This window comes from Thalassotalea fusca, assembly GCF_053485835.1.
In genome coordinates this window covers 57,672-115,342 of record NZ_JBQRUN010000006.1, presented here as the reverse complement: position 1 = coordinate 115,342, position 57,671 = coordinate 57,672, and the positions used below count along the sequence as shown (strand labels likewise).

General features: G+C 41.1%; 51 protein-coding genes and 3 tRNA genes (2 of these 54 cut by a window edge). 41 read left to right on the top strand and 13 right to left on the bottom strand.

The window, feature by feature from the left end; genetic code table 11:
* Together dinB and ACSLUK_RS09540 are read left to right on the top strand one after the other, a co-directional pair.
* A protein-coding gene (gene dinB, locus ACSLUK_RS09545) for a DNA polymerase IV (protein ID WP_448548334.1) crosses the window boundary here: on the top strand, positions 1–781 show its 3' portion. The gene continues 299 nt to the left of window position 1, outside the view; only the last 781 of its 1,080 coding nucleotides appear in the window; its start codon lies beyond the left edge, outside the window; its stop codon occupies positions 779–781.
* A gap of 74 nt (positions 782–855) precedes the next feature.
* Positions 856–1,707: an MBL fold metallo-hydrolase gene (locus ACSLUK_RS09540; protein WP_448548333.1), complete on the top strand. Its 852-nt coding sequence runs from the start codon at positions 856–858 to the stop codon at positions 1,705–1,707.
* A gap of 80 nt (positions 1,708–1,787) precedes the next feature.
* On the opposite strand, the gene ACSLUK_RS09535 is transcribed toward ACSLUK_RS09540, so the two are convergent.
* Entirely contained in the window at positions 1,788–3,758 is a 1,971-nt protein-coding gene (locus ACSLUK_RS09535; RefSeq protein WP_448548332.1) for a hypothetical protein, read from the bottom strand.
* Between the two features lie 215 nt (positions 3,759–3,973).
* On the opposite strand from ACSLUK_RS09535, the gene ACSLUK_RS09530 reads away from it, so the two are divergent.
* From ACSLUK_RS09530 to ACSLUK_RS09490, 9 genes are all read left to right on the top strand, one after another.
* The gene (locus ACSLUK_RS09530) at positions 3,974–4,411 is read left to right on the top strand and encodes a regulatory protein RecX (RefSeq protein WP_448548331.1); all 438 of its coding nucleotides are present in this window, start codon (positions 3,974–3,976) and stop codon (positions 4,409–4,411) included.
* A 24-nt stretch (positions 4,412–4,435) separates the two neighbouring features.
* On the top strand, positions 4,436–7,060 hold the full coding sequence (alaS, locus tag ACSLUK_RS09525; protein WP_448548330.1) for an alanine--tRNA ligase: 2,625 nt from the start codon (positions 4,436–4,438) through the stop codon (positions 7,058–7,060).
* A gap of 457 nt (positions 7,061–7,517) precedes the next feature.
* Entirely contained in the window at positions 7,518–7,715 is a 198-nt protein-coding gene (csrA, locus tag ACSLUK_RS09520; protein WP_448548329.1) for a carbon storage regulator CsrA, read from the top strand.
* 186 nt (positions 7,716–7,901) lie between these two features.
* Positions 7,902–7,993: transfer RNA gene (locus ACSLUK_RS09515), tRNA-Ser, on the top strand.
* A gap of 24 nt (positions 7,994–8,017) precedes the next feature.
* Positions 8,018–8,094, top strand: a tRNA-Arg gene (locus ACSLUK_RS09510).
* Between the two features lie 106 nt (positions 8,095–8,200).
* A tRNA-Arg gene (locus tag ACSLUK_RS09505) sits at positions 8,201–8,277 on the top strand.
* A gap of 106 nt (positions 8,278–8,383) precedes the next feature.
* A complete protein-coding gene (locus ACSLUK_RS09500; protein ID WP_448548328.1) occupies positions 8,384–8,902 on the top strand; it encodes a hypothetical protein in 519 nt (172 codons plus the stop codon).
* A 100-nt stretch (positions 8,903–9,002) separates the two neighbouring features.
* The gene (locus ACSLUK_RS09495; protein ID WP_448548327.1) at positions 9,003–9,269 is read left to right on the top strand and encodes a hypothetical protein; all 267 of its coding nucleotides are present in this window, start codon (positions 9,003–9,005) and stop codon (positions 9,267–9,269) included.
* A 65-nt stretch (positions 9,270–9,334) separates the two neighbouring features.
* The gene (locus tag ACSLUK_RS09490) at positions 9,335–9,610 is read left to right on the top strand and encodes a hypothetical protein (RefSeq protein WP_448548326.1); all 276 of its coding nucleotides are present in this window, start codon (positions 9,335–9,337) and stop codon (positions 9,608–9,610) included.
* A gap of 201 nt (positions 9,611–9,811) precedes the next feature.
* On the opposite strand, the gene ACSLUK_RS09485 is transcribed toward ACSLUK_RS09490, so the two are convergent.
* The 3 genes from ACSLUK_RS09485 to ACSLUK_RS09475 are packed head-to-tail and all read right to left on the bottom strand — an operon-like array spanning position 9,812 to position 14,203.
* Positions 9,812–12,235, bottom strand: coding sequence for an ABC transporter permease (locus ACSLUK_RS09485; RefSeq protein WP_448548325.1), 2,424 nt, complete (start codon positions 12,233–12,235; stop codon positions 9,812–9,814).
* Positions 12,232–12,933: an ABC transporter ATP-binding protein gene (locus tag ACSLUK_RS09480; RefSeq protein ID WP_448548324.1), complete on the bottom strand. Its 702-nt coding sequence runs from the start codon at positions 12,931–12,933 to the stop codon at positions 12,232–12,234. Before ACSLUK_RS09480 ends, ACSLUK_RS09485 begins: the two co-directional genes overlap by 4 nt.
* Positions 12,934–12,949: 16 nt before the next feature.
* Complete coding sequence (locus tag ACSLUK_RS09475) at positions 12,950–14,203, bottom strand: efflux RND transporter periplasmic adaptor subunit (protein ID WP_448548323.1); 1,254 nt, start codon at positions 14,201–14,203, stop codon at positions 12,950–12,952.
* 725 nt (positions 14,204–14,928) lie between these two features.
* Here ACSLUK_RS09475 and ACSLUK_RS09470 point away from each other — a divergent pair.
* The 3 genes from ACSLUK_RS09470 to ACSLUK_RS09460 are packed head-to-tail and all read left to right on the top strand — an operon-like array spanning position 14,929 to position 18,132.
* The gene (locus ACSLUK_RS09470) at positions 14,929–15,198 is read left to right on the top strand and encodes an OadG family transporter subunit (protein ID WP_448548322.1); all 270 of its coding nucleotides are present in this window, start codon (positions 14,929–14,931) and stop codon (positions 15,196–15,198) included.
* Positions 15,199–15,207: 9 nt separating this feature from the next.
* Positions 15,208–16,989: a sodium-extruding oxaloacetate decarboxylase subunit alpha gene (oadA, locus tag ACSLUK_RS09465; protein WP_448548321.1), complete on the top strand. Its 1,782-nt coding sequence runs from the start codon at positions 15,208–15,210 to the stop codon at positions 16,987–16,989.
* 9 nt (positions 16,990–16,998) lie between these two features.
* The gene (locus ACSLUK_RS09460; RefSeq protein WP_448548320.1) at positions 16,999–18,132 is read left to right on the top strand and encodes a sodium ion-translocating decarboxylase subunit beta; all 1,134 of its coding nucleotides are present in this window, start codon (positions 16,999–17,001) and stop codon (positions 18,130–18,132) included.
* A gap of 183 nt (positions 18,133–18,315) precedes the next feature.
* Here ACSLUK_RS09460 and pdxH read toward each other — a convergent pair whose 3' ends face one another.
* Together pdxH and ACSLUK_RS09450 are read right to left on the bottom strand one after the other, a co-directional pair.
* The gene (gene pdxH, locus ACSLUK_RS09455) at positions 18,316–18,969 is read right to left on the bottom strand and encodes a pyridoxamine 5'-phosphate oxidase (protein ID WP_448548319.1); all 654 of its coding nucleotides are present in this window, start codon (positions 18,967–18,969) and stop codon (positions 18,316–18,318) included.
* 88 nt (positions 18,970–19,057) lie between these two features.
* Positions 19,058–19,237 (bottom strand): PA3496 family putative envelope integrity protein, encoded by a 180-nt coding sequence (locus ACSLUK_RS09450; RefSeq protein ID WP_448548318.1) that lies wholly within the window; start codon positions 19,235–19,237, stop codon positions 19,058–19,060.
* 351 nt (positions 19,238–19,588) lie between these two features.
* Between ACSLUK_RS09450 and ACSLUK_RS09445 the strand changes: the two genes are divergently transcribed.
* Positions 19,589–21,697: a GNAT family N-acetyltransferase gene (locus ACSLUK_RS09445; protein WP_448548317.1), complete on the top strand. Its 2,109-nt coding sequence runs from the start codon at positions 19,589–19,591 to the stop codon at positions 21,695–21,697.
* Here the strand turns inward: ACSLUK_RS09445 and ACSLUK_RS09440 are convergent.
* A complete protein-coding gene (locus ACSLUK_RS09440; RefSeq protein ID WP_448548316.1) occupies positions 21,687–21,896 on the bottom strand; it encodes a hypothetical protein in 210 nt (69 codons plus the stop codon). The genes ACSLUK_RS09445 and ACSLUK_RS09440 overlap by 11 nt on opposite strands.
* Before the next feature lie 4 nt (positions 21,897–21,900).
* Positions 21,901–22,083, bottom strand: a complete 183-nt coding sequence (locus ACSLUK_RS09435) for a hypothetical protein (protein WP_448548315.1) — start codon at positions 22,081–22,083, stop codon at positions 21,901–21,903.
* A 163-nt stretch (positions 22,084–22,246) separates the two neighbouring features.
* Between ACSLUK_RS09435 and ACSLUK_RS09430 the strand changes: the two genes are divergently transcribed.
* Both ACSLUK_RS09430 and ACSLUK_RS09425 read left to right on the top strand, forming a co-directional pair.
* Entirely contained in the window at positions 22,247–23,131 is an 885-nt protein-coding gene (locus tag ACSLUK_RS09430) for an ABC transporter ATP-binding protein (RefSeq protein ID WP_448548314.1), read from the top strand.
* Between the two features lies 1 nt (position 23,132).
* Complete coding sequence (locus tag ACSLUK_RS09425; protein WP_448548313.1) at positions 23,133–24,137, top strand: ABC transporter permease; 1,005 nt, start codon at positions 23,133–23,135, stop codon at positions 24,135–24,137.
* Positions 24,138–24,211: 74 nt separating this feature from the next.
* Here the strand turns inward: ACSLUK_RS09425 and ACSLUK_RS09420 are convergent, their stop codons facing one another.
* Together ACSLUK_RS09420 and ACSLUK_RS09415 are read right to left on the bottom strand one after the other, a co-directional pair.
* Entirely contained in the window at positions 24,212–26,164 is a 1,953-nt protein-coding gene (locus ACSLUK_RS09420) for an alpha/beta hydrolase family protein (RefSeq protein ID WP_448548312.1), read from the bottom strand.
* Positions 26,165–26,305: 141 nt separating this feature from the next.
* Complete coding sequence (locus ACSLUK_RS09415) at positions 26,306–28,492, bottom strand: winged helix-turn-helix domain-containing protein (RefSeq protein WP_448548311.1); 2,187 nt, start codon at positions 28,490–28,492, stop codon at positions 26,306–26,308.
* A gap of 418 nt (positions 28,493–28,910) precedes the next feature.
* Between ACSLUK_RS09415 and ACSLUK_RS09410 the strand changes: the two genes are divergently transcribed.
* The 3 genes from ACSLUK_RS09410 (at position 28,911) to ACSLUK_RS09400 (ending at position 33,711) form a co-directional block, all read left to right on the top strand.
* Positions 28,911–31,958 carry a TonB-dependent receptor domain-containing protein gene (locus tag ACSLUK_RS09410; RefSeq protein ID WP_448548310.1) on the top strand — a complete coding sequence of 1,016 codons (3,048 nt, stop codon included), beginning with the start codon at positions 28,911–28,913 and terminating at the stop codon, positions 31,956–31,958.
* 134 nt (positions 31,959–32,092) lie between these two features.
* Complete coding sequence (locus ACSLUK_RS09405; RefSeq protein WP_448548309.1) at positions 32,093–33,178, top strand: metallophosphoesterase; 1,086 nt, start codon at positions 32,093–32,095, stop codon at positions 33,176–33,178.
* Between the two features lie 134 nt (positions 33,179–33,312).
* Positions 33,313–33,711, top strand: coding sequence for a YbaN family protein (locus tag ACSLUK_RS09400; RefSeq protein ID WP_448548308.1), 399 nt, complete (start codon positions 33,313–33,315; stop codon positions 33,709–33,711).
* Between the two features lie 29 nt (positions 33,712–33,740).
* Here ACSLUK_RS09400 and ACSLUK_RS09395 read toward each other — a convergent pair whose 3' ends face one another.
* Complete coding sequence (locus ACSLUK_RS09395) at positions 33,741–34,316, bottom strand: DUF4202 domain-containing protein (protein ID WP_448548307.1); 576 nt, start codon at positions 34,314–34,316, stop codon at positions 33,741–33,743.
* 354 nt (positions 34,317–34,670) lie between these two features.
* Between ACSLUK_RS09395 and pyrG the strand changes: the two genes are divergently transcribed.
* From pyrG to rpoS, 14 genes are all read left to right on the top strand, one after another.
* The gene (gene pyrG / locus ACSLUK_RS09390; protein ID WP_448548306.1) at positions 34,671–36,317 is read left to right on the top strand and encodes a CTP synthase; all 1,647 of its coding nucleotides are present in this window, start codon (positions 34,671–34,673) and stop codon (positions 36,315–36,317) included.
* Between the two features lie 159 nt (positions 36,318–36,476).
* Positions 36,477–37,769 carry a phosphopyruvate hydratase gene (eno, locus tag ACSLUK_RS09385; protein WP_448548305.1) on the top strand — a complete coding sequence of 431 codons (1,293 nt, stop codon included), beginning with the start codon at positions 36,477–36,479 and terminating at the stop codon, positions 37,767–37,769.
* A gap of 250 nt (positions 37,770–38,019) precedes the next feature.
* Complete coding sequence (locus ACSLUK_RS09380) at positions 38,020–38,571, top strand: RNA polymerase sigma factor (protein ID WP_448548304.1); 552 nt, start codon at positions 38,020–38,022, stop codon at positions 38,569–38,571.
* Positions 38,572–38,585: 14 nt separating this feature from the next.
* Entirely contained in the window at positions 38,586–38,951 is a 366-nt protein-coding gene (locus tag ACSLUK_RS09375) for a hypothetical protein (RefSeq protein ID WP_448548303.1), read from the top strand.
* A 150-nt stretch (positions 38,952–39,101) separates the two neighbouring features.
* Positions 39,102–39,725 carry a hypothetical protein gene (locus tag ACSLUK_RS09370; RefSeq protein ID WP_448548302.1) on the top strand — a complete coding sequence of 208 codons (624 nt, stop codon included), beginning with the start codon at positions 39,102–39,104 and terminating at the stop codon, positions 39,723–39,725.
* A 99-nt stretch (positions 39,726–39,824) separates the two neighbouring features.
* Positions 39,825–40,112, top strand: coding sequence for a cell division protein FtsB (gene ftsB / locus ACSLUK_RS09365; RefSeq protein WP_448548301.1), 288 nt, complete (start codon positions 39,825–39,827; stop codon positions 40,110–40,112).
* Positions 40,112–40,843 (top strand): 2-C-methyl-D-erythritol 4-phosphate cytidylyltransferase, encoded by a 732-nt coding sequence (ispD, locus tag ACSLUK_RS09360; RefSeq protein WP_448548300.1) that lies wholly within the window; start codon positions 40,112–40,114, stop codon positions 40,841–40,843. The genes ftsB and ispD overlap by 1 nt, the downstream gene beginning before the upstream one ends.
* A complete protein-coding gene (ispF, locus tag ACSLUK_RS09355; protein WP_448548299.1) occupies positions 40,843–41,322 on the top strand; it encodes a 2-C-methyl-D-erythritol 2,4-cyclodiphosphate synthase in 480 nt (159 codons plus the stop codon). The genes ispD and ispF overlap by 1 nt, the downstream gene beginning before the upstream one ends.
* Positions 41,322–42,392: a tRNA pseudouridine(13) synthase TruD gene (gene truD / locus ACSLUK_RS09350; protein WP_448548298.1), complete on the top strand. Its 1,071-nt coding sequence runs from the start codon at positions 41,322–41,324 to the stop codon at positions 42,390–42,392. Before ispF ends, truD begins: the two co-directional genes overlap by 1 nt.
* Positions 42,389–43,150 (top strand): 5'/3'-nucleotidase SurE, encoded by a 762-nt coding sequence (surE, locus tag ACSLUK_RS09345; RefSeq protein WP_448548297.1) that lies wholly within the window; start codon positions 42,389–42,391, stop codon positions 43,148–43,150. The genes truD and surE overlap by 4 nt, the downstream gene beginning before the upstream one ends.
* The gene (locus ACSLUK_RS09340; protein ID WP_448548295.1) at positions 43,151–43,813 is read left to right on the top strand and encodes a protein-L-isoaspartate(D-aspartate) O-methyltransferase; all 663 of its coding nucleotides are present in this window, start codon (positions 43,151–43,153) and stop codon (positions 43,811–43,813) included. It abuts the gene before it with no gap.
* The gene (locus ACSLUK_RS09335) at positions 43,810–44,388 is read left to right on the top strand and encodes a YqaA family protein (protein WP_448548294.1); all 579 of its coding nucleotides are present in this window, start codon (positions 43,810–43,812) and stop codon (positions 44,386–44,388) included. The genes ACSLUK_RS09340 and ACSLUK_RS09335 overlap by 4 nt, the downstream gene beginning before the upstream one ends.
* Positions 44,389–44,406: 18 nt before the next feature.
* A complete protein-coding gene (locus ACSLUK_RS09330; RefSeq protein WP_448548293.1) occupies positions 44,407–45,252 on the top strand; it encodes a peptidoglycan DD-metalloendopeptidase family protein in 846 nt (281 codons plus the stop codon).
* A gap of 86 nt (positions 45,253–45,338) precedes the next feature.
* Positions 45,339–46,265: an RNA polymerase sigma factor RpoS gene (gene rpoS / locus ACSLUK_RS09325; protein ID WP_448548292.1), complete on the top strand. Its 927-nt coding sequence runs from the start codon at positions 45,339–45,341 to the stop codon at positions 46,263–46,265.
* Between the two features lie 155 nt (positions 46,266–46,420).
* Here rpoS and mutS read toward each other — a convergent pair whose 3' ends face one another.
* Entirely contained in the window at positions 46,421–48,991 is a 2,571-nt protein-coding gene (mutS, locus tag ACSLUK_RS09320; protein ID WP_448548291.1) for a DNA mismatch repair protein MutS, read from the bottom strand.
* A 406-nt stretch (positions 48,992–49,397) separates the two neighbouring features.
* On the opposite strand from mutS, the gene recA reads away from it, so the two are divergent.
* Positions 49,398–50,417 carry a recombinase RecA gene (recA, locus tag ACSLUK_RS09315; RefSeq protein ID WP_448548290.1) on the top strand — a complete coding sequence of 340 codons (1,020 nt, stop codon included), beginning with the start codon at positions 49,398–49,400 and terminating at the stop codon, positions 50,415–50,417.
* Between the two features lie 632 nt (positions 50,418–51,049).
* Here recA and ACSLUK_RS09310 read toward each other — a convergent pair.
* The gene (locus ACSLUK_RS09310) at positions 51,050–51,205 is read right to left on the bottom strand and encodes a hypothetical protein (RefSeq protein ID WP_448548289.1); all 156 of its coding nucleotides are present in this window, start codon (positions 51,203–51,205) and stop codon (positions 51,050–51,052) included.
* A 39-nt stretch (positions 51,206–51,244) separates the two neighbouring features.
* Between ACSLUK_RS09310 and ACSLUK_RS09305 the strand changes: the two genes are divergently transcribed.
* The 6 genes in view from ACSLUK_RS09305 to ACSLUK_RS09280 are tightly spaced (at most 15 nt apart) and all read left to right on the top strand, a layout consistent with a single transcriptional unit that may run on beyond the window.
* Positions 51,245–52,198 (top strand): TOMM precursor leader peptide-binding protein, encoded by a 954-nt coding sequence (locus ACSLUK_RS09305; RefSeq protein ID WP_448548288.1) that lies wholly within the window; start codon positions 51,245–51,247, stop codon positions 52,196–52,198.
* An 11-nt stretch (positions 52,199–52,209) separates the two neighbouring features.
* Positions 52,210–53,526 carry a SagD/YcaO family ATP-dependent cyclodehydratase gene (locus tag ACSLUK_RS09300; protein WP_448548287.1) on the top strand — a complete coding sequence of 439 codons (1,317 nt, stop codon included), beginning with the start codon at positions 52,210–52,212 and terminating at the stop codon, positions 53,524–53,526.
* Positions 53,527–53,539: 13 nt separating this feature from the next.
* A complete protein-coding gene (locus ACSLUK_RS09295; protein ID WP_448548286.1) occupies positions 53,540–54,367 on the top strand; it encodes a SagB/ThcOx family dehydrogenase in 828 nt (275 codons plus the stop codon).
* 4 nt (positions 54,368–54,371) lie between these two features.
* Positions 54,372–55,706, top strand: coding sequence for a hypothetical protein (locus ACSLUK_RS09290; protein ID WP_448548285.1), 1,335 nt, complete (start codon positions 54,372–54,374; stop codon positions 55,704–55,706).
* A 13-nt stretch (positions 55,707–55,719) separates the two neighbouring features.
* On the top strand, positions 55,720–56,607 hold the full coding sequence (locus ACSLUK_RS09285; protein WP_448548284.1) for an ATP-binding cassette domain-containing protein: 888 nt from the start codon (positions 55,720–55,722) through the stop codon (positions 56,605–56,607).
* Between the two features lie 15 nt (positions 56,608–56,622).
* A protein-coding gene (locus tag ACSLUK_RS09280) for an ABC transporter permease (RefSeq protein WP_448548283.1) crosses the window boundary here: on the top strand, positions 56,623–57,671 show its 5' portion. The gene runs 52 nt beyond the window's last position; the window shows 1,049 of its 1,101 coding nt (coding positions 1–1,049); the start codon lies at positions 56,623–56,625; its stop codon lies off the right edge, out of view.

Here is a 57,671-nt window from a genome sequence, read left to right as displayed (position 1 = left end):
GTCTATTATTGAACCCTTATCATTAGACGAAGCGTATTTAGACGTTACAGATTCCACACTATTCGGTGGAAGTGCCACACGCATTGCTGAAGCGATTCGCTGTGACATTTTTAACGAATTGCAGCTTACTGCATCTGCTGGCGTGGCAACGAATAAATTCATTGCCAAAATCGCCAGTGATGAAAACAAACCCAACGGTATTTGTGTTATACCACCCGATAAGGTTGATGAATTTGTAGCTGACTTACCACTTATAAAAATACCTGGTGTTGGTCCTAAAACGGCACAAAGATTAATGCAGGCAGGATTGGTTACATGTCGAGATGTACGTGCTAGTACGCCTGCGGCATTACAATTGTTAGTTGGTAAACAAGCAGAGAGCTTATATCAGAGAAGCTTCGGCAAAGATTGTCGTGAAGTTGTCACCCACCGTGAACGAAAAACTGTGGGGGTAGAAAAAACACTCGCGCAGGATATAGCCGAGCAATCAGAATGTCGCGACGTAATACAAGATCTGTTACCCAAACTCAAGGCGCGTTATGACAAACACCAAGCACGGGGTATTAGCAAGCTCACGGTAAAACTCAAATTTGATGACTTTGCGCTAACTACCGTAGAGCAACAAGCCGTTTCCATTGAGCCGAATCTTTTTGAATCCTTATTACAACGCGCGTTAGAAAGATCGAATGGTAGAAAGATTCGATTAGTTGGCATTTCTGTTGGTCTTAACAATTTGACAGCAAGTAATAAAGAAAGTGACCAGTTATCTTTGCCTATTTAGTGTTTCAGGGTTACATTGGGTGAAATATGTACACTCGACGGTTGCGTGCCAAACCAACAATAATAGGACAAAGCATGAGAATACTCTTAACGACAATATTGCTATTTTTATCACTTAATTCCGCAGCACAACGGGCTGATGATATAAAGATCAATGTTACTCAGGTGTCAGGTAAGGTTTATATGCTGACCGGCGCAGGTGGCAACATTGGCGTACTGGCTACAAAAGATGGTCTGTTATTAGTCGACGATCAATTTGCGCCACTGGCAGAAAAAATTGAAACTGCGTTAAAAGCTATTGAAGATAAGCCCATTCAATACATCGTGAATACTCATTACCATGGTGATCACACAGGCGGTAATGCTTATTTTGCGCACCATGCACCAATTTTTGCTCACGAAAATGTTAGAAAAAGGCTCGCTAAGAAAAGTGATATTGCACAAGGTGCGTTGCCTGTGGTGACTTATGAGAATGGCGTCAATATTCATCTCGCCGACGAAAAGGTTGAGTTAATTCACTTGTCTAATGGCCATACTGACGGTGACTCTGTTGTGTTATTCAATAATGCGAATGTGCTTCATGCTGGCGATTTGTTTTTTGAAGGGCGCTTTCCTTATATTGATCTTGATGCTGGTGGAACAGTTAACGGCTACTTAGAAAACATTGAATACCTATTAGAAGAGCTTCCTGATGACATTAAAATTATACCGGGACACGGCAAACTCAGTGATAAAACTGGACTAAGAGCAATTGCTGAAATGATACGTTTCAGTATTAAATTTGTTGAACAATCGAAACTGGCTGGGATGTCAGATGAACAAATATTGGTGCAAGGGCTTGGGCCAGATTATCAACACCTATCATGGAACTTCATTACTGAAGAGAAGTGGCTAAAAACATTGCTTAAAGATATGGATGCCCATTAGTCTCGTAATTTTTCATTGAACAAAAAAAAAGGTGCCGATGTAAATCAGCACCTTTCATATTTTAGAGCAAATCAAGCTATCTATAGTGCAATAAGCTGAAGAACCTGTGCGCCGGCTGAATACAATACCATTAACTTACTGTCTTCCGTTAACAGCGCCTGAGATGGTTGAGGACCGCCAGTTGCCGTTGAGCTTACTTGAGATTGGCTATTATCGTAAACATCAATAACAAAGCCTTCAGTAGGATTAAAACGAATATAGTACGTGTTGTTGTCGTTCGACTTTAATACGTCTATGGTGGTAGATTCATCGGCTTGAGGTAATAGCCCGTTATCGCTAAACGTTTCACCGTCAAAGCTAATCCACTCACTCGTTGGGCTGTTTGCATAGATATTTGTCTCATTGGCATCTACAACAAGGCTACGAACAAGTTCACCATCGCCGAGCAATTCAGGACGATATTGATGAGTATTGCTCATAGATACTCTTTCTGACGTAAAGTCATTCACAATGAACGAAAAGCGATTAATGGTGGCGCTGTTAGTATTTAGCGCATAGAGTGTACTGACACTATTGGCTACATCAATGCTACTGCTGAAAAATGCATTGTTAGCGTCCCAGAACTGTTGGACAAGGCTTTCGTCAGCCAACTCTAGTAATTGGGTAACAACAAAATAGCGGCCAGCAATCGAGATATAGCGCACCGGTTCAAAGTCAATTGTCACTGCGTCAAGTGTTTCTACAGTGAAGTCGTCTAGCGTGATTTTATAACGGTGAGTGACTTGTGTTTCATTACCTTGTTCGTCAGTAACCGTTTCAACCGCTTTAGCAAGTAAGTGCGAACCCGTAGGGTGAACTATAAACTGTTCTACTAGCGTACCTTCTGGCGATACTACATGGCTAGCAAGTAATTCATGTGTATATTTGTGGTAAACGTCAATGCTATTAGCTTTGCCTACAAAGATGTGTGGCTGAGTAGCCGTTGAGGCTATCGCGTTATCGTTAACAGTGATTGCCGATACTGTTGTGCTGACTAGCTCATTGGCCGTGTTATATACTGAAACAGCAATAGTGTCGGTAATTACTTTGTCATTCTCTGTTGCTGCAACTTCAATGGTTGCTTGATGCCAATCACCCTCAGGCAAACTTTCTGGAATTACATTAACGGTTAACTGATTTGTGTCGTTATTTGCAGAAAGGGTTAACCAGTCAACGGTTGTCGTTGCTTGCCAGTTAAGCTGCGAAGCGTGGTTCGAATTAACATCTAAGGTCGCAACAAGCGTACTGCTATTGGCACTGTTAACAAACGAAATAGCATCCTGATTAGCGTAAAGATAGATATTATCGAGGCCTAGCTCAACAGGGATTGCTTTGGTATCTCCAGACGTTACTTCAGTCAGCGTTATGGTCGCATTTGAAAGGCCTGCATCTGTCAAGGCGGATAAATCAGGTGTTATAGATATTTCACCGTTGCCAGTGCCTTCGACATTGTCTAACACTAGCCAGTCAACATCAGATGTCGCTGTCCATTGGTTATCTACACTGGTAACACTAAGTGTTTGAGCTGCGATTGCCGTGTCACCTAAAGTGCCGTTAAATACTATTTCAGATTGGTTAGTGGTTAGTTGCCAGATCAGAATTGACAAGTCGATATCGTGGTGTGCGAGATTTACTTGATCAACATCGCCTGTAGACAGCCTAAGTTTAGTGTCTATTAAGGTTGGTGCTAAATTTTCGGTACCATTTAACGAGACATAGACTGTTGCTGAATTGCTGGTGACATTTTCAGTACGAAATTTAACAAACGCATGCGGAGCGGCGTTTGGCGCAAACCCTACCAACAAACCATTGCCGTCGAAAGTAACTTGAACTGCAACTTCTTCATCTGATGCTTGTAAAACTTCATGGCTAAAGTCGATGGCTGTTGTATCAGCCGAAATTGAATACACTGGTTCTTTTGTATTTTCGCTATTGCCGCCACAAGCTTGCACTAATGAGGCAATAATCAATGCAGTGAATAATTTATAAAGGCTTTTTATCTGTTCCTTCATACAGGTCCCTGTTTCGTTATTTTTGGGTAACAAATAAGTGTTACTTACCTATTATTATTTAGGCTATTTTGCGCGATTATTCGCATAAAGTAAAAAGATATCCCAAGTATCGCCGGAAAACCTATTGGAATCTAACTTGTGCGCGCAATTTTTGGTTTATTATAATTTTGGCTAGGGTAAACTATGCCGCTGGATTACGTAGATTAGAATGCGATTTGAACAAAGCAATTTTACACACAGCCATTGATTTACTGTCACGTCGTGAACATTCTATTAAAGAGTTGACGCTTAAACTCCTGCAAAGGGAATATGAACGCGACGAAATAGACAGTGTGATTGTATTTTTGCTCGAAAATAATTATCTCTGTGAACGTCGATATACCGAAAGTGTTATTCGCAAACGTGTGAATAAGGGATATGGCAAGCATTATATATATCAAGAGCTCAAGCAAAATGGCATTGAGCGATATTTAGCCGATGAAGTTGCTGAAAATCTTGAAATAGACTGGTATCATCTAGCCCAGCGCACATATAGTAAACGCTTTGGTGCAACAGAGATTGCAGATCAAAAAGAAAAAGCCAAGCGAATACGTTTTCTGCAATACCGTGGATTTTCGAGCGATGAAATCATGTCCGCGATAGAAATTAATTAAATTTTCAAATATTTGGATACTCCCATGATTAAAACTAGTGCCGAGATAAGACAGGCATTTTTAGAATTTTTTGCTTCAAAGCAACATCAAATAGTTTCGAGTAGTTCATTAGTACCAGGTAACGATGCCACGTTGTTATTTACTAATGCCGGCATGGTGCAGTTTAAAGAGGCATTTTTGGGTGCCGAAAAACGTAGCTATACACGAGCAACGTCATCGCAACGTTGTGTTCGTGCAGGTGGTAAGCATAATGATTTAGAAAACGTTGGCTACACTGCGCGTCATCATACGTTTTTTGAAATGCTAGGTAACTTTAGCTTTGGTGATTATTTCAAGAAAGAAGCAATCCATTATGGTTGGGAATTCCTGACGCAAGTATTGCAATTGCCGAAAGATAAGTTATTAGTCACGGTGTATGAAACTGATGATGAAGCATTTGCCTTATGGGCAGATGAAATTGGCGTCCCTAAAGATCGTATCATTCGCATCGGCGATAAAGATGGCGGTAAAAAGTACGAATCAGATAATTTCTGGTCGATGGGTGATACGGGGCCATGTGGACCATGTACTGAGATTTTCTACGATCATGGTGAGCACATTTGGGGAGGGCCTCCTGGATCACCAGAAGAAGACGGCGATCGTTTCATTGAAATCTGGAATCTAGTATTCATGCAGTTTAATCGTCAGGCAGATGGCACTATGGAGCCATTACCTAAACCTTCGGTTGATACTGGTATGGGGCTTGAGCGTATTGCAGCTATTATGCAAGGTGTGCATAGCAACTATGAAATTGATATTTTCCAAGGCTTGATCAAATCAACAGCGCAACTATTAGATCGTGAAGATTTAGACAACAAGTCTTTACGCGTTATTGCAGATCATATTCGTTCATGTAGTTTCTTAATTACTGATGGTGTAATGCCGTCTAATGAAGGTCGTGGTTATGTGCTGCGCCGAATCATTCGTCGTGCCGTTCGTCATGGGCATAAGCTAGAAGCTAAACATCACTTTTTCCATAAGTTAGTTGCATCGTTAGCAGAGCAAATGGGCGATGCTTATCCTGAGTTGAGACAACAGCAAGACATTATTGAAAAAGTGCTTCGCATTGAAGAAGAGCAGTTCGGTCGTACCTTAGACAGAGGTATGGCAATGCTTGAAGACATTTTGTCAAATTTGCAAGGTGAAACGATTAACGGAAACGATGTATTTAAGCTTTACGATACATACGGCTTTCCTGCAGATTTAACCGCTGATATTGCTCGCGAACGTTCAATCAAAATTGATCAGCAAGGTTTTGATGCAGCCATGAGACAACAGCGTGAACGCGCTCAACAGGCTAGTCAATTTGGTACAGACTACAATGAGCAATTAAAGTCTGACAAAGAAACACAGTTTAAGGGCTATACCAACCATGAGTATTCGGCGACTATCGTTGAGTTGTTCAACAATGAAGGTGCTGTATCTACATTAGCTGCGGGTAACAAAGGTGTAGTTGTATTGGACAACACGCCATTTTATGCTGAATCTGGTGGTCAGGTAGGTGATACTGGTGTTCTTAAAGTAGAAGGTGGAGTATTTGAAGTAACCGATACGGTTAAAGTGGGTAATGCGTTTGCACACAAAGGTATTGCACATGTAGATATTCAACTTAATTCGCGTGTAATCGCTGAAATTGATACTGAACGCCGTGCTGCAATCGTTAAAAATCACACCGCAACGCATTTACTTCATGCAGCATTACGTAAGGTGCTGGGTGAGCACGTTACTCAAAAAGGCTCATTAGTTGAGGCTGAAAAGCTACGTTTTGACTTCTCTCATTTTGAGGCCGTGACGCCACAAGAGCTAAAAACCGTTGAGCAAATGGTTAATGCGGAAATTCGTCGTAATACCGCACGTGAAACTGAGTTGATGCAAATTGAACAAGCGAAAGCTAAAGGCGCGATGGCATTATTCGGTGAAAAATATGACGATGAAGTACGCGTTGTTACCTTAGGTGAATTTTCTACTGAACTTTGTGGCGGTGTACACGTTGACAGAACAGGCGATATTGGCTTATTCAAGATCACCTCGGAATCAGGCATTGCAGCAGGCGTTCGTCGTATTGAAGCCTGCACAGCTGAATATGCGCTTGAGTTTGTAGACAGTCAAGCAATGTTGCTATCGCAAGTGGCTGCAGTGGTTAAATCTGATGTGGCTGGTGTTAATGAAAAAGTTGAACAGATGTTGGGACGCAATAAGCAATTAGAGAAAGAGATTGCAGCGCTTAAACAACAGCTAGCAGCAAGTGCAGGTTCAGACCTAATTAGTCAGGCAATTGAAATAAACGGCGTTAAAGCGTTAATTGCTCAACTTGACGGTGTTGAGTCTAAAGCGCTACGCGGCATGGTTGATGACCTTAAAGTGAAACTAGGATCTGGCATTATCATGTTGGCAGTAGCCAATGATGGTAAAGTTGGACTAATCGCTGGTGTTACCAAAGATCTAACTGGTCAGGTTAAAGCAGGTGAACTGGTTAATTTAGTTGCTCAACAGGTGGGAGGCAAAGGCGGTGGTCGTCCAGATATGGCGCAAGCTGGTGGTAGTCAACCTGAAAATATCCCGACCGCATTGGCAAGTGTTGAATCTTGGTTGACTGAAAAACTAGGTTAACGTTTTATTCTCGTTATCTGAACTCAGTTGAACATTTGTATAAAAAAGGAGCATTTCGCTCCTTTTTTTGTTTAGGTTCTCAAAAATGGTAATTACATGAGAAAAAACATGCCAATTGCTACCCCTTTAATCACTCTGTATGTTAATTAACCGTTAACGGGGGTTAAATAAGCGATTAAAGGTTACATAATTTTTCAAAAATTATGTTTTTTTGACTGATTCTCGGCCACAAGCTTGCTAAAATGTAAATAGTTGGTATCGCAAGAACAGTCGATTCATCAAATTTTTGAATAGATGTCATTTTCGTTTTTTTGGAACAAACGCATAGATGATAGCTTATCAAAGCAATTTTTTGATAATCCATTTAATTTTGTGCGAAATATCAATATTTAGACTAAATTTAAACTAGCTTATAAATATTTAGTGGATCCCGTTTTAACAAGAAAAGGAAAAGATAATGTTAATATTAACGCGTCGAGTAGGTGAAACGTTAATGATCGGTGATGATGTTACCGTGACTGTTTTAGGTGTAAAGGGCAACCAAGTGCGTATTGGTGTAAATGCTCCGAAAGAAGTTTCTGTACACCGTGAAGAAATTTACATGCGTATACAATCGGAAAAAGGCGAAGGCGAGCCTTCCGGGAACAAATTCTAAGTAAGAAAGTCGGCAAATGCCGACTTTTTTATTGGCCGAATTTTCTAGTTAATTGCACATTTTTTCTAAAATCTAATAGAGAAATGCATTCTTTTTGAACGTCTTGATGAAAATCTCAACAAACAGTAAAAAAACTCAAAAAATCGTTTGACTTATTTCTGAGATCCATTAATATTCGCACCCACTGGTGAGGTGGCCGAGAGGCTGAAGGCGCTCCCCTGCTAAGGGAGTATAGGCGTTATACCCTATCGAGGGTTCGAATCCCTCCCTCACCGCCATTTAGTTATTAAACTAAATATTGCGGACGCGTAGCTCAGCTGGATAGAGTACCTGGCTACGAACCAGGCGGTCGCAGGTTCGACTCCTGCCGCGTCCGCCACTTTTATTCCAAGTGGTTAATCTAGGAATACTGAATACTTACAGTAAATTGGTAATAGGCGATATATTCGCTATCCTTACTAAGGATATAAAAGAAATAGTACCGCGGACGCGTAGCTCAGCTGGATAGAGTACCTGGCTACGAACCAGGCGGTCGCAGGTTCGACTCCTGCCGCGTCCGCCACATCTAAAAAACCAGTCTTATGACTGGTTTTTTTTCGTCTAAAATTTCTGATTCCATTACTAAAGATATGTCTCGTAGTATTTATGCGTGACATGAAAATCTTTCATTGCTTTACTGGCTAAGCTTGTTGCACCATACCAATACCATTAAGTATGTGTTTGCCACGGTATCAAAGAGCAATGCTTACAAGCAGACAGTTTCGCCTCAAAGAGCCAATACGCCATTGATGGACTCACCTTGTACTGATAAGCTCCTAAAAACCTACAGCATAAAGCAGGGAAGAAGTAAAAGCATGGAAACGGAGCACAATTGGCATAGGTATCTAACTGCACAAGAGTTGGAGTTGGCACTTTCATATGAAAGAGAAATAAAAAGGCTAATTACTGATTTACCCAAAGGGGCTTCAGAAAAAGAACAAGAAGCATCTGTTCAAATGCAATTGTCCATTTTTAATGACAATCTAATGCCGCTAAAAATGTTAGCAAAAAGTAGGGAAACTGGCATACCTGTAGAAAAGTTCGTTGCTGCGAAGCGATCACTTTTTTCATCATCAACAACGCTGAAAATGTTAATTGCCCTGCTATCTGTTGGAATGATTGTTCTCAGCTATCTTTATCTAGTATAAAGATAACTGATCGTTTGTTGAGTACTCGTTTGCTCGCTCTTCATGTTGTTTAATAAAATTACAAATTAGTGACATTTAGCGTTTTATAGGAGAATTAATTATGACGTGGGCATACAAATCATTTGTTTACAAACCCAAGCCTAGAGCTTTTTTGAGTGTGAACAATTTATTGAGAAATGACGCAAAATTTGAAAAGACGCTAAATAGCTTTGCTGAGCTTGGATGGGAGTATGTTGAAGCTATAAGTTTAAATATTGGCTTTTTATCTTCTAAAGAGTATTTGATTGTCCTAAAAGGTAAAAAAGGTGCTGCATACGATACATCGGAAGAAAAGGTTTTAAAAGAAGAGCAAGCTCGCGTCGTTTAAACAAGCTGGCATTCTAATAAACATGTTTATATAGTGAGTTGTGTTTCACAAAGGAAATATTAGTTGTGGAAGAAATTGCTGCAGAAGCAGGTCGCCCAATCATTCGATTATTTTTTTATATTTTTAGAGGCGTTCTTTGGCTTGCTTGGGATTTATCTTTTCATATCATTGGTTGGAGCGTAGGTTGGTTTTTTTTACGTATACTAACTGCGGGGACTTTTCCTAAATATCGAATTTCTGAACAGGAAGTAGCGCCTTTTGGGCTGGCACTTTTAGTTGAGCTATTTGGTCTTGTCATATTAGGCTTGATAACATTGTTCTTGTACGGGCTGGCGTTTTGACTAAATGTTTATTAAATATCTGGGGTCATAAGGTAAGCTATGACTTTGTAACCAGTGCTTTATTGAAGTTTTGCAACCTTCACCTCTCGTGCAACCAAGCTTAAAACTCAATAATATATCTTTAGAGGCGTTATTTCGAATAGTGTGAGGACCGGTAGATGTAGCTGCCGTAAGGCAGCTAGTTACTTCGATAGGCTAATTTTACCCTCTTAATGAGTAAGTCACAGGTTTGTTGATAATACTGTGCAGTGGTGCAATACAAGATAGCCAGCTTACGATAACAACCATGCATGCCGCCACGGAATAAGACACCAAATTTTCCAGAGTTACCTGTAAATTGTAGTGCTCACCTAAGAATAGGAAAATCCCCCCTGTTAAAGCCAAGCTAACAGCTATCCCTGTAGTAATGGCCCTTATGTTCTCATTTGAAATTAAGCGTATTATATCCTTACGCCTTGCCCCAATTGCCAAACGTGTACCTAGCTCAAAAGTTCTAATTTGCATGCTAAAACTGAATATGCCGTATAGTCCAATAGCTGCAAGCAAGAAACTCAGCAATGACAATACCGCAGTTGAAATTGCAGCAACCTTGTCGGCAAATACAATGTCACTTTTTATAGCTGCTAAGCTGCTGTAACTATAAACTGAAAGCAATCGGTCGCTTGATTGGATTACGTCGACAATTTGCTTTCTTGTCAATGATTGGCCCGGATAGGTTTCTATCAAAAAGCGTGTATAGGCAGCATGTGTTGGTGAATGAACACGAAATGGTATTTCATCTTGTCCTATTACACTTCGATTCTTAACTACCCCTATTACTTGGAAATAGTCACTGCTTCCTGAGGTAAGTTTTGCTCCAATTACTGGGCCATCTTGTGCTAGCCTGTTAGCAAATGCTTCATTGATAATCATCAGCTTTTGTCTATTTTTAATCTCTTCTTCTGTAAAATAACGTCCTTGCACGAGGGGTTGGTTAATCATAGAAAAATAATTAGAATCAATTACCTTACCTTGCGGGGAATAGCTTTCGTTCGTATTTATATCGGTTATAACCCACTGTGACATAACGCGAAAAGGTGAGTCGTTAAGGCTAACGCTTTTAACTTGTGGTAGGTTTTCAATATTTTTGCGAACTAATTGAATGCTTGGCTTAAGCTCGTCACGTGACAACGGGGTGTGAGAGGCAACACTTAATTCGAGTGCAGATATATTGTCTACTTCAAACCCAAGTGGTTTGGTCATTGTCGACATTGCTTGGTACCAAATTATGAGGTTGAAAAATACAAGCGTAGTTGCGATCGCGACCTGACTACTGACAAATGTTGCTCTAGTTTTTGCCGAAATCTGTATGCCTGTTCCTTTCCCACTTTCTTTTAAAGCATGCGCGAGCTTACGATAGTCAATTAAGTTGACACACAAATATGCAAATAATGTTGATAGGAGCAATAGTAGTGCTATGGCAACGGTAATGGTGAATGAATTTAGTGCTATTTCATGCGTTCGAGGCAACCATGCACTCAAGTGATTCTGGCTCAATGTGAAACCGAGCTGCGCTAGGAGTAGTGCGATCATACATGCACCAGTCATTACTATGAATGATTCAGCCCAAATGAGTTGAAACAGCGATTTCTTATTAACACCTATACTGGCAAGAATCGTTAGCTTTCTACTTTGTTTTGACATTCTTGATAAATACAAATTGATAATATTGCCTACGGCAATAAACACTAAACCTGTAATACTGGCCAACAAGAGTAAAATTGTACGCTTACCGTCGCCAAGGATAATGTCCTTAAGTTGTTGAGACTCAACCTTAACGTCCCAACCATTGAAAAATGCCACCCCCGATACTTGCTCTTGCCATAAAGGGGATATTATATTGCTTAACTTAAGGGCAGCTTGCTTAGCCGTTAAATCATTTTTTTCTTTCACCAAGAGATAGTTATTCCAATTAAATCCGCGCCAATTATTTCGGCCATCGGTTGAAACTTGGTTGTAATCCCAAGGTAAGTAAATATGTGTGTGTCTACCAGACTGAATAATCTCAGGTTCAACAAATGTATTAGAAAGTACACCGATAATTCGAAAACTAGTCCCATTCAAGGAAAGCGTTTGCTCAAGGATATTGGGATCACCATTAAAGTCTTGTTGCCAAGATTGAAAACTGATAACTGCAACTTGGTTGTACTCGTTAACGCTTTCTGAGGACACAAAGCCTCGTCCTTTCGCCATGGTGGGCTTTAGTAGCTCAAAATACTCTGGGCTCACATAGGTAGTGGGAACTGAAGGCTGTTCTGCATGACTGGTTAAAACGCCGGATGCGTATGATATTAAAGCAGAGCGCTCAAAAGATTGTTGATGTTGATAGATGTGCATTAGTGTAGGATAAGGATAAGCTCGGTTGTTTATCGTACCGTCTTTTTCAATAAATCCGTGTTGTAATACATGTAATTTATCATCATCGGCGTAAGGTAAAGGCTGCAATAGGGCAATGTAGCCAATGGTGAGTACGCAAAGCAATGCGCCAATTGTAAAACTTAAGGTTGTTACCACAGTTATAACGAATGAAAGATGATTTTTTAGTGATGCTATTGCATATTGGAAAATGTGTTTTACTCGACTCATACGGCTTCCCTCATGAGCGATTCTTCAACTAGTTTACCGTCTAATAATTGGTACTGCTTTTTTGCCATGCCCGCATAGCGAGAGTCATGGGTTACCATACATATGGTGACACCATCTATATTTAACTGTTCTAATAAGTGCATAACTTGGTCGCCGCTCTTCGAGTCTAGGTTTCCGGTAGGTTCATCAACGAGCAATATTGCTGGATTGGCGACGAGTGCACGAGCAATTGCAACGCGCTGCTGTTGCCCACCAGAGAGTTGATTTGGCTTATGATCTTTACGGTGTGCAATGTCTACAGCTGCAAGACATTCATTAACACGTGCAATAATTGTCGATTCAGGTATAGCGTTTTCTTGATATCGAAGCGGTAAGGCAACATTTTCGAAAACAGTTAGTTCGTCAATTAAGTTAAAGGATTGAAATATAAAACCTATTTTTTCATTTCGTATGGCGGCAGCCTGATCTAAAGATAAGGCTGAAATATCTTGACCTTCAATGAAATATTGACCAGTTGTTGCAAAGTCTAATAATCCTAAAATTGACAATAAGGTCGACTTTCCACATCCAGAAGGCCCTGATATTGAAATATACTCACCTGAATCAATATTCAAACTAACGTTTTGTAAAGCATGTGTTTCCACGCTTTCCGTTTCGTAAATCTTGGAAATTCCGATTAATTTTATTTTTGTCGCCATCAAGTTATTCTCTTTTCTAGTGTAATAATAAGGTATCTTCGTTAAATGCAGTGTCAGGCAAGCCAGAAATGATGTATTTTGTCCCTTCTTCTGTTTTCGATGCTATTTGTATTGAGTTGCCCGCAATCTTCCCTAGTTTTATATGCTCTCTGGTTGCTGTATTTCCTTGAGTTTTTAGCTTAAATAGCGATATTGAGTCTCCCTCTTTTGCGCTAACAGGCCGATCAATGAAATAGGCATCGGCGAGCTTTTCTATGACGATTTTTCCGTCGATATTCAGTTGAGGTCTTGCACTTGGAGGAAGTGATGAATCTAAATCAACTTCCACCGTAACAGTGTTATCTTCCACGATAGGATCAATACGAACCACTGTCCCTGACACTTTGTCTCGTTGAATTCTGATTTCGGCAACTTGACCAACCTCTACCCTCTGCGCTTGTGATTGCGATACGCGGATGAGTGCCTTGAGAGAATCGACACTGCCAATGAGGGCAATTTCTTGGCCTGATAAGAGCGATTGGCCAAGAGCTATTGGTAACCGTTGTAATACACCATTCATACCAGCGCGTATTATGAGTTGGTCGACATTACGTTTGACGACATCGAGTCGTGCTTTTGCCAGCTCAACACGTTTTTGCTCTGCCTTGCTAGATAGTCGATGAACATTTCGTAATTGGTCTATTCTTTTCTTAATCAGCTCCAGACGCTTGAGCAATTGCTGCTCTTGTAATTTGCTGCTCGTAAATTCGAATGTTGAAATGATGCCGTTCTTTACTAATTTTTGTTGTGCTATACGTCTCAATTTTGCCGTTTCATAAAGCGCATGCAGTTCTTCCATTTGGCTTCGCTCCAGCAATAGCTCTCGAGCTTGTGAAGCGCTCAATTGACCCAAATCAGCTTCAGCCATTTCTAATGCTTGTTGGGCTGTAAATAACTCTTGCTCTAACTCTAGGTTTTCTAATCGAACAAGCGCTGAATCAGTTGTAACTCGCGCACCAGGCCTTAAAAATATCTCCTTGACGGTTGCAGAAGTTCTTGACGTGATCGTTAAGTAGTCCTCAGGTTCGAGTACTCCAAAGCCGTCAACAGTTATGTTTAGCTCACCACGCTGAACTTCACTGACCAAAACTTTTGCTACGCTTACTTTGTACGAACTATTTTTGAATAGGTAACCTAGAGTCGTTATTACGACGAAGGTGAAAATAGCAATGCTTAACCAATGCTTCGTTAAGTAGTTCTTTTTGATTTTTTTATTCTTTTTTACATCCATAGCCATATTTACCTAGTATTCAAAAACATCAATTACATATGTAATCATTACAGATTACGCGTGTAATTCTTTTGGCGCAAGTAAATGTTTAAAATTCTAATGAGACTACGGCAAAGTTGAAGTAATGGGGGGCTATTGCAGTATGCAATTCGACGGTAGAATAATGTTCGTCTGAAGCCAACTTAGAGCACTGTATGATATGGTGACTCTAATTGGTGGCGAGATTTACTTGGTATTCTTATGTTGCAAGTCTTCAATGCATATAGGAACGCATTATCTTTATAGCTAAGTAAAAAGCTTTTGTTTACTCAAAAAATAACCGCTTAAATTTCACTGTTTTTCATCAACAATTCTGATATTCACACTATACTTTTCAACACGATTTACTTTCAATAAATTCGCTATTCTTGTCGATACTGTCAATTTATTAATGTTTTCGTACTACGGGTTATTCATGTGTTATGCAAAATGGTAGAAATGCATTTTGTATTCAAAAGTCAATTTGTTGTGATTGTACAACGCTTTTAGCTGTTTTTAATTGTATACAATAGTATTTTGATATATCAAATGTGAATATTTATTCTGTTTATGTGAATTTTGGTGGTGATTTTCCGATTTTAAGACTTGATTAAAATTTTTTTTTGTGTGTTGTTCAAATTTTGATTGATTTTTAATAGTTGGAGTGATTATTCTAATTTAAAGATAATAATTTGATTGGATGAAAAATGAACAGTCTGTCACAGCTTTTTGTTGAAGCGGGAACGCTAATGATCGCGGGGATGATTTTTGTCTTCGCTTTCTTAGGATTACTCGTGCTATTTATTAATTTAGTACTCGCCAAATTGGCCGTCGCCTTTCCAGACCCTGTTGTTCCAACCAAAACAAGTCAAAGAAATAATAAAGCTAATCGTGCCGATACCGTGTCGCCAAATGTTGTTGCAGCGATAGGTGCAGCCGTGAATCAGTATCGTCAAAAGCACGTCAAAAAGAAATAGGAGCACAAAATGTCAAAGCCTTTGGGTATTACAGAGGTTGTCCTGCGCGACGGCCATCAATCGCTATTAGCCACTCGATTACGTCTTGAAGACATGTTGCCTATTGCGCCAACACTCGATGAAATTGGCTTCTGGTCAATAGAATCGTGGGGTGGGGCAACGTTTGATTCTTGTATTCGTTATTTAGGTGAAGATCCTTGGGAACGTATTCGAGCATTAAAAAAAGCGATGCCAAAGACAAAGCAGCAAATGCTATTTCGTGGTCAGAACATTCTAGGTTATCGTCATTACGCCGATGATGTTGTAGAGAAGTTTGTAGAACGTGCTCATGTTAACGGCGTTGACGTTTTTCGTATTTTTGACGCGATGAACGATGTTCGTAACTTACAAACTGCCATCAAAGCCGCAGTTAAAGTTGGCGCACATGCTCAAGGCACACTTAGCTACACTGAAAGCCCTGTTCATACCCTTGAAGGCTGGTTGACGATGGCAAAACAGCTAGAAGATTTGGGTGCACACTCGTTATGTATCAAAGATATGGCTGGCTTGCTAAAACCGTATGAAGGTGCTGAATTGATTACTAGGCTCAAAGAAACTGTATCTTTGCCTATTTCACTTCATTGTCATGCAACTACAGGCTTGAGCGTGGCGACGCACATGAAGGCTATTGATGCCGATGTCGATGTGATTGACACCTCAATATCATCTATGAGCCAAACCTATGGTCATTCTCCAACGGAAACAATTGTGTCTATAGTTGAAGGACATGAGCGTGACACCGGCTTAGATATGGAGAAATTAGCGGAAGTTGCTGCTTATTTCCGTGGTGTGAGAGAAAAATACGCAAAATTTGAAGGTTCGCTTAAAGGCATTGATGCACGCATTTTGTTGGCACAAGTTCCAGGTGGCATGTTAACCAACATGGAAAACCAGCTAAGAGAGCAGGGCGCTGCAGATCGTTTAGATGAAGTATTAACTGAGATCCCTAAAGTGCGTAAAGATCTTGGCTTCATACCTTTAGTCACGCCAACATCGCAAATTGTAGGTACGCAAGCCGTGCTCAATGTGTTAACAGGTGAACGTTACAAATCAATTACCAAAGAAACCGCTGGTGTACTAAAAGGCGAATACGGTGCGACGGCAGCGCCAGTTAATCTTGAATTGCAGGAGCGCGTGTTAGATGGCGCCGAAGCTATTACTTGTCGCCCAGCAGATTTGCTAGAGTCGGAAATGGACACACTCACTGCTGAGTTAGATAAATTGGCAGCAGAGAAAAATATTACTTTGGCTGATGAAGTCATTGACGACGTATTAACTTATGCACTGTTCCCGCAAATTGGTTTAAAGTTTCTTGAAAATCGCAACAATCCAAGCGCATTCGAACCAGCGCCTACTGTTGAAGCAAAAACTGAAGCGATCGCTTCTTCCAAGAAGGCTCCTACTGAAACCGAGAATTACTCAGTAAGTGTAGACGGCAAAGTGTATGAGGTTGTTGTTGCGCCTAGCGGTGCTATTCAATCGGTAAATACCACTTCAGCAAGTGATGCAGCAATAAAGCAAACAGCTAGCGTATCGGCGGAAGAAACGCTGAATGCACCATTAGCGGGTAATATATTCAAAGTACTCGTGGCAGAGGGTGAACATGTTGAAGCTGGCGATGTCGTAATTGTGATGGAAGCAATGAAAATGGAAACCGAAGTACGTGCCGTCTCAGCAGGCGAAATCGTACAAATCAATGTGAGAGAAGGTGACTCAGTTACCGTTGGCGAAGTGCTATTAAGTTTAGTCTAAGGTGTCGTTATGGAGTCGTTAATCACATTGTGGGAATCCACAGGGCTTGCCAATTTTGAAGTTGGTCAAGTCATCATGATGCTTGTTGGCTGTGGCTTGCTTTATTTGGCCATCGCTCGCAATTTTGAACCATTATTGTTACTACCTATGGGGTTTGGTGCAATATTAACCAATATTCCTGTGGCAGGTTTCTCAGAGGTCGGTGGGTTACTACACTACGTGTACTATGCTGGTATCGATACAGGGATTTTCCCGCTGCTCATTTTTATGGGCGTAGGGGCAATGACAGACTTCGGTGCGCTCATCGCTAATCCTAAAACCTTGTTTTTAGGTGCTGCGGCGCAGTTTGGTATTTTTGCAACGTTGTTTGGTGCTATTGCACTTAATGCTATTCCAGGCTTTGAGTTTACATTACAAGATGCATCTGCCATCGCTATTATTGGTGGCGCTGACGGCCCAACGGCTATTTTCTTAGCGTCCAAATTGGCGCCTGACTTACTTGGTGCGATTGCGGTAGCTGCTTATTCTTATATGGCGCTAGTGCCGATTATCCAGCCGCCGATTATGAAAGCATTCACTACTGAAGAAGAACGCAAGATTGAAATGGCACAACTACGACATGTGACTAAGATTGAGAAAATCATATTCCCACTTGGCGTATTGTTGGCGACAATCTTCTTCTTGCCAGCAGCAACGCCACTGGTTGGTATGTTTTGCCTTGGTAACTTAATGCGTGAATGCGGTGTGGTTGACCGCTTAAGTTCAACAGCACAAAATGAATTGATCAATATTGTGACTATTTTCTTAGGTCTTGGTGTAGGCTCTAAACTCAGTGCTGATAAATTCTTAAATGTTGAAACATTAGGGATCTTAGGATTAGGCGCTGTTGCGTTCTCTATTGGTACTGCTTCAGGGGTATTGATGGCGAAATTGATGAACAGAGTATTTAAGGAAAAAGTAAATCCGCTCATAGGAGCTGCTGGTGTATCTGCGGTGCCTATGGCTGCCCGTGTGGCTAACAAAGTTGGGCTTGAAGCTAACCCGCATAACTTCTTGTTAATGCATGCGATGGGTCCAAATGTCGCTGGTGTGCTTGGTTCCGCTGTGGCTGCTGGTATATTGCTAGCGCTAGTAGGTCCATAAGCACGTAATTTTGTAGCATTTTACAAAGGCCGCTCACGTAATGGAGCGGCCTTTTTATTTGTGATTGTCCCGTCCTGAATAGGAGGAATGACGTATCGAAGTGTTGGAACATTGCACCTGAGTTTTGTGCGTTCATACTTCGACTTCTGCGCGCTCATCGAACGGCGCGTTCGGGTGATTCTGTTAAGGATGAAGTTTAAACTGTTGCCATTGGTCGCCTTGTTTCTCAAAACATAGACGATCATGGAGTCGGCTCGCACGTCCTTGCCAAAATTCGATATAGTGAGGTTTTACGTTCCAGCCGCCCCAGTTTTCGGGCAATGGTACGTCTTGCTGGTTAAATTGTTGCTGAAATTGGCTAAACCTTTCTTTCAGTTCATTATCGTGTACTAATTTTTGACTCTGTTTGGAAGCCCATGCACCAATTTGGCTGCCGCGATCTCGGCTAGAAAAATAGGCTGCTGATTGTTCTCTAGAGCTTCTTTCAACAGTACCTTCAATTCTTACCTGACGTTGCAATACATTCCAATGAAACAGTAGAGCGACTTTACTGCTTTCAACTATTTCATGGCTCTTGCGGCTGTCATAGTTGGTATAAAAAACAAAACCATTCGCATCAAATGATTTAAGTAAAACCATGCGTGAGCTGGGCTGACCATCGGCAGAACACGTGCTCACTGACATTGCTTCGGGTAATAGAATGCCTGATTTATTGGCGTCATTAAACCATTGCTCAAAAAGCGCGAGCGGATCAGTAATGCCTGTTAAGTCAGGAGCGGGCAGCGCAACGCCTTGGCCAAATGTCAATAAACAACGTAACTTTTCAAGAAAAGTCATGAATTTAACTCATAAGAAATTTTGGAGGTATTGTACCAGCATTCACCGCTAATCTGGCAAGTAGAAAGATTACAGTTTAGCGCAATTGTTAAATATCCCAGTCATCAGAATCATCAAGCAAAGCTTTTAAGCGCTTTTGCTCCATAATGTCGTCAATTCTGCGTCTGGCCGCGGCTTTTCGTTCGTCAGCGTCGTCAAGCTCAACGTCATTATCTAGTTCTGGGTCTGGTGTAGTGTCAGTTATATCTTCAGTCGAATCGTAAGTCATATTCATTGATCCTAAAAAGAGCTTATACAAACAGCTGTTCTTTGAAAATAGGCAATCTTTACTAATTTTTCAACCTATTTTAAACAGCCAATTATGTCATTTTTATTAGAGCGCGTTTTGATCGTGGTGTCCGGTTTGTTGCATCGTTCTTCGTTGTCAAAATCGAACTAAAATGAGCAGCAAAGGTCGACACGCTCTATATGGGCGCGAATCTATCACACTCATTGGCCGCTGAAAATAAGCAAATTAACGAAGTGTGTTCGACTGATGAAATTTTGTCACAGTTTCGATTTATCTTTGTCCCTGTTACACTATTTGTCACTCTTATTCGTAAACTTTAAGCTAGATTTCATGCGTACTGGCGCTCAATTATTGTTGGCATTTCATCAAAGGTTAAAACAATCCCGACACCGACGACTTGTGTTGCTCGATGGCAGCAGTATTTGGCAGCGTCAGTGGTTGAATGAGTTTATTAGCGAGCTTTCAAATGACGCTAACAAAAATTGGCTGTGCTACGGTGATATGTTTACGGATTATCAGCAAACTATATCCAGTAATTATCGTCACCATTTAGGCACTGAAAACGATTTCATTATTTTTGCTGATCCGTCTTTTCATCCCGATGCTTTTGCCGCTTTATCTGGTACGCTGGTGGCTGGTGGCCTGTTTATTTGGTGTTGTGATAGCACAGCGAGCAACGATGTATTTCAAACGCGAATCATTACGCAGGCGCTTAATAATCAAGACACTATCAGAATTACCGAGCAACTATCTTCACAAGAATTGGCGAAGTTATTACCTGAAATAGAAATCGCTTGTGGGCATAATGAGCCAAAAGAAAGTTTTCGTTATCACTGTGTTAATCATACACAAGAAGATGTTGTAGAGGCGATTATACGCGTTGCCATTGGTCATCGTAATCGACCGTTAGTGCTTACCGCAGACCGTGGTCGGGGAAAGTCTTCTACATTAGCCAATGCTTGCTGTGAATTGATACAGCACGCTAATAAGCCGCTTGATATCGTAGTCACTGCGCCACATGGTGCTGCATTAGATGTGTTTTTCAAACAACTGTGTACGGTTTTGGCGGTTAAAGTAACGTTCCCATATTGTGTCAATATTAACCACAGTACCGTCAAGTTTATTCCGGTCGATGTGTTGCTCTCTAATGCTGAGAATACACCGTCACTTTTATTGGTTGATGAAGCCGCAGGGATCCCTGTTTATTTGTTAGAGCAGTTGCTGAATAAATTTCATCGTGTGGTGTTCTCGAGCACGGTACATGGATATGAAGGGGCTGGAAGAGGGTTTGCGATAAGCTTTACCAAATACCTACAAGCAGCAACGCCACAATACAATACGATTGAGTTGTCGCAACCCGTTCGTTGGGCTGAAAACGATCCGCTTGAAAACTTCGTATTTCATGGGTTTTGTTTAAATGCGGTGTTGCCTGAATTATCGGAAAATGATGCTGTGCAGCCTTGCGAGTTTCATGCTGTTTCCTCAGAAGAGTTGCATAGTAATGATGCGTTGCTTAATGAAGTGCTTGCTTTGTTAGTTACTGCTCACTATCAGACTTCACCCAGTGATCTAAAGTTGTTGTTGAATAATGCAAATGTGCACTTATTTGTTGCTTACCAGCATCAGCAACTCATTGGGACGGTACTTGCCGTGGCTGAAGGGCAAGCGGAACAACAAGAGATAGAGGCCGTCGCGAATAGTAAACGCCAACTCAAAAATCAGTTTTTACCACAGGCTTTATTTAAGCAATGCGGACTAGAATCAGCTTTTGAACATAGTTATTTGCGAGTAATGCGAATCGCTGTACATCCACTGAGGCAAAGGCTAGGCATAGGTGCATCACTATTGAATTTTGTCGAGCAGCAAGCTCTCAATGCAAACTTTGATGTGTTAGGCACAAGCTTTGGCGCGACAGCTGGATTAGTCGCATTTTGGCAAAAATCGCAATTATTACCTGTTCGATTGGGTCTACAAAAAGACAAAGCGAGCGGAGAGCATGCTTTGTTAATGTTAAAAGGACTAACAACACAAGGGCAACAGTTTACAGAGCAGGCAGTGACTAACTTTTACCATTCGCTTCCTTTTATGTTAGGCAGCCATTTCTCTCAACTAGCACCTGATTTAGTAACAACGCTTTATCAATCACTCGCCTCAGAATATTTACCAGACGCGTCGTCACGTGATTGGCAGATGTGTGCTTCCTTTGCTAGCGGTCAAAGACAGCTAATAGATTGTAAATTCGCGCTTAACAACTGGCTACCTCATGCATTAAAGGAATGCAAAGCGATTGATTTAACGATGCTAGTTGAGGTTATCTGGCAACATAAACCTGTCGAAGTATTTCAAGCGGAAGGTAAGGTAACGGGTAAAAAACAATTTACTCAGCAATTACAGGCATTGGTTGATAGTTGCTTGGCCCAGGTAACGCCTATTGACTGAGCCATTGCCAGTATTTTTTCAGTGACAGATAATGGCCGCCTACAGCACAACGTGCGTACTCACTTTCGAAAGACGTAACGCGCCGAATGTAGTAGTGAATGACCTTGGCCAAACCATCGCTTGGGTGTTTACGATAAGTACAAATAAGTATCGCTAGCCAGTCTTCTAATTGTTGTAATTCACGTGATTTTTCTCTCATCGTACTAATTTCCGTTTATGCTAGATGCTAGCAATGCTTGCCACAAGACCTGTTTAGCTGTCGCATTCAAACAGCGACATTCATCACCGTGTAATAGTCCTTTAGTTATAAGTTGTGCCAGCAATTGCTGTGGAATAGCAACTTGCGCGTCATTATTTTCGCTAATTTCGAAAGATGAATTTATCATGAGCTTCCTCCTAACAGGGCAATCGTTAATTAAACATAATTGAATAACACACTTAATGCAAATGATAATTATTATCAATTGTTGTAATGAATAATCAAAGTGTAATTTTGTGATGTAACACGCTAACATAGCATTGAATTTGTAGGGGATTTAGGAACAGTAAGTGACGGAATCAATTATTCAAGTGTCAAACTTGAGAAAGGTGTATAAAGACGTTGTGGCCGTTGACGACGTAAGTTTTTCAATTAACAAAGGTTGTTGCTTTGGTTTGCTAGGCCCTAATGGTGCAGGGAAAACGACGACCATTGAAATTATGGAAGGCATTATTTCCGCGACAAGCGGCGACGTTTATTACTATGGTAAGCCAGCAGCGCCTGACATAGCTCAGCAAATAGGGATCCAGTTTCAACACACTGCATTACAAGATTTTCTGACAGTTAAAGAAACGTTAGACCTATTCACCTCTTTCTATCATAAAACTATGCCTGTAGAACAACTGATAGAAATGTGTGATCTGAGAGAGTTTTTGGATCGCGATAATCGTTTACTATCGGGCGGACAACGTCAAAGGCTGTTATTGGCATTAGCACTTATCAATGATCCTGACATCATTTTTCTTGATGAACCTACAACAGGGTTAGACCCACAAGCGAGACGAAACTTTTGGCAACTTATTCAACGCATAAAGTCGCATGATAAAACCGTTATTCTAACGACGCATTACATGGATGAAGCACAGCAACTGTGTGATGACATCGTTATCATGGACAGCGGTCGGGTTATCGAGCGAGGTACGCCTCACCAATTACTCAACAAACATTTTTCGCAAGTATTTATCTATTTGCCAGCCCATCAAGTCCCAGAAAGGCTAAGTCAACAGCATCAATGGCAAATAGTAGGAGATCGCATAGAAATCACTACCGACAAAATTGAGCAAATGATGTCATTACTCATCGCCGAGAATGTGTCGTTAGACGGTGTACACGTCAAATCAGCCAACCTCGACGATTTATTTTTGAAACTTACCGGCCATTCATTGAGAGAATAATATGAACTTTCATCGTTTTATCGCAGTTATCAAAGCGCGAAATATTGAATTTTTTCGTGATAAATCATCACTAGGCTGGAATATTCTTTTCCCTGTATTGCTGCTTGCAGGTTTATCGATGATATTTTCCGGCGACGGACGTGCACTGTATAAAGTTGGTGTGATAAATATGGGGCAAACTCAGGATGCGTTCATTGAAACAAAGCATATCGATTTTATTGATTATCAAAATAGCGAATTGGCTCAGTTGAAATTATCACAACACAGTTTAGATTTGGTGGTTGATTTTGTGAACAAACAATACTGGATTAACAGCACTTCTCCCAATAGTTATATAACTGAGAAGTTGTTGTTAGCTGAACATGCTGATTTTGCTAAATTAGAGGCCAGCGGTAAAGCGATACGATATGTAGACTGGGTACTGCCGGGCGTTTTAGGCATGAATATGATGTTTAGTTGCTTGTTTGGCGTCGGTTACGTAATTGTTCGCTATCGAAAAAATGCAGTGCTTAAACGGCTAAAGGCGACACCGCTTACTGCGCTGGAATTTGTTAGTGCACAGCTAATATCGCGGTTATTCATTGTGATGTTTATGTCGATAGTGATTTATACCGGTTGTAACATGTTTTTTGATTTCTACATGTTAGGAAGCTACCTAGATTTACTCATTGTTGGTACTTTGGGGGCTTTTAGTCTGATCACCTTAGGTTTGCTGATAGCAAGCCGTAGCAAAAGCGAGGAGCTAACAGGTGGACTGCTCAATCTTACTTCGTGGCCTATGATGATGTTATCGGGCGTATGGTTTAGCTTGGAAGGCGCGCCGAAAGAGTTACAGTATGTTGCTGATGCACTACCATTAACACACTTAGTATCAGGAGCGAGAAAAGTCATAACTGAAGGCGCGACCTTATTCGACATTAGCTACCACGTTACAATGCTCTTAGTTATGAGTGGTATTTTTCTGAGCTTAGGCGCTTACCTTTTCAGCTGGAATGCGGAGCGGTAATAACATTTCCATGTAGAACAGTGGCGAATTTCAGATGGTTTCACCACTTCTCAAACTTAACTGTTTCAACGAATTTACCTGAGGTGTATGTCTAAAAATTCGAGGGTTTTTTGATAAAGCTCTTGTTTGTTTTCTGGATTTACAAAACCATGTCCTTCTGAAGCCTTGTACAGCCATTGGTAGTCGATATCGCGTTTGTCTAGTTCTGCTTTTAAGTGCCATGCACTCTCTGGTGGCACACGCGTATCTTTACCGCCGGTAACAATCATTAGCGGTGTTTTTAGCTTGTCTATATACGTTAATGGTGAATGTTCACGCCAAATTTTCTCACTAGCGCCATACTTTTCCTTGGCACCAACTGACACCGAATCTTTATCCATATAGTCGGCATTTTGCATTTGAAAAACTAAGTCGTAGGGACCATAGCGAGGAATGGCACAGTGATACAACTCTGGCTCAATAAGTGGTGACATTAATGCGGAGTAACCACCAAAACTACCACCAATAATGCATACCTTGTTATCGTCAACGTTATCTAAAGATTGTGCCCATTTAGTTCCGTCAATGATGTCGTGCTGGATAAGAGAGTTGCGTTTCAAGTAGGCAGATTTTTCGTAGGTTTTGCCGTAACCGCCGGAACCTCTAAAATTAATTTGTAATACTGCATAACCTCTGCTGGCGAGCAATTGTACATCAGTATTGAAGTGCCATCTGTCCTGTACTCCGTACGGACCACCGTGCACGTCAACTACTAAAGGGTGAGGTTGCTCACTGGCTTTGGGCAAAGTTAAATAACCATAAATGGGGTGGCCATCTCGTGCAGTAAATTCGATAAACTTTCGCGGCATCATTTGTGATTCAGGCAACCATGAACGTCGGCTAAGTAAGTATTCAAGTGATTGTTTTTCGCGATCGAATAAATAGAATTCGCCGGGGTTTCTATCGCTAGAGATGGCAATGACCAAAACCTTGCTATCGTAGTCATGCCCAATGACTTTTAGGTCATAGTCTGGAAAAGTTGCCACAAGTTGCTGGTGTAATTTCGTAAACGGTGAATTTTCATTAAAGTAATGAAAATTGACGCGTTCTTGCATTGTTTTTACACCAATGATTAACCGGCTTCCAGGTTCGCGAATATAGGCATGAATATCTAAAGTAGGGTGGTTAAAAACGAGTGCTAATTTTTGGGTCGCAAGATCATATTTGTATAAGCCATCTGTTAAATTCTTGCCTGTGGGCTTGCGAACATAGAGCGTTAGATTATCTTCGCTTATTGAAACAAAACTGTATTTTTTCAGCGGATGGTCATTTGCAAGGCTCACCCATTGTTGGTCAACAAATTGGTATTTTAGTTTTTTGCCTTGTCGATTCTTAGCACTGGCAAAACGGATATTTCCCTGACGATCCAGTAAAACTCTCATATTGCCGTGGGGCAAGGTACTAATTAGCGTCCGTTTTTTATTGTAAATGTTGACGCGATAAATTTTAGTAGGATCGTCATAATCATTGCTCCATTTATCGGCCTCAAGCAATATATGGTTTGCATCATCCGGTAACATATGAATAATGCGGCCATGAGCCTTTAAGCCTTTTTTCTTCCGGTTATTACTTTTGTTGTCGGAATGGCCAAATATTTGAATTTTGTTCGTGCCATTTACGTTTGCAGCAAAAATTTCACCTTGATACACGTGCTTGTCGCGCCTACTTCGTTTGTAAGTTTTAGTGTAAATCAGGCGTTCATTATTGGCCCAGTAGAACTTGCCGATATGCTTGTTTGTGCCAAAGCCCAATACCAATATCGGCTTCATTTGATGCCTTTCAACTACCACTAAATTAGTTGTCTCTGGCTTAGGTACGGTTATGGCAATATGTTTGCCATCAGGTGACAGTTGCATATCTTTAAATTGGCTTAGCTGAGTAAAGGCGGAAATGGGTAATTCTTTAGGCGAATTTTCCTGTGCCTGCGCGCTTTCTGCTCCATGAAAAAGCACCAATATTAACAAAAAGACAAAATTGTAACGATTCACTCGTGCATCCTTTTCAAAAAATGATGGCACCAGTTTAACAATGTATTATTGCCACGCGAATCGTGGCATAACCAAAACGATATGGAATTGACAAAATAGAGATTAAATAGATGCTTGTGCCAACAGTATGCTCACTTGGTATTAGCGCAGTAATGCAGATGTTAGTTTCTTAATGTCTGCTTGCGGAAATGCAGCATGGGTGAACAACAACAAGTCATCTTCAGGTACATAAGACAGCGTACCTCTGGCGTTAATTGATCGCGTGGGAAGTTTCACGATCGGCGTGAAAGTTTGTGTGTCATAGTCGAAAAAAGTGATATGTAAATGGTGGTTAAAAGTACGCACATAATAAACGCCTTTGGCTGTGTTAACCCAGCTGTAAGTGGTTTTGAATTTCTTACCATTTATTTTGTTTAAAGGCAGGTTATTTTCACCTAGTTCCTTTTGCCATAACCCAGATTTTTCTTGGGTGAATAATAGCGTTGTTGGCGAAGTCATAACGCCAAATCTTGCACCGCTATTGGTGATGCGTTTACTTTCACCTGTAGCAATGTTAATGATATGAAGATCTGTGTATTCATCAGCATAAACGGCGGTTATTATGCCGGTATCGTCATATGTCCAAGTAGGTCGATTGTGATTTTTATGCGGGCTATTGAGCACCGAAAGTTTTTCAGTGCTCAAGTCGTAAATATATATTTTATCTTGTGTTTCTTCTTCGTTAGGTGCTAAAAAAGCGATTTTCTTACCGTCATGCGACCAAAACGGATACCTTACTGATTTCTTAAGAAAGGTTATTTGCTGTCTATTTTGTCCCTGTTTGTCTGCTATCCATAATTCATAAAAGCCTGATTCATTAGAAACATAGGCGATCATTTCAGTAGCCGTAGAGTAATTGGGATAGTGGTGGCTATCGGCTGACTCTATAATAGGAAAAGGGGTTGAAGCTACATCATCGTTCAACGCCAAACTGGTTAATGTGTATTTTTCGCTTCTTTGCTGAAAAAACAACTCATGGGAGCTTCTGCTGAACTCTGGATAACTAAAACCATCAATATTTATGGCAGTTGAAATTTTAGTTTCTATGTCGAGAATATACCCTTTACGAATATCTGCGCGTTGTGCCGCGTAGATAATCCGTTTGCCATCAGCATGCCAGGTTAACCCAACGATGTCTTCTTCACCAAATGATAATTGTGTCGCTTCTTGCGTTGACAGATCTACCAAAAATAGATTCTCGTTAAATGTATTTACGCGACGTGTCACTGCAATGCGCCTGCCGTCAGGTGAGAAAGCAAAGTCGCGATCACGGTAACCACAGTTGTTACTACACGAAAAACGATAAGGTTGGCTATCAGGGTTGGTTAAATCAAGAAAATAAATGCCACTACTGTCTGCGGGTTCTTGGTAACCATGAAACGCTAATGTTTTATTGTCTGCTGAAATATCGATGTAATAGTAGCCGCCGCGCTTAGGGCAATTGGCTAAGTGTTTCTCTTGTTGTGTTTCAACTTTCAACTGAATTACTTCGCAGGTTTTTTGTTGGCGGTCTTTCTTGGCGAAGTATAAGTAAGCACCATCATTACTCCATACCGAAAAGCCAATATTCACATCGCCAAAGGTGAGCTGCTTAGGCGGAATTTGAGGGTTGTGACGATCTTTTAAATATAAGTTGTCATTGCCTGCTTTATTGACCCACTTGAACACGATGTTATTGCCGTCAGGGGATGGCGAAGCGAATAACTCAGCGCCAGGTTGCTTAGTGATTGATTCGATACGGTCGTGCTGTGGTTCAGGTGTTTTGTCATACAAAAACACACTGACTACCAATACACATAGTAATAACAACGAATACATTGCATGTAATTTTTGCTGTTTCTCTGCGTTGGCTTGATGTTGCTGTAACGCTGGTGTCGTTGATCTAATTGTCTGCTCATCAAGTGCTATACCTGTATTGGTATCTGCATTGTCTGATGGATAATTCTCTGCAAGTTCGTCTTCTTGCCATTGCGGTTCAACTAACAGTCGGTAGCCAACTTTTCGAATAGTTTCTATGACGGTTGACTCTGTCTCAGCACCTTTTAGTCGTTGGCGCAAATGCCAAATCGCATTGGTGAGTGCTTTTTCACCGACATAAATATTACCAGCCCAAACCTTTTCAATTATCTCTTCTCTGGGGATGATTCGAGGATATTGGCTGGCTAAGTAACACAACACCTCGATAAATTTTGGCTGCAACGTTTCTTTTTCAGCACCTTCATGCTGAATCGCATATTCAATAGGAATAACCTGGCAATTGCCAATACGAAACGTACGTTCAAACTTCATAGCGCTTTTTTAGTTGTTGTGCTGCGTGAATTTATCGCGGGATGAAAGCGAATCCATCCTAACGTTTTTATATGTTTTTTGTGCATTCAAATGTTAACGGCTTAGTCAGCTTTTTACAATGAGAAGACAAGCAAATATTCAAAATAATTCATTTCAATTTGTGTCATTTAGTCATGCATGGTGATGTTTGTAACTGGTTGTTTTTATGGTGTTTGTTGATAATAGAGATTAAATAGATAAATAAACGAGTTGTTACAGATTGTACAAATGTCGCGCTTTCAATACAAAAGTCATGTTCAGAAAAAATGAACACCACTCAACACGTAAATAAAGCATGTTGCTCGCTGTTAATCACGCTGTTGAAGGAAGCAAAAAAACTATAAAACGATTTATAAGAAACATGACAATGGGAGAAGTGATGAATAAGAAACTTATCACGATGGCAATTCAAAGTGCGCTAATTTCTAGTGCTATCATGTCGCCAGCTTTGTTGGCAGCTAATGCACAGCAAGTTGAAGAAGTTAGTCGACAAGCTCAAACATCTAGTAGCGATCCTGCTGAGAAAAAAGCAGAAACGACGGAGAAAATCACAGTAACGGGTTCGCGCTTGCGTCGTGACAGTTTCAGTGTAGCAACACCATTAGCGGTAATGGATCGAGAATCAATTGAAGACACTGGTCTTGGTTCGCTCTCTGAAATTTTAGTCGGTGAGTTACCGCAAATTTCTGAGGGCAGTAGTAATAGCAATACGCAATCGAGCGTGCAAAATACAGGGCTTTCAACAATTGATTTGCGTGATTTAGGCACGAATCGAACACTGACGTTAATTGACGGGCGTCGCGTTGTTTCTAATAGCTATTCGGGCAACTATGTCAGCCTGACAACGATTCCTTCAGGCATGGTCGAGAAAGTTGAAATAATTACGGGTGGAGCCTCGGCTGCTTACGGTTCTGATGCGGTAGCAGGTGTAGTTAATATCATCACGCAACAAGACAAAGAAGGCTTGTCGTTCAAAGTGCGTGGTGGTACCTCTGACGAAGGTGGCGGTGAAGAGTACACCATAGACTTTGACTACGGGACTGAGTTTAACAATGGTCGCGGCTATATGTTTTTTAGTTCGAGTTTTGATAAGCAATTTGGTCTTGATTATTGGGACCGCAAGCGCGCTCAACAAGAAGATGCTTATCGCTACGACAATGAGCAAATGTGTAATCAGATGCTAACAGAAGATGGTTACCAATGTATGCGAGACATTACCTCAGCCGATTGGCGTAACCGTAGCGATGGTATTTTTGGAGGGGTATTCGGAGAATCTTCGCGCAACGATACACAGTTTTGGTACGACGGCACAACATTGCGTAATGACTGGAAAGATAATGAAGAAAAATACGGTATTCATTCAAACCAGTTTGTGATGTTAAAAATACCAGACGAAGCCGTTTCAGCTGCTGTTAAAGTAGATTATGAACTGAACGATGACATTCAAAGTTATTTTCAAGTGCAATATGCCAGCAACAAGTCGGTTAACCACAAGTCGCCTGAAGATGAGTATGAAAGTGCCTACGCGTTAACTTTAGATCCAGAAACGGGAGAACCAGGTCGTGTTCGTCCTGGTTATATTCCGATTGATAATCCTTTTGTACCAGAAGAAATCCGAAATTCAGGACTCTACAAAGATCGTATTTATTGGGATAGGCGCTTTGCTGAGGTAGGTAACATTATTACGGATAATACGCGTACTACCGTACGTTCATGGGCAGGCCTACAAGGGACAATGTTTGATGGAAACTGGGATTGGGATATCTCTGTTGGTTACGGCAAATTCAAACAAGAACAAGTGCGCTTTAACGAATTAAACACGTTTAATGTAGCCTATGCTTTAGATGCGGAATATGCAGACGATGGTGTAACGATTCAATGTGCTGATGAACAGGCGCGTGCAGACGGTTGTGTACCATTAAACCTTTTTGGTGAAGGCTCTATAACACCAGAAGCTGCTGACTACATTCGAGCAAATCCAACTATTACCACAGATATCGATCAATTAACTGTGATGGGCTACATTGCGGGTGACTTATTTGAAATGCCAGCTGGTCCTGTAGCTTCAGCCTTTGGATTTGAATATCGCAAAGACACACAGAAAGTTCGTACTAGTAAAGAACAGCAATATGGCGGCATTACTTTTAACGTTGTACCGAGTTTTAGTGGTGAGGTTGATGTATATGAAGCATTTGCTGAAGCAGCATTTCCACTGCTAAAAGACGTTAAAGGGGCAAAGAGTTTAACGGCTGAAGTTTCAGCACGGATAGCAGACTATAGCTGGTCTGGTACAGGCTTAGTTCAAAGTTATCGTACTGGTTTGATTTGGGAACCTGTTGAAGGTTATGTAGTACGCGGTAACTGGGCACGGGCACAACGTGCACCGACGATTACTGAGCTAATGTCGCCACCGCGAGGCGATTATGACAGCTTCGATGACATTTGTGATGGTACGTCGGCTACGTCTACGGCTATTGGTCATGACAACTGTCGATTAGAACCAGCAATTGCCGCACAAATAGCCGCAGACCCTGACTTTGTGTTTGAAGATGACAATAATAGTTACTCGCCAAATACGGGCAACGAAGAATTGTTCGAGGAAACCGCCGATACCTATACCTTTGGTATTTCAATGGCACCAGCGATGCTGGATGGTTTTAGAATGGCAATTGATTATTGGGATATTCAAATTGATGATGCTATCGCGCAAATCGACAATGCTGACATCATTAATCAATGTTACAACTCGTCGATGGCTTGGGGGGATAACAATAATTTCTGTAACGATATAACGCGAGATAGCGAAGGTAACATAATTGAAATTCTTCAGCGTTCGTTCAACGTAGACGAAATTCGCACCAAAGGTTACGACATAGCAGCAGAGTATCGATATGACCTAGGCGAAATGGGATCATTAAAGTTCAAAGCTGATATGACGCATGTCATTGAGTACTCAAAAACATTTGAAGGCAATGATGGTGTAGAAACTAACTACTACGAAGGTGATTTGGCTAATGGTATCTTTGAAGATCGAGCGTCAGCTTCACTTACTTGGTATAAAGATGACTGGCGGATTCGCTGGAGCACCAAATTCAAAGGCAGTGTGGTTGATGACAAAGATCGCGGTGAAGACTGGCAGGAATATATGACAGAAAATGCTGAAAACTGTGCTTCAGGCAGTGACGATTGCGTTGAAAATCCAGAAAAACTTGCTTTCCACGATTTGAGTTCGTACATCAAACATAACTTGTCGGTGAGCTATAACATGACTTTAGCGAATGATAGCGAAGTACGCTTGTTTGGTGGTGTGAATAACATTTTCGACAATAACGGTGACTTCATTCTAGGTGGGCGAGGTAACTATAGCAGCCAGTATGGCGGTGGAATGGGGCGCTTCTATTACCTAGGCGCTGAAATACAATTTTAATTCTCCCGTAGGAAATGCTCAGGCACAAGGATGTGCCAACTAATTCGTGTGTTACGTCATGTCCTGATGTAATAGCTTACGATAAACTTTGCGAGAACGTCGAATCTGACTAAAAACTGACTATGAAATTACCAATGATATTTTTTTTGTTTAGTGGCTTGATACTAACGGCAACGAATACGGTTTACGCGACGAATCTTGATGCCTCGTCAAATGTTGTGGATGCGCCAATCACCGATGGCCCTTATGTCAGCATATCTAATAGCCAGTTGAATTATCATTATATTTGCCAAGATAAAGTGCTAGAGGACAAGCGGACCATATCTACATTACCGCATCGTTTTGCTGCTTGTGGGTTGCTGGCTGATATTCCCAGTTTAGCGCTTCGAACAGACTTGCTGGAATATCATGGCGATTTCAAGGTTGCGGCATTGAGCGATTTACATGGTCAATATGATCTGATGATCACCTTACTGGTGAATAACGGCATTATCTCAGCTCAAGGAAATTGGACATTTGGCAAAGGACATTTTGTCATTACGGGGGATGTGTTTGATCGCGGCGATAAAGTGACTGAGATCCTCTGGTTCTTATACCGTTTGGAACAGCAAGCAGTAAAAGCCGGCGGAAAAGTACACCTACTTCTCGGTAATCATGAGGTGATGGTATTAAATGGCGATTTGCGCTATTTACACCCTAAATATGTCAAAGCGGCGAAACTTTTAGAGACAGAATTTGCAGAACTATTTTCAAAGACAACTGTGCTAGGGCAATGGCTGAGAAGTAAATCGGTGTTAGTGAAAATCAACAATGCTTTGTATGCACATGGAGGTTTTCATCCAGAACTTGCGCAAAAGAACCATTCGTTGCAAGAAATAAATAGTGTGTTCAAAAAACACCTTATTAAAGCTGAGTTGCCTAAGCCTAGAGAAGGGCTTGCTCGCTTCCTTCACAAATCTAACGGGCCTATTTGGTATCGTGGTTATTTTAAAGATGACGGTGCAACATCAGAAGAAATCGATTTGCTACTGAACCATTTTGACATTGAACACTTAATTGTTGGTCATACTTCACAGAATAACATCGAGACACGCTATCAGGGTAAAGTTATTGCTATCGACAGTAGTATCAAAAAAGGCGAGTACGGTGAGTTGTTATTTATTGAGGGCAAAAAGTTGACGCGAGGCACGTTAAGTGGCGAACATCTGCTTTTAAACTAAATTAGAGTCTTTTGTATCTATTATGTTGCTCACGTCACTGTTCGAATGACAAGAATAATGCACAAATTCCTATGCCTAAATATGTTGAACTGCGCTAGTATATAGCTACGTGCAAGTGAAGTAGGTGCAATGCGTTGTTGTTAAAAGTTCTAGGTATATTCTTTGTTGGTATAGCGGCGCTAGGTGTCGCTTTGCCTTTATTACCAACTACACCGTTCTTATTGTTGGCGGCTGGTTGTTTTGCCAAGTCGTCGCCGCGCCTCCATCAACGCTTGCTCGATAACAAAGTGTTTGGCCCAATGATTTATCATTGGCAAGCGACACGTTCTATTCCAAAACGCGCTAAAATTATTTCATTGTTAACGATTGTGCTGGCCGTGTCGTGGTCGTGTTATATGATGGAAAGTATTTATTTAAAAATGGCCGTGATCGCGCTGGTTGCTTGCCCATTTATTTTTATTTGGCGACTGCCTCTGGCAGAAAATTGCAAAGTGAATGAGGTTGAGAGCAATCAGGCTAAATCAAATCTTTAGCCTGATTGAATAATTGATTTATGTTATTGTTAACTAAGTGCCTTTTCTACCAATGTTGCTAGGTGCGGTGGTAGTTGGTAAGTTAATGCGATTTCATGCCCCTTAGGTGACATTTTACGCCAGGTTTTTTGTAGGATGCTGATAATTTTTTCTTCGCTGTGCTTAGCTGCAAAGTCTTCAAAATAATGTTGTAAAAAGACTAAACAAGCAACATCTTCCAGCGTTTGTGTCTCAGGATTTTTCTTAAGCCTTTCTTTACGCAATATTGACGCGACATTGTCAGACTCTTCCACGCTATAGCCATGCGCTTGCATGATTTGGGCGGCAGTAGTTGCATGAAACTCCCCCAAAGCCTTGCGCCATGCCAAATAGCCTGCTTTACCCAAAGGGTAGTCGGCGCGTGGAATATACCAGCGCTTAATGTGTTGTGCACGAACTGCTATTTGTAAGTATTCTGAAGCGTCTGGCCAGTGTGATTTGAGGCATTCACTCATCTGATGGCCATATATCAACTCTTTAGGGGCTGATTCACCATCATGTTCTACGCTATTAGGATCTTGGCGGTTGATACTATCGATTTCGGCAAGTACAGATTCTAGTTTCATGAAATTTAATATCCATTCAATGTTTTCTAAATTGCTATCTATACTATCAAGATAGCAAATCTTGCTGAGTTAATAATCCATTATTTGTTGTTGTATGCAGTTGTTTGCAATAGAGGCTAAATGAGAACAAGTATAGTTGCAACAGCAGAGGCTTAATGAGAACAAGCATAGTTGCAACAGCAAAACGGTAAATGATGGCAGCAAAATTTTTTGTTGAATTTTTAGTAATTGATGCTGGCTTGATATTGTTGTTAACGAGGTATTTGAGTATAATGCTTTCCCGTCTTGTTAGAGGGTATTTATTCTCTTTACTATCTAACGCCAAATTCTATTTTCCTGACTTCTGGGTATCACATGACAACTAGGTATATATTTGTGACGGGAGGCGTTGTATCGTCTCTAGGTAAAGGTATTGCTGCAGCATCACTCGCAGCGATTCTTGAAGCGCGTGGTTTGAAAGTAACCATGCTTAAGCTTGATCCTTACATTAATGTTGACCCAGGGACAATGAGTCCAATTCAGCACGGTGAAGTATTTGTTACTGAAGATGGTGCTGAAACCGACCTTGATTTAGGTCACTACGAACGATTCATTCGCACCAAAATGACTAAGCGCAACAACTTTACTACTGGCCGAATCTATCAAGATATATTGGCTCGTGAGCGTAAAGGTGAATTCTTAGGCGCAACAATCCAAGTTATTCCACATATCACTAATGATATTAAGCGTCGCGTAATCGAAGGCGCTGAAGGCTATGATGTTGCTATGGTCGAAATTGGTGGCACGGTAGGTGATATCGAATCACAACCGTTTCTCGAAGCCATCCGCCAATTAGGTGTTGAGCTTGGTCGTGAACGCGCAATGTTCATGCACCTAACGTTGGTACCGTATTTGGCCGCGTCAGGAGAAATCAAAACAAAGCCAACGCAACACTCTGTAAAAGAGTTACGTTCAATTGGTATTTTGCCAGACATCTTAATTTGCCGTAGCGAAGAATCAATCCCACATAACGAACGTTCTAAAATAGCTTTGTTCACTAACGTGGAAGAAAAAGCTGTTGTATCAATGCGCGATGTAGACAGCATTTACAAGATCCCTGCATTATTGAAGGCGCAAGGCACAGATGAACTTGTCGTTAAACGCTTTGGCTTAGATGTGCCTGAAGCAGACCTATCTGAATGGGAGCGAGTACTTTACCAAGAAGCTAACCCAGGTGGTGAAGTAACGATTGGTATGGTAGGTAAATATACGGAATTACCTGATGCATACAAATCAGTGAACGAAGCTCTTAAACATGCGGGCATTAAGAATCAGGTAAAAGTAAGAATTCAATATGTTGACTCACAAGATATTGAAAGCAAAGGCGTTGAAATTTTGTCAGCGCTTGATGCTATCTTAGTACCTGGTGGATTTGGTGAACGTGGTGTAGACGGAAAAATCTTAGCAGCACAGTATGCGCGTGAAAACAAAGTACCTTATTTAGGAATTTGTTTGGGGATGCAAGTTGCCTTGATCGAATATGCGCGTAATGTTGCGGGTATGGAAGGGGCACACAGTACTGAGTTCAATCCTGAAACTGCATATCCGGTAGTAGGTCTTATCAATGAATGGTTAGACGAAGCGGGTCAAGTTGAATATCGTGACGAAGATTCGGATTTAGGTGGAACAATGCGTTTAGGTTCGCAATTGTGCCATCTTGTGAAAGGTACCAAGACGTGCGACGTATATGGCAGTGAAACAATTTATGAAAGACACCGTCATCGTTATGAGGTAAATAATAACTACAGAGAGCAATTGAGCAAAGCTGGATTAGTGTTCTCTGGATTGTCTACCGACAAGAGCTTAGTTGAAGTGATTGAAATTCCAGAGCACCCATGGTTTATCGCGGGTCAATTTCATCCTGAATTTAATTCTACTCCGCGTGACGGCCATCCGTTATTTGAAAGCTTTGTGGCGGCTGCATTTAATTACAGCAAACACGAGCCAGAAGTAGAAAATTAATTTGAAACCGTAGCCTTGTGCTACGGTTTTGCTTTTAACTGCCACTAAAATTGATGCGCAGTTAAATTACATGATTTCGGTATTCTCGCATTTTGGCGAGTTACCTATTTTTATCCATCGTTCATTCGCTGTATTGAACGCAAAGTTTGAGGAACAATAATGTCAAATATTAGTAAGATAATTGCACGTGAAGTTATGGATTCTCGTGGCAATCCAACTGTTGAAGCTGACGTATTTTTGGCGTCTGGTGCTTGGGGTCGTGCATGTGCGCCATCAGGTGCATCAACAGGCTCTCGTGAAGCGCTTGAACTACGAGACGGCGACAAATCACGTTACTTGGGTAAAGGTGTTTTGAAGGCAGTTGCTGCGGTAAATGACAAAATTGCTCCTGCTTTGGTAGGCCAAAACGCTTTAGAACAAGTGAAAATCGACCAAATCATGATTGATTTAGACGGCACTGAAAATAAAGAAAACTTTGGTGCTAATGCCATTCTTGCTGTGTCACTTGCTAATGCAAAAGCAGCAGCGATGGAAAAGAAAGTGCAATTGTTTGAACACATCGCTGACTTAAACGGCACACCGGGCAAGTACTCTTTACCACTTCCTATGATGAACATCCTTAATGGTGGTGAGCACGCAGACAACAATGTTGATATCCAAGAGTTCATGGTACAACCGGTTGGCGCTAAGAGCTTCAAAGAAGCGTTACGTATGGGCGCTGAAATTTTCCATCACTTGAAAAAAGAATTGTCTTCAAAAGGCTTAAATACGGCTGTTGGTGATGAAGGTGGTTTTGCGCCAAACTTAACGTCTAACGAAGAAGCGTTAAAAGTGATTGAAGCTGCTGTTGCTTCAGCTGGCTACAAAATGAATGACGACGTTACGTTAGCGCTAGACTGTGCGGCATCTGAATTCTATAAAGACGGTGTTTACGATTTAGCAGGTGAAGGTAAGCAATTTGACTCTGAAGGGTTTGCAAGTTACTTAGCTGAGCTTACAGCACGTTACCCAATCGTTTCTATTGAAGATGGCTTGGACGAAAGTGACTGGGATGGTTGGAAAATTTTGACTGACAAGATTGGTGAAAAAGTACAGCTAGTTGGTGACGACTTATTTGTAACTAACACTAAAATCTTAGCACGTGGTATCGAGCAAGGCATTGGTAACTCAATTCTTATCAAATTCAACCAAATCGGTTCTTTAACTGAAACGCTTGCAGCTATTCGCATGGCGCAAGAAGCTGGCTTCACGGCGGTTATTTCACACCGTAGTGGTGAAACAGAAGATGCGACGATTGCTGATTTAGCAGTAGGTACAGCGGCTGGTCAAATCAAAACAGGTTCACTATGTCGTTCAGATCGCGTTGCTAAGTACAACCAATTGTTACGCATTGAAGAATACTTAGGTGACAAAGCAGTATTCAACGGCCTAAGCGAAGTTAAAGGTCAGTAAATAATATTGTCCTGTTAGCCACTGTGTTAACAGTGAAATATTAACGTTATAGTGAAGAAAGTCACTATAACGTTTAAAAGCTCACACATTGTTGTGAGCTTTTTTTTAACTATCTGAAAAATGATATATTTAATACCAATGAAAGTTGTAAGAATTATTTATTTTTGCGCGAAAAAAAGTGAAATTAATTTGAACCAACTCAGTTTATTTATCGTCCTTTAGGATAGATGTTTTAGAAACTAGGTTAGTAATGGATTGCAAATCAACAAGTAAGTTAAAGCTGCAGTTATTGATTTTGAGAGCACAATCTGGATGTGAGTCTGGTTTTCAAGAATTATTTGGTTTGTTCAAAGGATATACTTTTAAGTATCTCAACACATTATTGGGGCAAACGGATGCTGAAGATGTACAACAGCAAATTTGGTTCAAGGTGTATCAACAGCTACCTTCACTGTCTAACCCGTACGGTTTTAGGCGATGGCTTACGCAAATTGCTCACCGTGCTGCCCTTGATCATCTAAAGCTCAATAAAAAACATGTGGTCAGCTTTGAACCAGAAGTTGAGGTGCAGGGCCTTGATAAAACATTTCAAATAAACATTCCTCAAAACTTCGAGCTCTTACATAAAGCGCTCAACAAGCTATCGTTTGAGCACAAGGAGGTTATCTTGTTGTTTTATTGGCAAGAATTTACTTGTGTTGAGATAGCACAAATACTTAACTGCAATGTTGGTACAGTCAAGTCAAGACTGTTTAATGCTCGCCAGCAATTGCAGCGCTATGAATCTATTACTCAGACATAATTTGGAGAAAGTCGATGCAACAAGATTATTCGCAGCTATGGAAGCAAGTTGAACGAGATAAAATTAAATATAAAGTATTTTTGTTGGTAAGTTTAGTCGCTTGGGGAGTGGCAATCGGTGTATTAGCTTACATTGGCTACTTGTTCTATCTTGATTATATACACATAAATAACCTATTTGAAGTTGGTGCTGCAAAGCAGTTTGATGTGCATGAGGCCAAAAAAAATATCTATACTGTCGTACTAACAATTTCCATTATTGTCGCGTGTTTAGCCAGTCTTGTGGTGCTAATGCGTCAAAGGAGCTGTGCACTACATGATATTCAAGTGCGACTTGCGATTGTTGAGCAACACATCTCCGAATCAAACGACAAAGCCTAAATAACCAGCCAGCCGTTAACATAAGAAATCATGTTAGCGGCTTCGGCTGCATTTGAAGATTCGTTGCTAATAAAACTTAATTTTATCTTTGCGTAACAATGAAGTATGCTTAAATTCTAAGCGATAATTTAAGCAGTATATTAACCATTCATGACTGAACAAGTTTCTCTGTGGCAAAACAAACCTCAATCAGCGGAGTTCGCTGAATTGTGCAGTGCGCTATATGAGCGAGAATTGAAAGTGTTATCGCAACAGTCCAATACACAGGTTGAAAGTCTTCAAAGTCGACTAAAGAGTTTACCGTACTACGTGAAACTCACCGCACACGCTATGATGCAAGTTACCTCACCACTTGATATTGATTTTCAAAATGCCAGTTGGTCAACAAAGCAAAGTAGTCAAATGCCACTGTCAGGTCAGGAGCCAGAAAGTGTGAAGCACTGGTACGAAACGGTGCCTTTGCAACATGGTTTAGTGGTGCCTGTTGTGATGAATGACCATATTGAACTTGATTGTATTGATAGAGTCGACAACGAGAGGCGTCGCTTTCGAACAAATGCTTATGGTTGGTTCTCAAGCGAAAATCAATATGTTCATCAAAGAGTAACGTTGTTAAAACCGACTAAGCGCGTGATGATGTCAGCTTGTGCAGGCCATGTTTGGCAAGGGAAGAAGAAGCTTGATCCTATTTTGCCTACGCTGAGGGAACTACTATTGTCATGTACAATTAATTGGCAAAATCTTAAACGTCCTTCGGCTATTAATTCTCAATAAATAGCCACTAACAACACTTTTATTACATCCTGTATTTACAGGCGCTTCGAGCCATTTATAATACCGCTATCATCTTAAACTGTTTTAGTAGGCTACATTATGCGAATTATTTCTGTCGTATTGTTTATATGCTTGGTCTTATTGCAATACCGACTGTGGTTTGGCAAGCATAGTGTGCCTGATTATATTGCCCTGAAAGAAAATGTTGTCAGGCAAATTGAAAACAATGAACAACTTAGACAAAGAAACAAGCTGCTGTATGCTGATACCGATGACTTAAAGTCAGGTATAGAAGCAATCGAAGAGCGGGCACGCAATGAACTCGGTATGATCAAAGAAGGGGAAACCTTCTTTCGCATTATTCCAAAGCAGAAGTCTAGGAATTAATGAATCAGGAATTAATTATGGTGCCTTACGAAGGGCCGCTCGCTGTTGTCGTACCTGCAGCTGGCGTTGGCAAACGCATGCAGGCCAATGTACCCAAACAATATTTGAGAATTGGTGAGCAAACCGTTCTTGAACATACGGTTGAACGCTTGCTTTCATTTAAGCGCATAACCAAGATTGTCGTGGCGATTAGCGCTGATGACGAATATATTCATGATACTTGGTTACCTCAACATAAGCATGTTGAGGTTGTTCATGGTGGCAAAGAGCGTGTGGATTCAGTGCTCGCAGGGATAAAGTCATTATCAGCAGAACAATTTCCTTGGGTATTAGTACACGACGCGGCAAGACCATGTGTTACAACAGAAGACCTTTGTGCACTTATTGATACGTGCCTTGAAAAAAATGAAGGTGGCTTACTTGCATACCAGGTGCGAGATACCATGAAGCAGGCTAAAGATGACGTTGTCGAACTTACAATTGAACGTAGCCACTTATGGCATGCACTTACACCACAAATGTATCCGACCATACAGCTAGAAACAGCGATTGAAAGAGCACTCTCACAATCGGCTGTTATCACCGACGAATCGTCTGCTATTGAGTATTGTCAGTTACCCAGCCACCTTATAAATGGTTCAAGCGAAAATATTAAAATCACCCGTCCGGCAGACCTGACTTATGCCGAATTTATCTTATCCAAGCAACAGTTAAACAGAGAGACAGTGTAATGCGTATTGGACATGGCTTCGACGTTCACAAATTTGGTGGCGAAGGCCCGCTGGTATTAGGCGGTGTTGAAATTCCATTTGAACGGGGATTTATTGCACACTCTGATGGTGATGTGGCAATACATGCCTTATGCGATGCAATATTAGGCGCGTTATGCCTAGCTGACATTGGTAACCATTTTCCCGATACGGCAAGTGAATATGAAAACATATCGAGTCGCATTTTGTTGCGTCATGTCGTAGAGCTTATGGTCGAAAAAGGCTACCAACTAGGGAACGCTGATATCACTATTGTTGCGCAGGCGCCTAAGATGGCTCCTCATTTACTTAATATGAGAACATGTTTGGCACAAGATTTACAGTGTGACATTGAAGATGTCAATGTAAAGGCAACCACGACCGAAAAGCTAGGCTATGTTGGCCGAGCTGAAGGAATATCAGTACACGCAGTAGTATTGCTGAAAGAGAAAAACAGCTAATGACCAAGTATTTAAACTCGTGGGCATACCTCTATGGCCAACCTGAAATTACCGGGCAGCTAAGAACTCAAGAATCAGATTTTAAAGTATTCGAACAACTGCCATTCGAGTTAACGGGTGAAGGTGAACACCTATATATTTATATCCGTAAAACAGGCACTAACACTGTTTACGTTGCACGCGAACTTGCAAAGTATTTTGAGGTTAAAGAGTCGCTGGTTGCCTATGCAGGGTTGAAAGATCGCTTTGCGGTAACTGAACAATGGTTTGCTGTACATTTGCCCGGTAAACAAAGCTATGATTTGCAAAATTTAGAAATTGACGGGGTTGAAGTTTTACATTGGCAGCGTCACAACAAAAAGCTTAGAACGGGCGCACTGTCAGGCAATCGATTTGTGATCACGTTGCGAAATGTCAGCGACGTAAAACAGTTACAACAGCGTTGGCAGTTAGCAATCACCCATGGTGTACCTAACTATTTTGGTGAGCAGCGATTTGGCATTGAAGGTAACAATATTGCCATGGCCAAAACGATGTTTGCCGGTAAAAGAGTGCGTGATAAAAAGAAACGTAGTATGTATTTATCTGCTGCTCGTTCGTTGATTTTTAATCAATGTGTGTCCGCCAGAGTAGAGCAAAACACGTTCGAAGCACCGCAGTTAGGTGATGTAATGATGTTGGCTGGCACTCAGTCGATATTCGTTCCAGAATCAATCGATGCAGAAATTGAACAGCGATTTGGCGAACACGATATTGATATTACTTGCCCTATGTGGGGCAGGGGACAATTGAAAACCACCGAAGACGTACTAGCGCTTGAACAAGCCATTGCACATGAAAACACTGAACTGTGTGACGGGTTAGAGCGAGCAGGCTTGAAACAGGAGCGTCGTCGTGCACGATTATTGGTGGCAAATGCTACGCTTGCGGTATTGGAAGATAATACGAGTGTAGAGCTGGCATTTGATTTACCCGCTGGGTGTTTTGCTACCACCTTATTGCGCGAGTTGTTAGACTATGACGATTTAACGCAGCGCCAAGAAAATGCGAGATCTAGGGAAGAGTCATGAGAATATTACTGAGTAATGATGATGGCGTGCATGCGCCCGGGATTAAAGTGCTCTTTGAGGAGTTAAGCAAATTCGCAGATGTTACTGTGATTGCACCAGATCGAAATTGCAGTGGTGCAAGTAATTCGTTAACACTCTTAAACCCTCTACGGGCGCAAACATTAGATAATGGCTTTGTTTCCGTAAACGGAACGCCAACTGATTCGGTTCACCTAGGGATTAGCCAGTTAATGGATCCATTGCCCGATCTTGTGGTGGCTGGAATTAATAATGGCGCTAATCTGGGCGATGATACCTTATATTCTGGTACGGTTGCAGCTGCAACTGAAGGTCGTCATATGGGGATGCCCGCAATTGCCGTATCACTTGTTGGTAAAGAAGAACGTCATTATGAAACGGCAGCGATAGTTGCTGCGAGATTTATCAAACGTTTACAAGCACATCCTTTGCCATCAGATCAAATCATTAATATCAATGTCCCTGACATTCCACTGCATGAATTAGCAGGAGTGCAGGTGACACGTTTAGGGCATCGGCATAAAGCTGAAACAATGAAACGAATGCTAGACCCTTGGAATCGAGATATTTTCTGGTATGGTTCTTTAGGGCAAGAGTTGGATGCAAGTGAAGGCACCGATTTTCACGCGGTGAAAGAGAATTATGCCTCAGTGACTCCGTTAACGGTAGATATGACGGCACACCAGAGTTTGCAATCTATGTCCGAATGGGCGAGTGATTTAATAATAGAGAAGAAGTAAATGAATGTCAGCGTAGGAAGTCGTATCGGTGGGAAGTCTGGCCGAAGTGGAGAATTACTGGCGAAAAAGTTACAGGCTGAAGGTATTAGTAACCCTGAAGTGTTAAAAGCAATCGCTAGAAGTCCACGTCATATTTTTGTGCCAGAGATACTTGCACATAAAGCGTACGATAATACTGCATTACCCATTGGTCAGGGGCAAACTATTTCGCAGCCCTATATTGTTGCCAAAATGTCTGAATTACTTCTTGCTGATGGAATACCAGAAAGCATTTTAGAGATTGGCACCGGCTCTGGATACCAAACCTCAATTCTGGCGCAACTTACTCCGCGCGTATATTCTGTTGAGCGTATTAAATCGTTGCAGTTTCAAGCTAAGCGAAGACTACAGGCGATGGATTTACATAACGTTTCTATGAAACATGGTGATGGCTGGAAAGGTTGGAAAAGCAAAGGTCCATTTCCTGCCATTATTGTGACCGCTGCTCCAGCAACTGTGCCATCTGCATTACTAGAGCAACTTGCTGACGGTGGACGCTTAGTTATTCCCGTTGGTGAACAAGTTCAAATATTGAAACTTATTACCCGTGAAGGCGACACATTTCACGAACAACAAATTGAAGGTGTGAGATTTGTGCCGCTAGTACCGGGGGCAATCTCGTGAAGATATTTACTCCGTTATATGAATGGACACTCAAGTGGGCTGAACACAAACTTGCGCCGAAAATGTTGGCGCTACTTACGTTTGCAGAATCTGTATTTTTTCCAATTCCCCCTGATGTGTTACTTGCACCAATGGTATTGGCACAAAGAGAAAAAGCCTGGTATTACGCTTCATTAACGACCATAGCGTCTGTATTTGGTGGTGTGGCTGGCTATTTTCTTGGTTTCTGGATGTTCGAACCTTGGATTCAGCCATTGATCACTGAATTGGGTTATCAGGCACGATTCGACAAAGCGGTTGAATGGTTTAACGAGTGGGGAGTGTGGGTTGTTTTTATCGCTGGATTTTCCCCTATTCCGTACAAACTGTTTACGGTGAGTGCTGGCTTCTTACAAATGGCATTTTTACCATTTTTATTAGTGTCAGCAATTGGCAGAGGTATGCGCTTCTTTTTAGTCGCTGGCATAATCCATTATGGCGGGGAAAAAATGGAAACCAAACTTCGCCAATGGGTTGATACCCTAGGTTGGGCCGTTGTTGTTTTAGTGGGTGTCGCTTATTTGTCACTTCGATAGCATAGGGAAATCATTATCATGTGGAAAGCTGAACAGGTGAATGCATTACTAAGAATAGGGCTAGCTTTCGTAGTCTTATTAGTAAGTGCCTGTTCAACCCGTCAAACACCTGCCCCAGTTGTTGATGCGCAAGCGCAAATACCCTTAAATAAACGGGTAAAAAACAGCATTTCTGGACAACAGTACACAGTTAAAAAGGGCGAAACCCTATATTCTATCGCATGGCGAGCCGATATTGATGTGCGTACACTCGCCACTATCAATAATATTAAACCACCATACCGTATTTTCCCCGGGCAAAAAATATTACTGGACGGACGAGTTTCGCAAGCTAGTAAAAATAAGCAGCGCAATGGTTTAGCAACAAAAAGTAGTGAAAAACCCATTAAAAAACCTGTTGCACAACCTAAAAAGCAGGAGTATGGTAAAACTGTGGTAGCACAAAAAACAAACAGTGAAACCACAAAAAATACCAAGCCATTCTCGCAAAAAATTAATAAGTGGGTATGGCCAGCGAGAGGAAAAGTTATTGCAAACTTTTCTACCGCAAAACAAGGTAATAAAGGAATAGACATCGCAGGTAATCGCGGTGACTCAGTTAAAGCAGCTGCTGACGGCAAGGTTGTATATGCCGGCGATGTGTTGAGAGGGTATGGAAAACTCATCATTGTTAAACATAATGATGATTACTTAAGTGCCTATGCTCACAATGATCGTATATTGGTCAAAGAACAGCAGACTGTAACAGCTGGACAAGTCATAGCGGAAATGGGTGACACTGATGCGCAAAGAGTCATGCTTCATTTTGAAGTTCGCTTTCGCGGAAAGTCTGTTAACCCTAAAAAGTATCTGCCGAGAAGATAATTATAAGTAGTTAAAATTTTAAAATTGGAGCCAACGTGAATATTTAATCAGTAAACAACGCTTAGCTAGTGACGGGAGAATTTAGCATGGGCATAGAAAAAGAATTAAAAGAAATAGCTATTGATGAAAGTGACGATGTACAGGAAGTATCACAAACCATTCAGGACGAAACACCTTCGAACTTAGATGCAACTCAAATGTATCTTAGCGAAATCGGTTTTTCTCCACTATTAACAGCTGAAGAAGAAGTATATTTCTCACGACTCGCACTTAAAGGTGACGAGCCCTCAAGAAAACGAATGATTGAAAGCAATCTTCGTTTAGTTGTCAAAATTGCGCGACGGTATAACAACCGCGGGCTGCCATTACTCGACCTAATTGAAGAAGGTAATTTAGGCTTAATTCGAGCCGTAGAAAAATTTGACCCAGAAAGAGGATTTCGATTTTCGACCTATGCTACATGGTGGATTAGGCAAACGATCGAGCGAGCGATTATGAATCAAACGCGTACGATTAGGCTACCCATCCACGTTGTTAAAGAATTAAATATCTATTTACGTACGGCGAGAGAGCTTATACAAAAGCTTGATCATGAACCTACGGCGGAAGATATCGCGAAAGAGTTAGACGTACCTGTTGCTGATGTCAGCAAAATGTTACGCCTTAATGAGCGCATTACCTCTGTTGATACACCGTTTGGTGCTGAATCAGACAAAGTACTGCTTGATGTAATACCTGATGAAAAATCGTATGGCCCTGAAGGTCACCTACAAAGTGATGACATTAAAGACAATATTGTCCATTGGCTTGGTGAACTGAACTCTAAACAAAGAGAAGTGCTGGCTAGACGTTTTGGTTTGTTGGGTTATGAAGCGGCAACGTTAGAAGATGTTGGCATGGAAATTGGCTTAACGCGTGAGCGTGTGCGTCAAATTCAAGTAGAAGCATTGAAGCGGTTGCGTGATATTTTGAGTCAACAAGACTTGTCAATAGAAGCCTTATTTCAAGCATAGGACAACAGCAAAGCGCTTTATTGATGGCAGTTGATAAAACTACACTGCCTCAAAGTTGAAAAATTTAACACCCCTAAATTTTACACGTTTAATGAAAAGGCAGCCTAGGCTGCCTTTTTTAGTTATGTGTTTTTATGCGACAACACCGCGTTTGCTTATTCAGCAAGTGATTTAAGTCGATATAAGTAATCTAGTGCCTGTTTCGGACTCATGTCATCAACAGAAAGTTGCTGTAACTCATCAACGATTGGATGCGTTGTTTCTATCAATGTAAGTTGTTCACCCTGTTTGCTAGGCTTCACTGGTGAGCCCTCTGCCGATACTTCAAGTTCATGTAATTTTTGCTTAGCGCGCGTTATGACTTGTTTCGGTACACCTGCAAGTTGCGCTACCTGCAAACCAAAACTCTTGCTCGCAGGCCCTTCTTGAACAGCGTGCATAAAGACGATAGTGTCGTCATGCTCTACTGCATCCAAATGGACATTGGCAAGAGTATCGAGTTGTTCTGCTAATTGTGTAAGCTCAAAATAATGACTGGCAAACAAGGTAAATGCTTTGGTTTGTATGGCCAGTCGTTCAGCACAAGCCCATGCCAATGAAAGGCCATCGTAAGTACTGGTGCCTCTCCCGATCTCATCGAGCAATACCAAACTTTTACTGGTGGCATTGTGAAGGATATTTGCTGTTTCTGTCATTTCTACCATGAACGTTGAACGACCACTAGCTAGGTCGTCAGACGCGCCAATACGGGTAAAAATTCGATCAACGATACCAATGTGCGCATGCTCTGCAGGAACGTACGCACCAATATGAGCCAGTAATACGATTAATGCTGTTTGGCGCATGTACGTTGATTTACCCCCCATATTAGGGCCAGTAATTATCAGCATGCGACGACTTTCATTGAGAGTTACTGGATTCGCAATAAAAGTATCTGCGGTCATCTGCTCAACAACAGGGTGGCGACCACCTTCAATGCGTATACCTGGATTGTTATCTAACTCTGGCTTCACATATTGAAGTGTTTGTGCGCGTTCGGCAAAGGTATTAAGAACATCTAGCTCTGCCAAGCCCGTGGCTAATGCTTGTAAAACCTCAAGTTCTGGCATGACTTTATCAAATAATTCATCATAGAGCTTTTTCTCAAGTGCTAAGAAGCGACTTTGCGCGGTCAATACTTGTTCTTCGTGCTGTTTTAATTCGTCAGTGATAAATCGCTCATTATTTTTTAATGTTTGACGACGAATATAATCAGCAGGCACGTCTTGAGCAGCACTCTTGCTGATTTCAATATAGAAACCATGGACTTTGTTGTAACCGACTTTCAGGGTTTGGATACCTGTGCGCTCTTTCTCTCTCAATTCTAATTGATTTAAAAACTCTGTAGCGCCTTGGCTTAAGTCGCGAAGCTTATCAAGCTCTTTGTCATAACCCGGAGCAATGACACCTCCGTCTCGGATCAATACTGGTGGATTCTCGACAATAGCTTCTGACAGCAGCGTAGCTAATTGTGGTAATGGCTGTATTGCTTTAGTGATAGGCGCTAGCACTTCCTTATTCGTACAGAAAGATAATGTGCCATTAATGTCAGGTAATGCGTGTAAAGCATGTCTAACGCGTGCAAAATCCCTTGGTCTCGCTGTACGTAACGCAATTCGTGAAACGATCCGCTCAATGTCGCCCAGCTGCTTTAGTTGCAGGTGTAAATCATCATAAATGTCCGCTTCAATTAGCGCAGTTGTTGCGTTTTGTCTGGCGACGAGCGTACTGATGTTACGCAACGGAAAGTGTATCCAACGCTTAAGTAAGCGAGAGCCCATTGGCGTGGCACTCTTATCCAATATTGATGCTAATGTATTTTCCTGCCCACCTTGCAAATTCTGTGTTAGCTCTAGATTGCGACGTGTTGCAGCATCCAATATAACGCCAGATTGGTAGGATTCGGCAACAATGGAGCGAATATGTGGTAAAGCGGTACGTTGGCATTCTTTTACATATTGAAGCAAGCAGCCTGCGGCACAAAGCCCTTTAGGGTAATCAGTTACGCCAAAACCATTTAATTCTTTCGTGCCAAATTGTTGATTGAGTTGTTTGCAAGCTGTATCTAGATCGAATTCCCATTCTGGGCGTCGACGTAAGCCTTTTAATCCTTCAACCAAATGAGTGCTTTCCATAGAGTCACTGTACAGTAATTCCGCTGGTGATAAACGTTGTAACTCTGCCTGTACTTGTTCTTCAGATTTTGGCTCGGTAAGAACAAATCGCCCGCTGGTCATGTCTAAATAGGACAAACCAAACCCTTGATTGGCTTGATATAGCGCAACGATCAAATTGTCCTGTCGATCAACCAATAGTGCTTCATCACTGATTGTGCCAGGTGTTACAACCTTCATTACCTTTCGTTCAACAGGACCTTTGCTAGTAGCTGGATCACCTACTTGTTCGCAAATAGCGACTGACTCACCCAGTTGTACTAATTTAGCTAGATAGGATTCAATGGCGTGATAAGGAACACCAGCCATAGGAATGGCATTACCACCAGATTTACCACGCGCCGTTAATGAAATATCGAGTAAGTCAGCTGCTTTTTTAGCATCGTCATAGAATAATTCGTAAAAGTCGCCCATGCGGTACAGCAAGAGGATATTTGGAAAATCAGCTTTGATGGTCAAATATTGACGCATCATCGGTGTATGTGTAGATAGATCAGTGGTTTGTGTCGTCATGGTTAATTTAGTAAGTGATTGAGCAGCCGCTTATATTTATGGAATGGCTGAGACTTCTGTCAAAATAATTGCGCCTATTATGCCATAGTAAAAATAAATAATCGGCGCATTTTCTTGTGAATATTCTAAATTGGAGAGAGGCACATATGCTAGCGCCAAATTCAACTCAACCTAAATTTAAAGCTACTGTATAAAATTCAATATCGTGACGGAAACATGAGTTTTTGAATAAGAACGCGAGCAATAAAGCCTAAATCTAGCAAAGAATATTTCTTTAAATAACAGCTTGTTATACATTTGTGTGGCATTGCACTCAAAAAAACTTAAATAAAATGCTTGATACTGTACGACCATACAGTATACTTTGCCCATATTGAATTTTGATACCCATATTCTGGAGCCGTTAATGGACGAAAATAAAGAAAAAGCCCTGTCTGCCGCACTGAGCCAAATTGAACGTCAGTTTGGTAAAGGTTCTATTATGAAGCTAGGTGAAAACCGTAGCATGGACGTAGAGACGATTTCTACTGGATCAATCGGACTGGATATTGCACTGGGTGCAGGTGGCTTACCTTTAGGTCGTGTTATTGAAATTTACGGACCAGAATCAAGTGGTAAAACAACACTTACATTAGAAGTTATCGCAGAAGCACAACGCAACGGTAAGGTTTGTGCGTTTGTTGATGCTGAACACGCATTAGACCCTATTTATGCTGAAAAGCTTGGCGTTAACATTAACGACTTACTTGTTTCTCAGCCAGATACAGGTGAGCAGGCATTAGAAATTTGTGACATGCTAACCCGTTCAGGTGCAGTAGACGTAATTGTTGTTGACTCAGTAGCTGCATTAACACCAAAAGCAGAAATTGAAGGCGACATGGGTGATTCACACATGGGTCTGCAAGCACGTATGTTATCGCAAGCAATGCGTAAATTAACAGGTAACCTTAAGCAATCAAACACTATGATGATCTTCATCAACCAGATCCGTATGAAGATAGGTGTGATGTTCGGTAACCCTGAAACTACTACTGGTGGTAATGCGCTTAAGTTTTATGCTTCAGTACGATTAGATATTCGTCGCATTGGTGCAGTTAAGAACGGTGACGAGATTGTTGGTAATGAAACGCGTGTTAAAGTGGTGAAAAATAAAATTGCACCACCATTTAAACAAGTGGAATTCCAAATTCTGTACGGTGAAGGTATTAACAACTTAGGTGAGTTAATAGACCTAGGTGTTCAAAACAAGATGGTTGAAAAAGCAGGTGCTTGGTACAGCTACAATGGTGATCGTATTGGCCAAGGTAAAGCGAATGCAACTAAATACCTTAAAGAGAACCCAGAGATCGCAAAAGATTTAGACTCACGCATTCGTGCACAGTTTTTATCTAAAGGCACTGAGCAAGAAGAAACTGTAGCAGAGTAGTTTTATTCTTGTTATGACATATGAGCGGTGCTTGAAAATAGTGCTGCTCGTATGTAACCACATTACCTACAGATAGTGCTTAATTAGCATATATCACTTAGTATTTTCGTTTCCTTTTATCACCATGATTTCCATGGACTGATTTCGCCAAATCTTATTTGCTGTTCATTCCAAAGATAGCTCATTTCTAAATGACCAAGTTACTTTTAAGTCGTTAATTGATAAGTATCATTCCTAATCCATAAATTAAGTTAAAAGATTAATTTTTCTTCCCATCCATTTGATTTTTCGTATTTTTAAATGCGCTTTTATCCCATAGCTTTGTATAAAAAGCATCCGTAACACTTGTTGTCGGTAGGTTGTTTTTATAAGGGGCACCGTCGTAATTTTCAACGTTGACGCATAAAAATAGTCAATGGTGACTTAGAGGGAATTAATGTCACTTTAGGGTCTTATCCTGTCACTTCAGCTTTTTATCGATATTTCCACACTTCTATTCGCTATTTTTTCCGTGCATCTGAGAAATAACGACCAATTTAGGTTGTTGTTATTTATGGTGCATACAATTTTTATTCATTTAAAAGGACTAAAGAAAAAATGAAAAACCTTAATAAAAATAAGAAATTAAGTTTTTATGTATCGAATGACCGTTCAAGAGGCGTTAGTTCGTTTGGTTTAGCGATAAAAGCAGGACGTTGTTCTTCAACGTCATCTACTTGTTGTTGCTGCTGTAGTTCAGCAGAGAAGTAGAGACAATTGCCGTGCCAGCTACCGTGGTGGCACGGCATTATTTTTAGACAAAGCTAAAGTGAGTAGAGGGAATGGCAATGAGCGATGAAAATTTAATATACGTACACCCAGCAATAACATGGCAAACCATCGATAGCGACAAATTACAAATCAGAGTCCCAGATGGACAGCATATAACATTGACAGAAAGTGCAGTACTAGCAGGCGCTATGCTTGAACGATTAATAGAGCCACAAAACTTCGAACAAATTCAAGACTGGGCGCAGCAGAAACAAATCGGTAACGAAGAACTTGAAACTGCATTGGCTACATTACACGAATATTCAATTATTGTAGAGTCGCGAGCTAAGCAAAACCAAGGTGTATTCAATAACGTTCTGAACTTCAATGTTAACTCAAGCAAAAGTATCCGCTCTGGATTGCCTTTCCCATATTTTTCTACAATAGAAGCAAAGGGCACTGGTTATATTTTCAATTGTGTAGAACAAGTAATTGAACAAACACAACCTGTACTCGATGAATTGCAAAATGAAAGTCAAACCGAAGGTCAACACCTGCGAATTGTATGTTCTGATATCGCTGATCAACAGTATTTACTAGAGCAAAACAGGCAGGCAGTGAAAGACAAAATCGCGTGCTTAACCGTTCAATGGACAGATGAATTCTTGTCGATTGGTCCACTTTATATTCCCGAAGAATCAGCTTGTTACGAATGTTTAAATGTGCGCAAAAGGGCGGCATCTAATTTCCTTAGTGAACTAGATGCGGTGCTGAAGAGAAATACGCAAAGAAGTGTTGACGTCAAACTAGATAGCACACTCGAATATCTTATTTCTTACGCGGTTAGTCGTTATTTGTCTCTAGTTACACGTGGCATGTTTCATCTTGTAAAACCTAATGAAGTCGAAACGTGGGATATTCTAAAAGCAGAAAAGACGGTAGGTGAAGTGCTGCGGGTTCCTCGTTGCGATGCATGTGGGCGTAAAAAATCAAGTGATCCAACGCGTGCTATTCGTGATTTAAATAGCTAAGGATTAGTCTCATGAATCAGCTAAATAATATACTTGAACGACTTGTCGCCCCAAACTTTGGCCTTCTTACTTATGTGAGTGAAGTTCAGTTGCAGCCAGTAGAACCAGACGTCTATATTGCAGTAGCCGAATATCAAGATCCTAAACTGGTGTCGTCACATACTCGCCATATGAACATGGGTGTTAATGATAATAGGCAGGCTTCAGGGGCAGGATTAGACAGAGAATCAGCACTGTGGTCAACCGTTGGGGAAGCTGTAGAACGCTACGCAGCATCAGTAGTTGATGTTGAAAATCTATATTACGCATCGTTCAATGAGTTAGAAGGTGAGAAACTTGATCCTCGCGACATGATCTTGTTTGCTGACTGGCAATATCAATTACCCAATTTTCGATTCCATAAGTTTTGTCCGGATAAACCATTTGGTTGGACTAAAGGCTATAACTTAACTAAACAATGTGACGCCCATTTACCTGCCCGTTTTGCTTATCTTGACTACGTTTCTAAATATGAACATGAAGCGATTGATAACGGGTATAGTACGGGATTAGCTGCTGGCCCTACGATGGAAGCGGCGATTTGCTCTGGCATAAGGGAAGTGATTGAGCGTGATGCTTTCTCCTGTTATTTTTTGAATCAAATTTCTCCACCGAAAATTGATATTGACGGTCATCTTGCTGTGATGCCTGAAAAACTACAGAAAGTACTTAAGCAGCAACACATAGACTACTATGTCAGTGATATAACTACAGAATTCAATGTACCTTGCGTTATGTCAGTCCTAAAAAGTGGCACTAAACTTGGTTTTTCGACAGGAACAAGTTGTCATATGCAAGCGGGGCGAGCATTAGAGAAAGCTGTCGTTGAATCGTTTCATACGTTTAATTGGATTCTCGATATAAATCGTTGGCAAGAGCCAATTGAACAGCCAGAACAAGTGCGCAGCTTTGCTGATCATGTTAGCTACTATTTAGATGGCAGCAGACATCAAGATCTAGCGTTTCTTACCAACCTTGCGCCTGCGAGTCAATTTGAGATTAAACCACAAGACTTTGAAGGCGACGGCTTTGCTTCTAAAGACGAGCTCAATCATCTGGTGGATTTATTAGCCGCACATGGATATGAAGTTTTCGTGGTCGATCTAACGACTGAGGACATTTCGTCATTAGGATTTCATGTCATAAAAGTCATTATTCCTGGGTTACAGCCGTTATATGCTGGCTATGGTAATCAGCACTTAGATCCTCGCAGGCTGACTAAGTTTGCTAATAATATGGGCTACCAAGTGCCAGAGTCGTTTAATCAAACCCTACATGCGTTCCCATAAAAGGAAGATTACAATGTCTAATTCTTATCAAGATTTTATGAGCAATATTGGATTACCTGCCGCAGACACTGAATTGCTGGAGCTCTTCCATGAATCATCAAAAGTTAATTACTCTACTGCGCTAAAACGTGACGTTCGCATTGGTGCTTACTTATACGACCCGCGCTGCGTTTTAGAAGCGAGTCGAAATAGAAAAATCTTTCAAACATCGCCAAAAGTTTCGCTACCAAAAGCGCGAAAACTTACAATGGCGTTAGACGACGCTTTTCAACAACGCACGTCCTGTCGAACTTTCGTACAACCACCATTAACGGCTGAAGACTTAGCCACTGTCTTAAACTCATTGCGGGTTACCCGCACTGGTTTTTCAGCAGAATTCGATGAAGTGCCTATGGCTATGCGTACATATCCGTCACCTGGAGGACTTTATCCGGTCGAGGTTTATGTATTGGCGCTCAATAGTGATGACATTGAACGTGGAGTTTATCACTTTAATTTTGAGACGCATGAACTTGCCCGTATCAATAGCCTACCGCAACCTGACGAGTTGGCAATGATGTTAGGAGATCACGACAAATTGCATACTTATAGTGCTTCTTTTGCTGTTGTGCTGAGTTCAGTACTACCACGGAGCACAGTGAAGTACGAAAACCTAGGCTATCGGTTCTCATTAATTGAGTCTGGCATTATGGGGCAACACCTCGCGTTGGCCGCCACGGCTGAAAATATTGGAAGTCTCTTCTGGGGCGCATATTACGATGACAAAATTCACGATTTACTACAAGTAGATGGTGTTGAAGAAATTGTCACTAATTTCATTTGGTTGGGCAATAAGGAGTAATCAGATGAGTGAACAATCTCTAAAGGCAGAACAGTCTTTAATAATGAATGTTAAACACTTTCTTTCTTTCTGTTGCGAAGACAACTTTGAGCAAGCAGGCATCGCATTAACTCAATTTCACTCCGTGGTGCAGAGCGAAGAGATACTTTCATTATTTGCAAACGTCCAAGAAGGTGCACCATTAATTCAAGGTGATGCATCAACATATTTCACAGGGGCAATTGATGGGTTGAGTGAAATCGACCAGCAAGCAATGATTAACGATAGCAAGCGCGTAGCACATTTGTTTGACCAATCGCAGCCACTGTTGCTTGTAAACATCATGAAAGAAAGTAAAAACCCGCCATTTGCTATTCGCATTTGTCACGGAGTTGGTGTTGTCTATCTACCCTACCGTACAGTTCAGCGCAATGAAGTAGTACACGAAATTACGCATTGCATAGTAACTTCTGGACATCATTTCTTAGATGAGGCACTGGCATATTATGCAGAGGTCAAGCTTGAGCAATCTCATTTGCCACGCATCAGCTATGTGAGTTTAGATTATTGCTTACAGGTTAGGCACATAGAGACACTCAATGGCATGGATAACCAAGATGTACTCAACATATACAGTCATGGAGTTGAATTAGCAAACCTCTTGTTGAATCAAATCTCACCGGGTGAGTTGATTGATATATATCGACAAATACCTTTGCTTATAGCGACCAAAAAACTTGAGCCACAATTACAAGCGCTGGTTGGTCATCAATGGCACAAACTCGCTAGTTGTGATGAGACAGCAATCACGCAGCCTGATCATGCGTCTGTGAATGATGATGCTGAATCGTTAAGTCATTCTCTTAACAAGGCTTATTTTTCAGGTGATTTAGCACAAGTTGGTCAGTTGCTAGAACAATTGTTTCCATTTAAAGAAAGCAATGATCGTTACGTCATTATGGCAATTATTCGAGGGCTATTTTCAGCACTTTGCTACGGTGACAATGATGACCCTTCAACAGCACTTACTTTTCAAACACTTTGTAACCGTATTCAGCAGCAGTGCCCAAATACGCCAGAAAGCTATGTCTGCACAATATTAATTAATTGTCTAAAAATGCAACATGCTAAGTCTTATCTAGAAATTCAAGAACTTGCAATTGAAGTAGGCGAAATATTTGATAAAGGGCTATCGGCTTTCCCTGAAAACGGTGAGCTAAATCTAATGAAAGGGAAGAGTTTATTTGATACGCCTGAAGCGCAAGGCGGTGATAAAACTTTAGCTCGTCATTACTTTGAACAAGCAACGAAAGATCCCTTCTATGGTACACAAATAATGCAGTTGGTGGCTAATACCTAATAAGGACTTTGATATGGAACATGTACTATCTATAGATGAGCTAAGAGTAAACAGTAATAAACAAGTGCTCTTAGACATCGAGCAACTAACAATAAATACCGGTATGCAAATCGCAGTAGTCGGTGGAAATGGTGCTGGTAAAACGACACTCATTGAATCTTTGCTAGGATTGAGGCAGTTGGCATCTGGACAGGTTAATTGGCTTTGCGAGTCATCTTCTATTGGTGTCCAGCTCCAGCAAGCAAGTTACAACACTGATATGTTGGTTAAGGAAGTCATTCTATTACATCAACATCTTTATCATCACTTGGATACTCGCCTCTATGCGGCTTTTAATATAGCTGCATTATCTGGGAAAAAATACGGAATATTGTCTCGAGGTGAAAAACAGCGCGTGGATTTGTACGTTGCCATGGCGCATAACCCCCAGATGTTAGTACTTGATGAACCGGGTACCGGTTTAGATAAGAAATACTACAAAGCATTCATTGATAAAATGGACGCGCTCCAACAGCAAGAGAATTTTACATTGCTCATGGCATCCCACTCTGCATTAGAACTTAGGCTGGCGTCTCATATTTTGTGGGTCGGCGATGGCCGAATTAAAAAGTTCAATCACAAAAATGTTCTTCTAAATTCCTTACTTGGCACAGTGAAAGTGGAGGTCGCCTGTGACGATACTCACATACTCGATAATCTTTACGAGCAACTAAACAATGACCCTTGTGTGAACAGAATCAGTAGGTTAGCAAATAATACATTGATTATTTACGGTTTAAATGAACTAAAGCACCAAATGTTTACCATTGCGAAACAGTTATCTTTTAGCAAATTCAGCATCAGTGAAATCCGTGAAGATGACTTGTTGTCATTCATAGGTGAGCTGGACTCAGCCGTTTAACGACAGGACATAAATATGAAATTGGTATGTTTACTCATTGTATTAGAAATCAAAGCTTACCTGCGAAACTGGGGCGCAGTATTTTGGACATTTGCTTATCCCATCGCGTTACTGGTTTTACTTTCGACTATTTTTGGTGGTCAAAATGTGGCAACAGTCGATGTACAGTTACTTAACGGCTTCCATAATAAGCAAGCTCAATTATTTGTCGCATCGTTGGAAGAACGTACACGTATGATTGATGGGCTCAATGTAAACGCTAGTTGGGTGGAGGGGAATGAAAATACACCCGCGCAATCTGGAACACTTCAAATAGCATTTTCAGAAGAGTTTGGTTCGTTAAATCATATTTCGTCGATCAAACTCTCTACTGTTGGTAATTTGGATGAGCACAGCGGTAGCTTTATTTCTGTTATCGCTGAAACTGCCGAAGTATTTAACAGGCATTTAACCAACGGTGAGCAACTCATAATAACTGACTATAGCGGTATCCCTTCACCAGAAGACTACAACTATGACGCTTATTTGATTAGTGGATTAACAGCGTTAACTGTGGTTTCAACTGCCATGTTTGGCTTCTGTACTGTACTTGTGAGTATGCGCCAGAATGGCTCGTTGAAAATATACCAGGTATTTCCTCTCAGTAAAATTCAGTTTTTGCTCGGTTTTATGCTATCTCGCGCCATCATTCTGTTTGTATTCTGTTTAACATTTTTTTACGGCGCTAACTACATACTAGGTACAGGAGTGACGCTAAGTATTGCGGAATTGACAAAGTTTTCATGTCTACTCTTTGTCGGTATTTTAGCGTTTTTAAGCGCTGGACTGTTGATGGTTAGTTTGGTCAAAAATGGCGCCACTGCTGTCGCAATAATCAATATTATTAATTTGCCAGTATTATTCTTATCAGATTTGTTTATGCCAGTGGCGATGATGCCGGAATTTATTCGCGTGGTCGCTGAAAAGTCACCTGTCTATTTATTCGTAAACTCGCTTCGCAACGTTACAGATAGTGGCGCTCAAGATTTACTTGGATTGACCTTTTTTAGCTTGTTCATCGCAGG

Coding starts and splice junctions, on each gene's coding strand:
- ACSLUK_RS09485 (WP_448548325.1), bottom strand. CDS start 12,235: ATGAGTCGAGTAAAACACATTTTCCAATATGCAATAGCATCACTAAAA.
- surE (WP_448548297.1), top strand. CDS start 42,389: ATGAGAATATTACTGAGTAATGATGATGGCGTGCATGCGCCCGGGATT.
- ispD (WP_448548300.1), top strand. CDS start 40,112: ATGAATCAGGAATTAATTATGGTGCCTTACGAAGGGCCGCTCGCTGTT.
- ACSLUK_RS09305 (WP_448548288.1), top strand. CDS start 51,245: ATGAGCGATGAAAATTTAATATACGTACACCCAGCAATAACATGGCAA.
- ACSLUK_RS09370 (WP_448548302.1), top strand. CDS start 39,102: ATGACTGAACAAGTTTCTCTGTGGCAAAACAAACCTCAATCAGCGGAG.
- recA (WP_448548290.1), top strand. CDS start 49,398: ATGGACGAAAATAAAGAAAAAGCCCTGTCTGCCGCACTGAGCCAAATT.
- alaS (WP_448548330.1), top strand. CDS start 4,436: ATGATTAAAACTAGTGCCGAGATAAGACAGGCATTTTTAGAATTTTTT.
- mutS (WP_448548291.1), bottom strand. CDS start 48,991: ATGACGACACAAACCACTGATCTATCTACACATACACCGATGATGCGT.
- ACSLUK_RS09425 (WP_448548313.1), top strand. CDS start 23,133: ATGAACTTTCATCGTTTTATCGCAGTTATCAAAGCGCGAAATATTGAA.
- pdxH (WP_448548319.1), bottom strand. CDS start 18,969: ATGACTTTTCTTGAAAAGTTACGTTGTTTATTGACATTTGGCCAAGGC.
- eno (WP_448548305.1), top strand. CDS start 36,477: ATGTCAAATATTAGTAAGATAATTGCACGTGAAGTTATGGATTCTCGT.
- ACSLUK_RS09450 (WP_448548318.1), bottom strand. CDS start 19,237: ATGACTTACGATTCGACTGAAGATATAACTGACACTACACCAGACCCA.
- ACSLUK_RS09300 (WP_448548287.1), top strand. CDS start 52,210: ATGAATCAGCTAAATAATATACTTGAACGACTTGTCGCCCCAAACTTT.
- ACSLUK_RS09340 (WP_448548295.1), top strand. CDS start 43,151: ATGAATGTCAGCGTAGGAAGTCGTATCGGTGGGAAGTCTGGCCGAAGT.
- rpoS (WP_448548292.1), top strand. CDS start 45,339: ATGGGCATAGAAAAAGAATTAAAAGAAATAGCTATTGATGAAAGTGAC.
- ispF (WP_448548299.1), top strand. CDS start 40,843: ATGCGTATTGGACATGGCTTCGACGTTCACAAATTTGGTGGCGAAGGC.
- oadA (WP_448548321.1), top strand. CDS start 15,208: ATGTCAAAGCCTTTGGGTATTACAGAGGTTGTCCTGCGCGACGGCCAT.
- ACSLUK_RS09435 (WP_448548315.1), bottom strand. CDS start 22,083: ATGATAAATTCATCTTTCGAAATTAGCGAAAATAATGACGCGCAAGTT.
- ACSLUK_RS09405 (WP_448548309.1), top strand. CDS start 32,093: ATGATATTTTTTTTGTTTAGTGGCTTGATACTAACGGCAACGAATACG.
- ACSLUK_RS09540 (WP_448548333.1), top strand. CDS start 856: ATGAGAATACTCTTAACGACAATATTGCTATTTTTATCACTTAATTCC.
- ftsB (WP_448548301.1), top strand. CDS start 39,825: ATGCGAATTATTTCTGTCGTATTGTTTATATGCTTGGTCTTATTGCAA.
- ACSLUK_RS09375 (WP_448548303.1), top strand. CDS start 38,586: ATGCAACAAGATTATTCGCAGCTATGGAAGCAAGTTGAACGAGATAAA.
- ACSLUK_RS09290 (WP_448548285.1), top strand. CDS start 54,372: ATGAGTGAACAATCTCTAAAGGCAGAACAGTCTTTAATAATGAATGTT.
- ACSLUK_RS09295 (WP_448548286.1), top strand. CDS start 53,540: ATGTCTAATTCTTATCAAGATTTTATGAGCAATATTGGATTACCTGCC.
- ACSLUK_RS09460 (WP_448548320.1), top strand. CDS start 16,999: ATGGAGTCGTTAATCACATTGTGGGAATCCACAGGGCTTGCCAATTTT.
- ACSLUK_RS09285 (WP_448548284.1), top strand. CDS start 55,720: ATGGAACATGTACTATCTATAGATGAGCTAAGAGTAAACAGTAATAAA.
- ACSLUK_RS09535 (WP_448548332.1), bottom strand. CDS start 3,758: ATGAAGGAACAGATAAAAAGCCTTTATAAATTATTCACTGCATTGATT.
- ACSLUK_RS09470 (WP_448548322.1), top strand. CDS start 14,929: ATGAACAGTCTGTCACAGCTTTTTGTTGAAGCGGGAACGCTAATGATC.
- ACSLUK_RS09495 (WP_448548327.1), top strand. CDS start 9,003: ATGACGTGGGCATACAAATCATTTGTTTACAAACCCAAGCCTAGAGCT.
- csrA (WP_448548329.1), top strand. CDS start 7,518: ATGTTAATATTAACGCGTCGAGTAGGTGAAACGTTAATGATCGGTGAT.
- ACSLUK_RS09310 (WP_448548289.1), bottom strand. CDS start 51,205: ATGCCGTGCCACCACGGTAGCTGGCACGGCAATTGTCTCTACTTCTCT.
- ACSLUK_RS09475 (WP_448548323.1), bottom strand. CDS start 14,203: ATGGATGTAAAAAAGAATAAAAAAATCAAAAAGAACTACTTAACGAAG.
- ACSLUK_RS09415 (WP_448548311.1), bottom strand. CDS start 28,492: ATGAAGTTTGAACGTACGTTTCGTATTGGCAATTGCCAGGTTATTCCT.
- ACSLUK_RS09440 (WP_448548316.1), bottom strand. CDS start 21,896: ATGAGAGAAAAATCACGTGAATTACAACAATTAGAAGACTGGCTAGCG.
- ACSLUK_RS09395 (WP_448548307.1), bottom strand. CDS start 34,316: ATGAAACTAGAATCTGTACTTGCCGAAATCGATAGTATCAACCGCCAA.
- pyrG (WP_448548306.1), top strand. CDS start 34,671: ATGACAACTAGGTATATATTTGTGACGGGAGGCGTTGTATCGTCTCTA.
- truD (WP_448548298.1), top strand. CDS start 41,322: ATGACCAAGTATTTAAACTCGTGGGCATACCTCTATGGCCAACCTGAA.
- ACSLUK_RS09330 (WP_448548293.1), top strand. CDS start 44,407: ATGTGGAAAGCTGAACAGGTGAATGCATTACTAAGAATAGGGCTAGCT.
- ACSLUK_RS09410 (WP_448548310.1), top strand. CDS start 28,911: ATGAATAAGAAACTTATCACGATGGCAATTCAAAGTGCGCTAATTTCT.
- ACSLUK_RS09445 (WP_448548317.1), top strand. CDS start 19,589: ATGCGTACTGGCGCTCAATTATTGTTGGCATTTCATCAAAGGTTAAAA.
- ACSLUK_RS09380 (WP_448548304.1), top strand. CDS start 38,020: ATGGATTGCAAATCAACAAGTAAGTTAAAGCTGCAGTTATTGATTTTG.
- ACSLUK_RS09480 (WP_448548324.1), bottom strand. CDS start 12,933: ATGGCGACAAAAATAAAATTAATCGGAATTTCCAAGATTTACGAAACG.